This window comes from Desulfococcus sp., from assembly GCF_050178255.1.
Taxonomy (GTDB): domain Bacteria; phylum Desulfobacterota; class Desulfobacteria; order Desulfobacterales; family Desulfococcaceae; genus Desulfococcus; species Desulfococcus multivorans.
The window spans coordinates 1-46,710 of the sequence record NZ_JBFXGG010000019.1; the positions used below are offsets into that span (position 1 = coordinate 1).

A 46,710-nucleotide genomic window follows, 5' to 3' on the forward strand; every position below is an offset into this window, starting at 1 on the left:
CGTTATCAAGGAAAGGACTTCACCATGCCGCTCTCCGTCGTGGACCTTTATCGAGATGTTCTCCCCAAAACCAACTGCAGAGACTGCGGATTTGCCACCTGCCTCGCCTTTGCCGGCATGGTGGTCTCCGAAAAACTTCCCCTCGATGGCTGTCCCCATATTGATCCGGAAACAGCGGCACGATGCCAGAAAATCCTGGACGCCCAGCATGCCGCAGGCAAGTGGACCCGGCGGGACATGGCCGAGGACGCCCTTGTCTGGGCCAGGGAAAAAGCCGCATCAATGGCCATCGAGGACCTTCCCCATCGGATCGGAGGCCGGCTTGTGGGCAAGGAATCGAATGTGGAACTGGAGCTGCCATATTTTTCAGGCCTCATCCGCATCGGGCGCAACGGCGTACGAAAGGCGGATGATGAACCTTTGAACCGGTGGGAGCAGGTGTTCATTTACAACCACATGGCCCAGGGCGGAAAAGTGAACCCCACGGGGCGATGGAAAGCCTTTCAGGAAATTCCCAACACGGTATCCAAAATCAAGTCCATGCGGGCACACGTCGAGATTCCCCTGGCGGAACGGTTCAGCGGCAAACCCGAAGCACTCGCCGAGGCCGCAAGGCGAATTGGTGGGCTGGACAAAATCAGGGAGCATCCCTCGGCAGACGCCGCATGGCGCTTCACTCCCCTCCCAAAAGTACCGGTCATGCTCCTTTTCTGGAATCAGGACGACGAATTCGAGGCCAAGATAAAACTCCTGTTCGATGAAACCGTATGCGAACACCTCGACATCGAATCGATTCTCTTCCTGAGCGAACGCCTGGTCCAATTGCTCTGTGACAATCAGGCCGGGTGATCTTCGGACGAGGGGTTCTCGGCCATACAAAACGATTCCACGAGCGCAATGGTGAAGGCGACATATTGATCAATGGAGATGTGATCCCGGGCAAACCGCCATCGGGTAAGGTACCAGTCCTGCAGCAAGGCCTTGACGGCCGAGGCGGTCAGATGACAATTCCGGGCCGCAAATATGCCGGTTCGAACACCATTTTCGAGGATGTCCCGGACGACATCCTCGATATATTCTTCATTGCTGCGAATCGATGCAGCGTCATCAGCCCCAAAGGTCTTGGCTTCCATGAACGAAAAATAAAACCACGGCTGCAGGTCCTCGCTCAAATAAAGATGGGTTTGGATCGCCGTCCGAAGCCTGGCGGCGGGGTGGCTCTCCCGGCTGATCCATTCCTCCAGTATTCGCCGGACATGGACCTGCGCTTGGGTTTGGAGCATCCCGAAAAGTTCTTCTTTGCTGGAGAAGTAGGCATAGAGCGCCCCCATGCTGAGACCGGCCTCTCGCCCCAAATCCCGTATACTCATGGCCTGGAAACCATTTCGATTACTGAGCCTGAGCGCTGCGCAGAAAATCTTTTCGAGGTTTTTGACGACGGTGTCTTCCTTCTTGACCCGGATGTTCGCCCGGTTCTCCATGAAAATCCGCCGGTAGAAATCCTGCCGTGAAAGGTTGACCGACTGTTTGAATTCAGAATAATCCATCGAACAACCCTGACGACGTGATAGTTTTGGGGTATTATCGGTTTGTTCGAACATCTGTTGGATATCGGAAAAGCACCGGTATGTCAATAAATAGAGAGCGAACGCTCGTTTTTTAACTCAACTTTCGACTGTCGTGATGGTGACCGGATAGAGGTGCCGGGAGGATACGGCCCGCGACCCTTCAGCGGCACTTGAACGAAACCGCGCGGGGCGCGGGCCGTATCCTCCCGGCACCGGCCTGTGAAAGTCGAAAGTTGAGTTTTAATTTCAACTGGATGGGTTATTGAGGGCAGCCGCGGGCCGGCAGGCTTTTGCCGGCATCACGGCCTTCCGCGCGGGATCAGTCCTTCAGGATGTCGATCATCGATCGGATACGACGCTCGACCGCCTGTTCCGACCAGGAGAGCTTGATCTGCATCGAAAGTGTTCGCGCCATGAGGGCGTCGGATTTCGGCAGATGAATCTTCCGATAATCCGGTCGGTTTTCAAGGAGCTCCAAGGGAAGCCTGGCCGCGCTGCTGAGCTGCTTCAGATGATCCCATTGTCGGAGATAATGCCAGTTGTTGCCGTACCAGTAAAAACAGCCGTCCACGCCCGAAGCGGCGAGCTTTGCCGTCTTCTCCCGTGCGGTCGACTCGTCCGGCAACATAAAAGATAGGAATGTAGCGGAATCTCCCGCATCGTCGGGGATGTGGCGGAATGTGATGGACGGGCATTGTTTTAATGCGGTTTTGATCGCATTTTTGTGGGTTCGCTGAATTTCGAGAATCTTGTCCAGTTTCCTGAGTTGAGCGAGCCCCACTGCGGCATTCAATTCGCATATCCGATGATTGGTGCCAAGGATTTCATGTCCTTCGGCGCCCCGGTCCGAACCTTGGTGATCGTGGCCATGATCGGCGAAAGCGTCCGCCTTCAGATAAAGAGCCTGATCGTCGGTAACGATGGCCCCGCCTTCGCCACAGGTGACGGTCTTGACTGCATCAAAGGAGAAGCAGCCCATCCGGCCGAATGTTCCCAGAGCCTTTCCATCCAACGTCGCGCCGAATGCCTGGCAGGCGTCCTCGATCAGGATAAGGCCGTGCCGGTCACAAACCGCCTTGATCTCGCCGATCCGGGCTTGTGCGCCGCACATATGTACCGGGATGACGGCCCGCGTTCGATCGGTAATCACGGATTCGAGGGATTTGGGATCAAGACAGAGGGTATCGTCGATCTCCGAAAAGACGGGAACGGCACCGGCATAAATTACCGCCTCCACCGTGGCGACAAAGGTAAACGGGGGCACCACCACCTCGTCTCCCGCGCCGACACCACATGCGGCCAACGCAATACTCAGGGCTGCCGTTCCACTGGCGCAGAGGTGGCCGTAAGCCACTCCCATTCTTTCGGCCAGTTCGATCTCAAACGTCTTCGCCTTCCATCGTCCCTTTCGGACGCCGTCAAATCCGTATCGAAACAAGACGCCCGTCTCCAGGACATCCATGACCTCTTTTCGCTCCTCCGCACCAAAAATCTCAAATCCCGGCATGTTCCATCTCCTCTACTCGGACGACCGACCCAAACCGCGAAAGGTCTCCGGTTATATCTTGACGATTCCCGAAAAAATTCGATAACGGCTTTAATCGTATTGCCGGCTGCTACGGTATAATGTCAGCAACAATACGCTGTCCGGAAGCCTGGATATCGGGCTTTCCGCGATATCGTTCGGGAGTTGACGCTTAAGAATGCATTATATTCTGGACCCGACGTCCTCGAAAAATTTTTCGATGGCCATGCGGGCGTACATGTTGGCTTTCGTACCGATGAAGTTCTGATGAGCAACGACGATGGAGATCACGATCTTACGGTCACCCTCTTTCTCCTCGGCATACCCCACAAACCAGTCAAATCGCCGCCCCTCGTTGGTCCTGGAGTTGATACTCCCGCTCTTGCCGCCGATATTGAGCCTGGAAAGAATCGGTGACTGAGAGATGCCCTGAAAAGTCTTTCGGCAGGTACCGGTCAAAACCGTCTCTTTCATGAGGGAACGCATGGCCAGGGTCGTTTTCGGCGAAAGTGCCCGGTTTAGCGTTTTCGGCCGGCTCTTGTATATAACCCGCCCGGAGCTGTCGGTAATCTGGTCCACGATAGAGGGTTCCACCAGACACCCCTGGTTGGCAATCATTGTCGAAGCGATGACGGCCCCGTGAAGGGGCGACAGCAGCGTGCTTCGGTTGAAGCCGCTGGCGATCTCCGCCCAGTTGTAAGGTTCATCGGAGACGGAGAAGGGGCTGGGTGCGGTGGGAAGCTCAAAATCGATCTCCTGGTTGAACCCGAAAGCCTCGGCATGGCTGATCAATCCTTTTTTGCCCAGGTACTGAAGACCGAGTTTGCCGAATACCGGATTGACTGACTGCGCGAAAGAATCCCTCAAGCTGATATGGTTGAGATGCCGCTGATTTTTTCGATTCAGCTGCGACCGATAAAGCGTATGTTTTGCACCACTGTAGGTAACCGTGGAATCGGGTTGAAGCCCACACTCCTCCACGGCGGCGGCGGCCGTAATTATCTTGAAAATGCTGGCGGCGGGAAAAAGGCTCTCGGTACAGACATTATTGTCGGGATCCTCCCGATCATGACTGATCATCGAGAGGATGCGGCCCGTCTCCGGTTCCATGATGACAATACCGATGGAATGGGCGTAGCGGCGCTGCAGTTGACCCAGCATGTACCGCTGCAGCGTTGTGTTAATGCTGGTATCGACTTGATATTTTCTGCCGTCGAAGTCGTAGTCGAATGCGTTTTTCGACAGGTTGACAAAGCTGCGTCGATCAAAAATCAATTGGATCTGTGCTTTATCGATCACCTGTCTCACAAATTTCGGGGCAAGGAGAGAATCGGCTTCGGGCGTGTCGACACCGTTCCGGTTCACGGCAACGGCCGTTTCATTCCCGGATTCGATCCCGGTCTCCGGAAGGGGTGTCGTTACCCCGAAATCCGATGCGGGAGGCGGCATCTCTGAATTCGATGTTGCACCCTCAGCGGAGGGTTCAGCGCTCTCCGATACCGGCGCCGGAGACGGATCAAGCGTTTTCCCGGCCTCCGGCAACGCAGTTGTGGCGATTGAATCCGGAATGGACACATCCTCTCGAACTCGGGCGCCGCCCGGAAACATTCCGTTAAAAAAATATGTGAAGCCCAACAATAAGGCCATCGCGGCGGCGTATCGATAAACCTTCAGGCCATTCCGCTTTCGCTCCCGTTCCCGCTTCAACCCGGATTGGTACGTCCGCCAATCCGGTCGTTTTCCAAATGAACCACTTCCGCGTCTCGATTTAATCATGGCCCCCCCATGAAAGATCAGCTCAACATTGTTCCGGGTTTAACCTCTTTGTCGAGTGTGGCAATCGTCACGGTTTTTCCTTCCGAGGCAGCCAGAAGCATGCCTTGTGACAGCACACCCATCAGCTTTGCGGGTTTGAGATTGGCAACAATAATCACCTGTTTTCCAATGAGCTCATCAGGTGTGTAGCTTCCTGAAATGCCGGACACGATGGTCCGGGTATCTCCCATATCGACCTCAAGTTTGAGGAGTTTTTTGGCCTTGGGAACAGGCTCCGCCTTCACGATGGTGGCAACCCTCAGATCGATTCTGGCAAAAGTTTCAATGTCGATCGTCGGTTTCAGGGCAACCGGTTCAAGCGCATCCGGCCCGGACGGGGAAGAAGCGTCTCCCGGGATTTGTGTCTTGGGGATTTCGATCTCTACCCTGGGAAACAAGCGCGTCGTTTTGGGCAGTTTTACCCCGGGCGGCAGCGTCTTCCATGCCCGGAGAGTTGTCAGAAGATAGAACGGCTCATCCGGAGAAAGTCCCAGATGCTCCTGCATTTTTCGGGCGGTATCGGGCATGACCGGATAGATCAGACCTGAAACGATTCTGAGCCCTTCAAGGAGCTGATACATGACGGCATCCAGCTCCTGTCGGCAGGATTTTTTCTTGGCCAGCTCCCAGGGAGCGGCGACATCAATGTACTTGTTCATCTGGTTTATGAATTCCCATACGGCAATCATCGCCCTGTGAAATGCAAAACTCTCCATGGCCGTTTCGTATTGATCGATGACCGCGGCAGCGTTACTTTTCAGGTCTCCAAATCTGAGACCCGACAGACGTTCCTCAGCCGCTTCCGAGATCCCTGGAACGATGCCGTCGAGATATTTGTGCGTCATGGCGGTGACCCGACTGAAAAGATTTCCCAGGTCGTTGGCCAGATCGGAATTGATACGCTGGACCAGGGCGGCTTCACTGAAGCTGGAGTCGAGGCCGAAAACCATCTCCCGCATCAGGAAATACCGGAAGGCATCCAGCCCATAGACACTCTTGAGGGAGAGGGGTTCCACCACGTTGCCCAGACTCTTGGACATCTTGCTCTCCTCGATGTTCCAGTAGCCGTGAACGTTCAGGTGTTTATAAACCGGTATTCCAGCGGCCTTGAGCATGATCGGCCAATAGATGCCGTGAGGTTTCAGGATGTCCTTGGCCACAATGTGCTGAACATGGGGCCAGAATTTACGGAATTTTTCGCCGTCGGGATAGTCGAGGGCGGAAACGTAGTTCAGCAACGCATCGAACCAGACATAAGTGACGTACTTTTCGTCGAAAGGCAGGGTGATCCCCCAGTCGAGGCGGCTTTTCGGACGAGAAATGCAGAGGTCGTCCAGGGGGTCCTTGAGGAAGGAAAGCACCTCGTTGCGATACCGTTCGGGACGGATGAAATCGGGATGGTGGTGGATATGCCGGATCAGCCAGTCCTGATAACGGCTCATCCTGAAAAAGTAATTGGCCTCCCGAATCGTTTCAGGAACAGTCTCGTGGTCCGGACATTTGCCGTCAACGAGTTCCCGATCGGTATAGAAGCGTTCGCAACCGAAACAGTATTTCCCTTCATACTCACTGAAATAGATATCTCCCGCATCATAAATCTGTTGGAGAATCCGTTGGACAAACGCCTTATGACGTGTATCGGTCGTCCGAATAAATTGGTTGTATCGGATGTTGAGCTCGGGCCATAGCGCCTTGAAGATGCCGCTGATCCTGTCGACGTATTCTCTTGGCGTCATGTCTTCCCGGCGAGCAGCCCGCTCTATCTTGTCGCCGTGTTCGTCCGTCCCTGTCAGGAAGTAGGTCTCCGCCGGTTTCATCGTATGAAACCGGCATGCCACGTCGGCCGTGATGGTCGTGTAGGCATGCCCCAGATGCGGTCTGGCATTCACGTAATAAATGGGGGTAGTGACATAAAAAGGATCCGACATTGTTTCTCCTATCCATTTTGACGGCTTTTATCCTTGCTTTCGCTTTCCAGTTGAATATCCGATAGATCGAACTCCATTTCCTGCCCCTCTTCCAAACGGACGGCGATTCGGTTGCAGATCGCATTGTGACGCACGATTTTTCCTTTTCCTTTGGGGGTCTCGACCATCTTGCCGATCTTGGGGAATTCGGTTTTAAGCCCTTTATAGGTTTCATTTTCAAAGGTCAGACAGCACATGAGCCTTCCACACTGACCCGAAATCTTGGTGGGATTCAACGAAAGCCCTTGCTCCTTGGCCATGCGAATGGATACCGGCTCGAATTTTTCGATAAAGGTGGAGCAGCACAATGCCCTGCCGCACCGGCCGATTCCGCCGCACATTTTAGCCTGATTCCGGATACCGACTTGTCGCATCTCGATCCGGATTCGAAATTCTCTCACCAGCATCTTCACCAGTTCTCTGAAATCCACTCGGCCGTCCGCCGTGAAAAAAAACGTCAGTTTGCCGGCATCGAAGGTTCCTTCAACCGAAAACAGATTCATCTGCAATCGCAGTTTTTTGACGCACGCCATGCAAAATGCATGGGCCTTCTTCTCAAGCTCCCGGTTTTTCTCACGTTGATGAAAATCGGCTTCACCGGCTAGTCGATAAACCTTTTTCAAGGCCCGATCAAACGTCTTCTCATCGCGAAGTTCCGGAGCAACCGCGACAAAGCCGAAACCCAGTCCCTGCTCCGTTTCGACGATAACCGGGTCGCCCGGTGCCAGTACAAAAGCACCGGCGTCGAAGTCATAGACTTTTCCCGCCGGCTTGAATCGAATACCAACAACTTTTACCATAGTTTATTTTTTAGCCAGCTGCAATACCATAACTTCCAAGGTCAGCCTGATGTTGGCGTTCGACCCCACAGCCTTTTGAGCGGCATTGACCGCTTCAATTTTGGAAAGCAGCGATTTTTCAGTAAATATTATCGAAATCCGTCGAATGTCACTCAACACATCTTCGTTGAGAATCTTCTCGGGAGCATGTTTAAAAATAATCAGATCCCGCAAAAAGGATCGAATCATATCCAGGGAACCGTCGATAAGCGCCTTTTCCCGAAAGAGCCGTTCGGCAAAAGCCATCAGGCCGTTCACGGCCAAATCCCGATCCGTTCCCGACGTGATTTCGGAGAGGCGGTTCAATAGCCATTTCCGCCGGCGAAGCCACGCCTTTCTGTCTGCCGGGCTGTCCATATTGATCCTTCCCGGGCTGCCCTCGGCCATTATGGCAAAAAGATCGGCTTCCACGGAAGTTAAATCGTATTTTGCCCGCCAAACCGCCGCCCGGCGTCGACGTGGAACAGGATCGAACCGGACGTTGATGCAACGCGATGCGATCGTCGGCAGCAAATCGCCCGGCGTAAGGGCCGTCAGAATGAAAATCGTCCGATCCGGCGGTTCCTCAAGGATCTTGAGCAGCGCATTGGACGCTTCCGGGTTCATGGTTTGAGCCTGTTCGACAATGACGATCCGGAGCGACGCTTCGTAAGGCTTCAGAGACAGTGAATGGCGAAGCTCTCTAACGCGGTCGATTCTGATCATCCCGCCTGACGGGGCAACTCGATGGATGTCCGGATGGTTCCCCGAAAGAATTTTTCGGCAGGCTTTACAGTCGCATCCGACAACGGTCATCACATCTCGATCGACTCGGGATTGGACCGTCCCGTCTGCAAACCGTCTGCAATTGCAGGCCATGGCGAACATCAATGCGGCCGTTCGCTTGCCGACACCATGAATTCCGGTAAAGAGCAAGGCGTGAGGAACGTTCTCCTTCCCGAAAAAGACAGATAAAATCCTGAGCGCCCGCTGTTCCTGCAAAATCTGAAAATCAGTTACAGACAACGATCAGTAATCCACGCGTTCCTTCAACTCTTTTCCACATTTGAAAAAGGGAAGCTTCTTGGGATTGATGACCACCTTGTCGCCGGTCTTTGGGTTTCTACCTGTATAGCTCTTGTAATTTTTGACATAAAAGCTGCACAATCCCCTGATTTCAACCCGTTCCCCTTTCGCCAACGCGTCAGCCATGCTGTCGAAAAATATTTCGACAATCTTGGCTGCCTCCGCCTTGGATATATTCGCCTCATTTTTTAGGGTGGAAATCAATTCCAGTTTGTTCATATGTTTCTACTCCTTAATTGTCGTAAATCTACCAATCCATCGTCAATTTTTTATATTTAAATGATATTTGATAAGATGTCAAGATGTTATGAAATTATTTCGGGAAGCGTTATCACGTCGTCTTCGCTGACCTCGACAGCAGCAAACTGGCCCAGGATATCGATGTTCACGATGACCCGACCCTTTCCGCGGTATTGTGAAAATACCCCGACAACCCCTCCAAGCGTCCCTCCCGTCACCATCACCCGCTCTCCTTTCGAATAGCGGCGCCCGGTGGTGACGGCCTTTTCGGCCGCCACCATGATCCGGAGAGAGGATACGACGTCATCGGGAACGGGCACAGGGGGGCCCGTCCGGTTTCCGACCAACCGAACCGCACCGACGGTCCTGACGATCTCCAGATGAAGGTGGGGATCAAGATTCGTCCGAACGAACAGGTAGCCGGGAAAAAGCGGAACCTGGATCATCTTGCGACGGTCCCGTCGTCTGCTCCTGACCTGAATTTTCGGAAGAAACGCCTCGAAGGATTTTTTAACCAACCCCTCGTTCACCACATTTTCAAACCGGCTTTTGACATGAAGGACATACCACGCCGGCTTCAATATCGCATCATTCATGTGAACGCAATCTCGTCTGTTTCAGTTGACGTCCATTCCCCCCAACCCCGCCAGCCTGACCATGACGCCGAAGGCCTGGTCATCACGGTCCTTGAGATACCGCAGGTCCATTGACCAACAGGGATGGGTGTAGACAAATCCTACGCCGGTTCTGATGTTTTCGTTGTCTTGTATGTTCTGTTCATATTCGACATAGGTTGACAACCACGAGGCGAGTTGGGCCTGAAGGCTGGCATATAAGGATTCGCTCATTTCACGGCTGTATCGATATTCCGTGTAAAGACGGTCTCCACGGCGATCTCTGAAGGTGAGAGCGATATTGCGGGAAAGGAAATCATCTTCCAGGTGGGACCACTCCACATCGGCGCTGATGGTGTAAAACTCAGCCGGCTCGACGTCGAGCCGGCCATATAGCGGCGACCAATGCTCTCCGGGCTCCGGCGTCGTTCGGTCCATCAGATTGAATCGATAAATAAGCTCATCTGCATCGTAGGTATCGGCATCATAACTCTGAGAGATCTCGAAACGACAGAACTCTCGAAAGACATAGTCCGCGAACCTGTCGTTCCGCACTTGTCCGGAAGCGGCCTTGCCCCCCCGTACAGCCTTTTTAGACTTGGACACCCATGAGTTAACGAGGTCGAAGGTCATCCGATTTCTTCGGAACATCCGGTCTGCCGGATCGAAAAACGGATAATCGTCCTGGTTTTTTTTGGGAATGTATTCATATATCAAGGATGGGCGAAAATTGTGTTTGATCTTTTCCGGCCGCATGTTCAAACGGGCCAAAAGCCCTTCGGCGTCGGGCGCGAGGGTATAGATTCGGCTCAAATGAGTGGAGAGATCCAGCCGGGCATCGAACATCTCCCGATGTTGGCTTCGGGTGGAGGAAACGAACGGCGAGGTCAATTCGCTATCATCGGTGTTCACACGCCAGAGCGTCTCCCGAAGTCCGATGGACGGTTCGATGAAAAGATATTTTTTGAATCGGTACGGCATCGAAAATCGGGGCCAGATATCGAAACGGTTTCCCTTGTCGCCGTCCTGCCGGAAGAAATAGGCATACTGGGAGGTCAAATCCCAGTAAACAGGTGATGCCATGATCGCCTGACGGGCGGCGTTGAACGTGACATTGGGCAACTGCTGAAGGGTCGTGTCCGTTTCTTCCCATCGACGGTTGATGACGTTGTCGTACCAGACTATGCCCGCATTCAGGCTGTATTGGCGCCAGATTTTGTTCAGATTAAAGCTGTTGGTTCGAATCGGATCAGTGTAGTCGTCAAGGTCCCGTCCAAAGTGCCTGTTGAAGTATTTTCGGGTCGTGTCAAAACCGGAGTAACCGTCTTTGAACTCGTAAAGATAATCCTGGTCGCTCACGATATCCAAATCGAGCCGGGATGCAAAATCGAGGGGCAGCATCTGATTGACCTTGGCTCTGAACCAGTATCGGTCGTTGTTGGTGCGAAGGTAGCGATCCCCTGCGTAGCCCCAGTCTCTGCTGGTCGAACCGGTGCCGTCGTCAATTTTCAGGTCGTCGAGGTAATCGAACATGACGGTTCCCCTGGATCGATCGTCGAGGACGTACCGGTATTCCGCGCCGACCTTATTACCCCGATCGGACATGTACATGTTGTAAAAAGTCGCATCAGTGCTTTCGTCGATAGCCCAGAACACAGGCTGAGTGTAAGAGACCCCCTTGCGTTCGGATGTCCCGAATTCCGGCGGCAACAAACCGCTTTGTCGCTCCTTTTTGACCGGAAAGATAAAGTAGGGACTATAAAACACCGGAACGTTTTTGATCCAGAAGGCCCCGTGTTTGACCTTGCCGTACCCCTCGAGAGTGATATCAAGATTCCTGCCCGTGATCCGCCAGGCCGGCGTCGATCCGCCACAAGTCGTGACGCTGGCCTTGTAGACCCGGTATTCCTTTTCACCGATCTTATCAACCCGCTCACCCTGGATACGGAAATGCTTCTCCCGGGTGAACACCTTCCCCTGGTAAAGCGTCCCGGTCTCAGTTTCAAGATTGATGTCGATCCGGTCCCCCGTGAGGACGTCCCCGCCCGTTATCATCACCACATGCCCCTCCGCGGAGGCCGTCATGTTCTGATGATCAAAAATGACACGGTCGGCCGAAAGCCGCTTTCCATCCTTGCTGATGACAACACCGTCACGAGCGACGTAGACCTTGTTCTTTGCGTCGTACTCGACGCTTTCCGCCTTGATCTCCCAGGGCTTGTCAGGATCCGATCGAAGGATGTCCGGAAGCGATTCACCCCAGGCCGCACGAACCGACCCCGCCAGAAGCGTCATCATCAGCAGAATACGAAGGAATTTTCTCCACAACGAAATAGGCGTCTTAGCGGAAGGCCTGTCGGGGAAAAGCAGGTACGGCACGGTTCTGTCAGCTCTGAAATCCGGACATAATCTTGTATACATGGAATAAACTCGAAACCGTACGGTCCGTTGAGTTGTCGATGTTTACGTCAAGGACCCGGACGCAATAAAAACGGTCCTGATCCACGATCTGAAGTTTTCCCCAGATCCAGAATCAAGACCTTGACATAAAAATCATGGAGAGCATCGGGAATATCGGTTGAAGCCAACCGTCATATCAAGTATAAAATCAAGAACAGCTCGAATATAAAAACAAGAACAGCCAAAAATGTCAAGGCATATGCTTGGCATCAACCCTGAAGACATTTGGACATGAAAGTATTTCTGACCAACGACGACGGCATTCACGCCCCCGGGCTGTGGGCGCTCTATCGACAGTTCGTCCAGGATCACGCGGTATCGGTCGTGGCGCCGGACAGGGAACGAAGCGCGGTGGCCCACGGCATTACCCTCCACACCCCACTTCGGGCTGCCCGGATGAAACTGAACGGCGGCTGGGAAGGGTATGGGATCGACGGCAAGCCTGCAGACTGCATCAAACTGGGGCTGACCGCCCTCCTGAAAGAGAAGCCGGATGTCGTCGTGGCCGGCATCAACCCGGGAGCCAACGTCGGGATCAGCATCAATTATTCGGGAACGGTCGCCGCCGCTCGTGAAGCGGCGCTGTTCGGGCTCCCGGCCATCGCCATTTCAATCAATGGATACGAAATCGAAGATTACGGTGAAACGGCCGCCTTCGCGGAAAAACTGGCACGCCGCATTGTGGAAGCCCCTTTGCCCTTCGGCACGATTCTGAACGTGAACGTACCGAACATTCCCATGAGCCGGATTCGAGGCGTCAAGATCACCCGTCAGGGCATCGATCGTCTCTCCAAGGAATACTATGAAAAGCGTCTTGATCCGAGAAATCGAGCCTACCACTGGCTTGGAAGCGACACCCGAATATTTGGCGAGGACCTTTCGGTGGACGGCGACGCCTTATGTCATGACTACATCACCATCACGCCCCTCCAGTGCGACATCACGGACTATCGGATGATCGACCGACTGAGAAAATGGAACGTCTGAGATGAAGCAGCAATTCGCGGCCGAGATCACCGTCGGCATCCAGGTTGACGATGTTTTCGTGATTTCGAGCAAAACGCTCTCTCAGAAAAAAAATGGGGAGAACTACCTCAATCTCACCTTGTCGGACCGAACCGGAGATATCAAAAGCGTAGCCTGGGACAATGTTCTGGAAGTCGCCGCCGTCGGTGGAGTAGGTGATTTTGTCAGGGCAAGGGGTACGGTTTCGGAATATCGCGGAAGTCTCCAGCTTACCCTGAGGGAGCTCTCCCCGGTGGAAAGGGGGGCGGTTCAGCGGGACGATTTTCTCCCGGTCGTCCAACGACAGTCGCCGGACCGAATGTTCGAACGTCTCCGAAGCACGGTGGACAAGCATATCCAGGATCCGGATCTCCGTAGACTTTTTACAGCCTTCTGGGCGGACGATGATTTTGTCGACCGTTTCAAACAGGCGCCCGGGGGCAAAAAAATGCACCATGCTTACCTGGGCGGACTATTGGAACATACCCTCTCCATGACGATTCTGGTTCACAATATCGCCGCCCATTACAGTGGCATTGACATGGAGTTACTTCTTGCCGGAGCGATTCTTCACGACATCGGAAAAATTCGGGAATTCGAATACGACTATGTCATCGATTACTCTGACGAGGGAAAGCTGTTGACGCATATCATCATCGGCTGCGGCATGCTCGATGAAAAGATCCGTCGGATCGACGGATTTCCTCCGGAAAAAGCCATGCTCCTCAAACACATGATCGTCAGCCATCATGGGAGCCGTGAGTTCGGCTCTCCCGAACCCCCCAAGACCCTCGAAGCGGTGCTGCTCAATCACATCGATGAGATAGACGCAAAAATGAACGGTCTCCGGGAATTCATCGCCAAGGAAAACCCCCAGGAGAAATGGACTGGTTATAACCCCATGTTGCGACGGCAACTTTTCCGGAGCGACAGGGAAGAGAGCTGAAGAAAAAACACCGCCGCCAAAGCGATGCCAGGACACGAAACCCCCGGGAGGCATCCTTCCCGGAAAATCTCTTGAAGGACACCATGTTCATAACATTTGAAGGCATAGAAGGGTCGGGTAAGACGACCCAGATCCAATCAGCGGCTGCGTACCTTTCGGGCCGAAATCTTCCGGTAGTCGTTACCCGGGAGCCGGGCGGTACCGCCATCGGTCTGAAAATCCGCGCGCTTCTTCTCGATCCGGAACACCATGATCTCGATCCCCGTGCGGAGCTTCTGCTCTATATGGCCGATCGGGCCCATCACCTGAGCACAGTGGTCCGGCCTGCTGTTGCCGATCGAAAAATCGTGCTGTGCGATCGCTACTTCGATGCCACGCTGGCCTATCAGGGGTATGCCCGCGGACTCGACATCGATTTTTTGAAGACCCTTCACAGCCTGGTGTTGGACGACTTCACCCCGGATCTGACCCTGCTTTTGGATCTTCCGCCCCAGATCGGTCTCCGACGGGCATGGCGCCAGATCAGCGCCGGCGAACGAGAAGCAGCGGAAACCCGGTTTGAAAAAGAGCTCGTACCGTTTCATGAACGGGTCCGTGCAGGGTATCTCGACATGGCTTTGCAATCCCCAAAGCGGTTTCGGATCGTTAACGCCGAACAGGATCCCGACATCGTCGGCAGGGATATCCGGGGTATATTGTCCCATTTTTTCGATACCCGCTATCCTCCTGACTGATAATCATCTCAAGGCTTGGGCACTCTGAAAAGTTGAGTTTGAATTTCAGCTGAAAGATGGTATGATTTAAAGTTCTGTCAATGCATTTTATCATGTTCCGGGCCACTTCATGGACTGACATTGTCTTTGCTTGGCATAACCGATGAAAAACGGACAACACCATGAGTTATTCTTTGTTAGACGCCATCGGCAATACGCCAATGGTCGAAATTCGCCGACTGAACCCCAACCCGAAGGTCCGGATTCTGGCCAAGCTGGAATACATGAACCCCGGGGGATCCATCAAGGACCGTCCGGCCCTTTACATGATCGAGGCGGGCGAAACATCGGGAGAACTCACCCCCGAAAAGACCGTTATCGAGGCCACCAGCGGAAACACAGGCATCGGCCTTGCCATGGTTTGTGCGGTCAAAGGGTACAAATTGCTCCTGGCCATGTCTGAATCGGCCAGCGAGGAACGCCGAAAAATCCTCAAAGCCAGGGGTGCCGAAATTCTGCTCACGCCCGGCCACCTGGGAACGGACGGCGCCATCGAAGCGGTCTACCGGCTTGTCCGGGAACACCCGGAGGCCTATTTCATGGCTGACCAATACAACACCGAAGCCAACTGGAAAGCCCACTATTACGGCACCGCCGTCGAAATCTGGGAACAGACCGAAAAGACCGTCACGACCCTGGTGGCCACCATGGGTACTACCGGAACCCTCATGGGTCTCTCCCGCCGGCTCAAGGAGTTCAATCCAAACATCCGGATCGTGGGTGTCGAGCCCTATCTGGGTCACAAGATCCAGGGACTCAAGAACATGAAAGAAGCCTATGAACCCGGTATTTTCGAGAAAGAGCGGCTTGACAAGAAGGTCAACATCGACGACGAGGAGGCCTTCGAGACGGCCAGGAAGTTGGCTCGGGAGGAGGGACTTTTCGTGGGCATGAGCAGCGGCGCCGCCATGGCCGTCGCCGCCAAGGAAGCCCAGACGATGTCATCGGGTACCATCGTGGTCATCTTTCCGGACAGCGGGGAGCGGTATTTGAGCACGCCGCTTTTTACGGTCGCGGACAAGGTCGTCATGAGGGTCTTCAACACCATGCACCGGCGTAAGGAACCTCTGGAGCCCATGTTGCCCGGAAAGGTCTCCGTCTACTCCTGCGGTCCCACCGTCCATGCCCGGCTGCATCCCGATGAATGGCGACGGTTCGTCTTCGCGGATTTACTGTGTCGATACCTCCGATATCGTGGATACGACGTCACCCACGTGATGAACATCACCGATCTTGACGACAAGACCATCAACGGTTCCGCCAAGTCGGGAATGGCGCTTTCAGCGTTTACCCAGCAATATATCGATGCCTTCCACAAAGATCTCGAGATACTGGGCATTGCTCCCGCCGACACATATCCCCGGGCCAGCGAACACGTCCGGGAGATGGTCACGCTTGCCGAGAAACTCTATCTCAAGGGGTTCGCCTATGAAAAACTGCGCTCCCTCTACTTCAACATCTCCAAATTCAAGGAATACGGCCGACTGTCGGGCATTGATCTCGACAAGATCCGCCTCGGGGCAACGGTTGACCTGGACGAATACGAAAAGGAGAATCCCAGAGATTTCACGCTCTTCAAGCGGTGCACGCTTTCGGAGCTCAAACGGGGCATTTACACGCCCACCGAGTGGGGTAATGTAAGGCCTTCATGGCACATTCAGTGCACGGCCATGTCCATGAAATATCTCGGGGAGAGTTTCGACATTCATACCAGCGGCCGGACCCTCATGTTTCCCCACCATGAGAACGAAATCGCCATCGCTCAGGCTCTGACCGGAAAGCCCCTGGCCAAATACTGGCTTCACTGTGATCGGGTCCTTATGGACGGGAAAAAAATGGACGAAAACCTGCTGCTCTTCAACCTTGAAGATCTAATGGAAGCAGGCTATACCGGACGGGATATCCGATACTGGCTTTTGTCGACCCACTACCGAAAGCCGGTTCGTTTTTCCACCGAACGCCTGGATGCGGCAAAACGCTCCCTGGGACGACTCAACGCCTGCCTGGGAAACCTTCGAAACGTGACCTCCGGCGCCCCTTATCCCGAATTGGATCAATTGATCTACGACATCAAACAGGGCTTCATCCAGGCCATGGACGAAGACATGAACATCTCGGCGGCCATCGCCTCTCTGTTCCGATCCGTCAAAATCGTCAACAAGTTGGTATTGCAAAAAATGATCGATCCCGAAGGCGCCGTAAGGCTGCTGGAGACCTTCCGAAGCATCAACACGGCCCTCAATATCTTCGACTTGGAAGACGGCGCCGATGACCCGGAGATCGAACGCCTCATCCGGGAAAGAGAGTTGGCCCGAAAGGAGCGGAACTGGCCGCTGGCCGACCGGCTGCGTGAAGATTTGCAGGTCCGAGGCGTGATGGTGCGGGACTCGAAGGTCTGACATTACGTCAGGGGCATGTCGGCACATGATGATCCCGTAAAAAGGGATTTTTTGGGAACCGTCAACACATGGAGGAAACATGGAGCCAATATATTTTCCGTTCACCTACGTATCGCCTTTTGCCGCGACGCTTCTGGGCGCTTGTTTTCCCCGGACGGTCGTTTACCAACCCCTTTCGGATGCGGTTCCCGCAAGCCTCAGAACCTGGGCCGATGAGGGGGGATTCGATATACGGGTTCCGGTGGATATCGACAACGTCCGCCTGCTGAAGCTGCTCGACGAATACCAGAAATGGGCCGATCTCCACGAGGGGAAAGACCTGAAATTTTTCAAAACACAGAGTGGTCGTATACCGTTCTTTGAGGATGTAAGTACTCATCGTCTCAGTACCGACATCAGGAAACGGGTTTCCGGCGAGTCTGATACCCCCTCGACCGATGCGCTCTTCGACGCCCGTTTCTTCCTGGCTGTGGCTCAGGAATTCGACCGGCGGCAAAATGAGCTTCAGGACGGTCTGGCAACCTACCGGGAAATGGAGCGAAAATTCCTGAAGGAGTTGCTGGGTGATCCGGAGGAATCCGACATTGGCCTGGGTGGGTCACCCGCCCTTCATGCCGAAGACCCCGGCGGCCACATGACGGAAAAGCGCCTTGAAACATTCGCCCGGCTGGTTCGAGAGGATAACGCCGAAGATCGACTTTTCGTTACCACGAGTCGGGCCGTTTACAACGCGGTGCGGGATACCATCAGCCCTGCCGGCGAAATTCTCGAAATTCGAGAGATGTCCATTCCCGACCCGAATCGCCTGGCAGCGTTTCAAACCGAAGTTTCGAACCACATCCGAAAATTTCTGGAAAATCCGGTGGAGGCTTCCGAAATCGTCACATTCCCGACACCGGAAAACGACAATGCGCCAAGGTTTTCCCTTACCCTCGTCGACACACGGTTGGAATGCGACGAATTCCTCGACGCGTGTATGGCTCTTTCGACAAATGGAACGCCGAAAAGCGCCGAATCACCGACTGCCGGCGGTGTCCTGATCGGACTTCTCGACGGTACCCCTTGAACCATTTTTTCCTTGACAATTCCTATAAATAGAGTAACATATGTTGCTTTTAAAGTTCTTTTTGTATTGCATTATATTTAAAGGAGGTTACGCAGATGTACGCTGTGGTTAGCTCGGGCGGAAAACAATACAAAGTCCGGGAAGGCGAGACCCTTCGGTTGGAAAAGCTGACTGGAGAGGTAGGCGCACCGGTTTCTTTCGATAAAGTGCTTCTGTTTTCGGATGGCGAAAACGTGACCATCGGCCGGCCGGTTCTCGAAGACGTCCAGGTGAAAGGACATATTGTGGAACAGGGCAGGGCTAAGAAGATCATCGTTTTCAAATACAAACGGCGGAAACGCTATCGGAGAAAACAGGGGCACCGTCAGTCTTTTACGGCGGTTAGAATTGACAGCATCGGCAGCCCCGGTCTGGTTCAAAAAGACGATATGGAAAGTGAGGTATAACGAAAAATGGCACACAAGAAGGCAGGCGGCAGTTCGAAGAACGGCCGCGACAGCAACGGACAGCGCCGTGGTGTCAAGCGCTTCGGCGGTCAGACGGTGAAAGCCGGAAACATACTGGTACGGCAGCTCGGCACCCGGATCCATCCCGGCGAGAACGTCGGCATGGGCAGGGATTATACCCTTTACGCTCTGGTGGACGGCATAGTTGCCTATGAACGGTTCGGCAAAACCCGTAAAAAAGCGAGCGTCTATCCTGCGTGAAATTCATTGACGAGGCAATGATTACCGTCCAATCCGGAAGTGGGGGGAGGGGCTGCGTCAGCTTCAGACGGGAACGTTTCATCCCGAAAGGCGGACCGGACGGTGGTGACGGAGGCAAGGGCGGCGATGTCATCATGGCCGCCACCTCGCAAAAACGGACACTTTACCATTTCAGCTTCAAAAAACACTTTGCAGCCCAGAACGGTTCGGCCGGTCAAGGAAGCCAAAAGACCGGTCGAAGCGGTGAAGACCTGATCATTCCGGTTCCTGTGGGAACCATCGTCAGTGACGCGGAAACCGGAAACATGCTGAAAGACTTCACGGAAGAGGGCGAAACCTTCATCGCGGCCAAGGGCGGCCGAGGCGGCCAGGGGAACACCCGCTTCAAGTCATCGACCCATCGCACCCCCCGCTTTGCCCAACCGGGCGAGCCCGGCGAGATCTTCACTCTCAAACTGGAGCTCAAACTCCTCGCGGATGTCGGTATCATCGGATTTCCCAATGCAGGCAAGTCCACCCTGATCAGCGTCATCTCGTCCGCCAGACCCAAGGTCGGCGATTATCCGTTCACGACCCTTTCACCCAACCTCGGAGTGGTCAAACACGTATGGGGAGAACCGTTCGTCGTGGCGGACATCCCCGGCCTTGTCGAAGGTGCCCACTCGGGGGCGGGGCTGGGGACCCGTTTTCTCCGCCATATCGAGAGAACCCGACTCCTGGTTCACCTGATCGACGCCGTCACCATCGACCCCGATCACCCAATGGCGGGCTATGAAGCCATCAATCACGAACTCGCCGGCTACAACCGGCATCTGGCTGAAAAGCCCCAGCTCGTCGTGCTGAACAAAATGGATCTTCCGGGCGCGGACATTGCAGCAGCCCTTTTTCAGGAAGCGGCGGGCAGACTCCCATTCATGACGATTTCCGCGGCAGCGACTCTGGGAATCGACGTGCTGATCAAAACCATTGCCGAACGTCTCCACCAACTCGACACCGAATCCCATCATGAAAGATAACCGAAGATCCTGTTTCAAAACGGCCCGCCGGATCGTCGTCAAGGTCGGCAGCAATCTACTGACCAAAGACAACGGCCTGAACGTTGATTTCGTCCACGCCATCAGCCGCCAGATCTGCATCATGATCGACAGGGGGCTTCAGGTGGTATTGGTCTCCTCCGGCTCCATGGCCGCAGGTCTCCGTAAGCTCGGTTTGGCAAAACGCCCGGAAGAAATCCCCAAACGCCAGGCCGTATCCGCCGTTGGGCAGGCCAGCCTGATCATGGAATACGAGAAAGCCTTCGAGGCCTGCGGCAAAAAGGTGGCCCAGGTCCTGCTGACCAGCGACGGCCTTTATCAACGGAAGCGATACCTGAACGCCCGAAACACCGTCCACACCCTTCTGTCGTGGCACATTGTACCCATTATCAACGAAAACGACACGGTATCCATCGAGGAGATCAAGTTCGGCGACAACGACACCCTCTCGGCCATGATCGCACTTCTGGTCAACGCCGATATTTTGATCAATCTCACCGACATCGACGGCCTCTATAACAAGGATCCCCGGACCAATATCGACGCGGAGCTGATACCGGTGGTTTCAACCATCAAGAAGGATATCGAGCGTTATGCCAGCGATATCCCGGGAGCGTTGGGTACCGGGGGTATGATGACCAAAATTCGGGCCGCCCGAAAGGTCAACACCGCCGGCATTCCCATGATCATCGCCCAGGGGACCAAGCCGGACATTCTGATCCGTCTTCTGGAAGGGGAACCCCACGGCACCTACTTCGCCCCCAAAAGCCACAAGATGACCAACCGGAAATGCTGGATCGGTTTCACGACCAAGCCCAGGGGCGTCATCCGCATCGACGACGGTGCCGCAAAGGCCATTACCCAGAACGGCAAAAGTCTGCTGCCCGCCGGTATCGTCGACGTCATCGGGGAGTTCGGGGCGGGATCGCCGGTTGAGTTCACCAACGGTGGGGGCGAGGTTCTGGGCACCGGCCTGGTCAACTACAGCGCCGAGGATATCCGCAAGATCATGGGGCTCAAAACCAGCGAAATCAAACGAAAACTCGGCGAGAAACCTTACGACGAAATCATCCACCGGGACAATTTGACCGTTGTCTGGGAATGCGATTGAATACAGCACGGGTCGGCTTCGACAGCATCGATCGTCATTCGACTGTCGGGCATCGGGGACGACAGGTAAAAGGGGAAGACATGAACATTGAATCCGTGATTCTGGAGATGGCTCGGGCGGCGAAAGCGGCCTCCATTTGGATGGCCCGTTGCCCTACGGCTCAAAAAAACAAGGTACTGCTCAACATCGCCGATCGGATCGAGGCGGAAGCCGCAAGCATTCAGGCTGAAAACCAGAAGGATCTGGACCGTGCCCGCGACCTGGGACTCTCGGATGCCATGATCGACCGCCTCACCGTAAAGGACGCCACCATTCAATCCATGGCCCAGGGGCTCCGGGAGGTTGCCGCCCTCGACGATCCCGTGGGGGCCGTCACCAAGACCTGGACCCGGCCCAACGGGCTCGAGGTATCCCGCATGAGAATCCCTCTGGGGGTCATCGGTATTATTTATGAATCCAGGCCTAACGTGACCATCGACGCCGCGGGGCTCTGTTTCAAATCCGGCAACGCCGTCATTCTGAGAGGGGGATCCGAAGCCCTCCATTCCAACCAGGCCCTCGCAGAAATCATCACACGGGCTCTCAAAGCGGCGGACATGCCCGAAAAGGCCGTTCAGATCGTTCCGGTCCGGGATCGCGAGGCGGTGAACATTTTACTGGCTCAAGAGGCGTTCGTCGATCTGATCATTCCCAGAGGCGGCGAGAGTCTCATTCGTTTTGTCGTCGAAAATTCTCGAATCCCCGTCCTGAAGCATTACAAGGGGGTCTGTCATGTCTTCGTCGACGAAAGCGCCGATCTCGACATGGCCGAGGAGATCAGCTTCAATGCCAAGGTTCAGCGCCCGGGCGTTTGCAACGCCATGGAAACCCTCCTGGTCCATCGGACCGTGGCAGACGAGTTCCTGCCGCGTATGGCCCGGCGCTTCGCTGCCGCCGGCGTCGCACTTCGCGGATGCCCCGAAACCTGCCGGATTCTGACCGGAACCTCTCCGGCCACGGAGGCGGACTGGTATGAAGAATACCTCGATCTGGTCCTCGCCGTGCGGGTCGTGGACGATATGGATGCGGCCGTCGCCCACATGACCCAATACGGCTCCAGCCACACCGAGGCCATCGTGACCTCCGACTACCGGCGGGCCCGGCGATTCGTCCGGGAAATGGATGCTTCGGTCGTTCTCGTCAATGCCTCGACGCGGTTTAACGACGGTGGGCAGTTGGGATTGGGCGCCGAAATCGGCATCAGCACCTCCAAGCTTCATGCCTTTGGCCCCATGGGCATCGACGAACTCACCACGACCAAGTTCGTAGTTTTCGGGGACGGACAGATCCGGTCCTGAAGTTTCCTTGATCCGACAACGATTCAGGAAACGACGATCTTTAATCCATTCAACTTTCGGTTTTCAGGGGTTCGTGACAAGTCGAAAGTTGATAAGCCAAAGGAACGCATGTTTTAAAATGACTGACAATACGGCCACGGCGCCGAATACCGATGCCCGTCTCGATCGCTATGTCCGGGCGGCTCTCGGCAAAAAAGCCCTGGGACTGGTGGTTCTCGATGTGGGCAAACTGACATCCATCGCGGATTATTTCATCATCTGCAGCGGTCGGTCGAACCGGCAGGTGTCCGCCATCGCCGAACACATTCAGACAACCCTCAAGGCAGAAGGCATCCGCCCCCTCAGCGTCGAAGGCGCAAAAAGCGGCCACTGGGTACTCCTTGATTACGGCCATGTGATTCTTCACGTCTTTTACGACGCCATCCGCAGCTTTTACGATCTCGAGGGGCTTTGGGCCGACGCACGCCGCATCAAAACCGCCGATATGATCGCCGCTGCCGCTGTGTCCAATACCGACGGCACATCCGAACTGAGAAGCAGTCGCGGATCCGCCGACGCATCACAAGAAACGGAGGTGCATGATGAAGCCTGACCCGATAGAATTCGATCCATCGAAAACCGGCGGCAGAAGCAACGGTCGTCTGTGCATGCTCATGATCCTTGACGGCTGGGGTATCGACAGTGAGGGCAAAGGCAACGCGGTCAGCCTGGCGCGAACCCCGACCCTTGATCGGCTCTCGACCGAGTACCCCACCACGCAACTCCGCTGCTCAGGTGAATCCGTCGGACTGCCCGCCGGCATCATGGGCAATTCCGAAGTCGGGCACCTCAACATCGGCGCCGGACGAATCGTCTATCAGGATCTTCTTCGCATCGACCGGGCCATCGAGGACGGCAGTTTTTTCACGAACACCGTCTTTAGCGACACCATGGCAAGCGTCAAGCAAAACGGATCCGCTCTCCATTTGATGGGACTGGTTTCCGACGGCGGGGTCCACAGCCAGATCAAGCACCTCCTGGCCCTTCTCGACATGGCCAGAAATGCGGGCGTACCAAGGACGTATGTTCATGCCATTACCGACGGGCGAGACACCTCTCCCACCGGCGGAGAGGACTACCTCCGGCGAGTGAAGGCGCACATGACCGCCCATGGATACGGCCAGATTGCTTCCGTCTGCGGACGTTATTATGCCATGGACCGGGATCGGCGGTGGGAGCGGATCGAATCGGCCTATCAACTCTACACGGAAGGCGCAGGCATCCCGGAAACCGATCCTGTTGAAGCCGTCCGGAACGCTTACCGCCGGGGCGAAACCGATGAATTCATCAAACCTGTCGTAATCGCCGACGAATCCCAGAAATCCATTGCCGTCATTGACGATGGGGATGCCGTCATTTTTTTCAATTTTCGTGCCGACCGCGCCCGGGAGATAACATCGGCTTTCACCGACCCGTCCTTCAGCGGTTTCGCCCGAAAACGGCAGCCCAATATCGCCGTCTACGCCACCATGACCGCCTATGACGAAACCTTTACCCTTCCCATTGCATTTCCGCCGATCCATTTGGACGATATTCTCGGAGAGGTGGTGAGCCGTCAGGGGATTCGTCAGCTTCGCATCGCAGAGACGGAAAAATACGCCCATGTCACCTATTTCTTCAACGGTGGCGAGGAGGCGCCCTTTCCCGGCGAAGACCGGGTACTGATTCCCTCCCCCCGGGAAGTGGCGACCTACGATGAAAAGCCCGAAATGAGCGCCCTTGAGGTGACCGAAGCGGTCCTGGACCGTCTTCGAACCCGGGCCTACGGCATGGTTGTTCTGAACTTCGCCAACATGGACATGGTCGGCCACACAGGCGTGATTCCGGCGGCGGTGAAAGCCTGTGAGACGGTGGACCGGTGCGTAGCGAAAATCGTCGACGAAGTCCTGGCTCAGGACGGTGCCGTCATCATCACGGCCGACCACGGCAATGCCGAAAAGATGATCGGCGACGACGGAAATCCCTACACCGCTCATACCGTCAACCCGGTTCGTCTCATCCTGGTGGACGAACGCCGGAAGACCATTCGGCTTCGGGAGGGCAAGCTTGGTGATATCGCTCCAACGATGCTGAATATTATGGGCATCGACAAGCCTGAAGCCATGACGGGGAAATCCCTGATGGACTGACGCCCGGCTTACCGAAAACGGTATTCTGCATTCCTTTAAACCTATCGATATGACGGCAGCATTATGGAGGAACACGCCATGGTCCCTCACCCTCAAACGGAAACCCTCGTGGATTTCATCACCGGCAGAACCGTACCCAACATCGGGGCCGAGGAAAATCGTCAGGCCGTTGAACGCTTTCTGGTCGAAGAGAAGGGGTTTTTCCCAACCGACATCACCGTGGACCTTCCCCTCGAGGTCGATATCGCAGGCGAAATCTATCGTTCCAAAATCGATATCGTGGTCCGCATTGCCGGAAGAATTTTGATGTGTATCAAATGCGCCCCGGGCTCACTAGGGTCGCGGGAACGGGAGATTGTTGCCGCAGCGAGACTTCTGACCCCATTCCCCTCACCCTATGCCGTGGTGTCAGACGGAAAGACCGCCCTGGTGATCGAGACCCTTTCCGGAAAAAGGATCGCCCAGGGGCTCGATGCCGTTCCCTCAAAGGATGATGCAACCCGACGCCTGTCGGACATGAGCCCGGAAGCCTTTCCCGAAGAAAAGCGATACCGGGAGGGCCTTATTTTCAGGTCCTATGACAGCATGAATGTCAACCGCATCATGAGCGGCGAAGCATGATCGCGGTGATGTGATCATATGAGCGCCCCTTGCCCGCAAAACCCGGTCGACACGCCATGGCCGACATCCTGCTGATCCAGCCCCCCATCCGGGATTTCTACCTCACTGAAAAACGGACCATTCCTTACGGTCTGGCCTGTATCGCCGCCGAACTGCTGAAAAACGGATTCACCGTCGACATTATGGACGCCCTGGCCGTCGGCAAATCCCGGGAGATCGCACTACCCTCCGAGATGGACTATCTGAGAAGATTCTACGGCAAAATCGACATCTCGCCCTTCGGTCTCTTCCATACCTTCAAACATTTTGGCTACAGCTATGCGCATATCGGAAAAACGGCCCGTGACTCCGGAGCATTTCTGGTGGGCATTTCCTCGCTGTTCACCGCGTACAGCGACGAGGCCCTGGAAACGGCTCGAACCGTCAAGGCCTTTCATCCCCGGTGCCGCATTGTCATGGGCGGTCACCATCCAACGGTCCTTCCCGAGACGGTCATGGCCGAAGATGCCGTCGACTTTGTCATCCGGGGAGAAGGCGAGACAGCCATGACCCTTTTGGCCTGCGCCCTGAGAAAGGGCAGAAATGTCTCGGCGGTTCCCGGCATTGTCTTTCGAAAGCCCGATCGTACCCTCGCCGTGAGCCCCCCTGCCGAGCTGGAAAACCTGGACGCCCATCCCCTCCCCGCTTTGGACCTGATCCGGCATGCCTACTATCGGCGAAACCATAAGGGCGCCGCGGTGGTCATGACGAGCCGAGGCTGTCCCATGAACTGCAGCTATTGTGCCGTAGGCGGAGGTGCCGTCCGCTATCGGGTACGATCCAAGGCGCAGGTGATCCGCGAGATGGAGACGGCCGTCACCCGTTATGGGGCAAGGTTCATCGACTTCGAAGATGAAAACCTTTCACTGGATCGCGACGGGTTTCTGGCGCTTCTCGACGACACGGCACGGCGGTTTCAGGGTCTCGATTTGGAGCTGAGAGCCATGAACGGGCTTTTTGCCCCATCCCTGGATGCGACGATGATCCGCGCCATGAAACTCGCGGGCTTCCGTACGCTGAACCTCTCCCTGGGGACGACCGCACCGGGGCAACTCCGGCGATTCAGGCGCCCGGATGTTAAAAAAGCGACGGAAGCGGCCGTTTCGGCAGCCCGGGAGGAGGGGTTGAACGTCGTCTGTTACATTATCGTGGGAGCTCCCGACCAATCAGCGCAGGATTCCCTCCGGGATCTTCTCTATCTGGCCGACCTCGACGTCCTCGCCGGAATTTCGGTTTACTATCCCGCGCCCGGGAGCGCCGACTACGCGAAACTCTCGAATGACGGCCTTCTTCCGAAACGATTTTCCCTCATGCGATCCACTGCGCTTCCGCTTTCCCTCAAGACCACCCGGCGGGAGTCGGTCACCTTGCTTCGCCTGGGACGAATTCTCGGCTTCATGCGTTTGCTCCTGAATTCAGGTGAGCGCCTGCCTCAGGCAAGGCCTCTCCGGGAATCCGGTCTCGATCCACACGGGTCTCGCAACCGCCTTGGGAGGGCTTTGCTTGCCGCTTTTTTCCATGACAGCCGCATCCGCGGCATGACCCCTGACGGCGAGATATTTGATCATAACGTATCGTCGGAGTTGGCGCTTTCTTTCAGGGACGGGTTGAAAAATATTTTTGATATTTAATCATTTTAGTATTAATACAGAATTTTACAATAGCACACCATTAACGGTGTCTGAAAAATGGTGATGAAGGCTTGACTCGATCCCACAATTGGTATAAGGCACTTTCGGCGGCCAAAACCGGATGACGGATTGGCAGCCAAAGTGAAATATCCAATAAGTTCCGATGAATATAAAAAATTCGGATCGTTAATCAACCCTAAAAGGAGATACAAGAATGGGCTACCCTGTCGTTGACGAAGAAAAATGTGTTGGCTGTGAAGAATGTGTGGATAATTGTCCTCAGGACGTGTTCGAGATGGAGAACAACAAATCCAAAGTGGTCAACCCGGATGAATGCGTCATGTGCGAAAGCTGTGTCGAGGTCTGTGAAGCGGACGCCATTGAGTTGGTCGAAGACTAACAGCGCCGTCCCCAGGTAACCGGTGGGCCTCCCCGACAAACAATTCAGCATCGGGGAGGCCTGAACGAACGCCGGCATATTGTTATTTTTTCCAAATGGTAGACGGTTATTGCACAATCATTCCCTGCCTCAGCCTACCGCCCAACGTCCATATAGGTATCATAGATCTGGTGACCCTGTTTATCCTTCGGGGAAAATATCCGTGTCAGATACCGTCGTTATCCAAAATATCGATTCAGTGCTCATGCACTGCCTTCCGGATCTCCATGGCGTCTTTTTGTCGAGGCCATGGAAATCCGATTTGAAAGGACAAAAAAATGGCTTTTACCCCCACCGTAGATGAAACGAAATGTGTCGGATGTGAAGAATGCGTAGACGTCTGTCCCGTGGAGGTCTTCGAAATGCAGGACGGCAAATCCGTCCCTGTAAATGCCGAGGAGTGTATCGGTTGCGAAAGTTGCGTCGAGGTTTGCGAAGTGGATGCGATCACCGTCGAGGAGAACTGAGCCTGAAATCTCCAAAGCCCCGCCGTAACCGATGACGGGGGTCGCAAGGCGCTTATGATGATAAAAACGCCGCCCGTTTCCGGAAGAACCGGCGGCGTTTCATGCTTTCAGGTCAGAATCTTGTCTATGATCTCACCTTGACCGTTGAGGAGAAACACCACAAAACCGTTGGCGGCCGCCTCCCGGATCAGGTCGTCGTAGTGAACTGCCTGGGCTTCGTATTTTCGGCCTTTCTCCAGTTTCATCCGACTATAGCACTTGAGCGCCTCCTCCTTCTCGATAAACGCCGGAATGAATGATATATCGTCTTCCTGATAGTGTTGACCGACATACCGCTCATCATTGCCGGGATCTTGAACAAACACCCACACCCATCCGCTTTCGTTGATCAGTTCGTGCATCTTTCATGTCCTCTTTCCTGAATAACTATTTTTCGACAATCTTCGCCGCCTGAAAATCGCGGACTTTATTGCGATAGAGCTCCGCAGACGCCTTCAAGACATCGAGAATCGTCTCGGGGAGCGTTTTCTTGAGGGTGGCCGGCACGCCCGCCACCAGGTGAAAAGGTCCCACCGTCTTTCCCTCCATGACCAACGCGTTGGACGCGATGATGGAACCTCGTTTGATGTGGGCACCGCTCAAAACGGTCGAATGGATGCCGATGAGACAAAGATCCTCGACGATGCAGCCATGCACCACGGTGTTATGACCCACGGTCACGTTATCGCCGATGATCGTGGGCTTCCCTTCGTCGATATGGACGGTACAATTGTCCTGGATGTTCGTGCTTCGGCCGATCCGGATGATGTCCGAATCCCCCCGGATGACCGTATTGAACCAAATGCTCGATCCGTCTCCGATCTCGACGTCGCCGATCACCACCGCGTTCGGCGCGATGAACACATTCTTTCCGATTCTGGGGCGTTTTCCCTTGAATTCAATAATCATGTCGTCTCCTGTCGATCCGATTCCCGGATGTCCCGTCGGTGTTTGCAGACCGAGATGCATGCTCTCCAAAACGAACGGGGATGTCAACGTTTAACTGGCGCATCCGATCAGGACTTTTCTCGTTTCGCCGAGCCGTCCAACTCATCGAAAATATCAACCGTCCAACACCGATCCGACACAACCGAAAAAAAATCGCTCCTTCAGTCGGGCATGGAGTTGAGAAGCCCTCTCCAGGCCGGTACAATGAGAAACCCCCACTTTGTCGATACGGTATCGGTCGATGGCCCTGACGGTTTCCTCAAACTGTGCATCGCCTGCGAACGCTAAATGGGTGCCGCCGATGACGGCATAGATCCGGTCCCGGCCGGTTTCGGCCATGACATGTTCGATGATATTGACCATACCGGCATGGGCGCATCCCAATACCAGAATGAGGCCCGCGTCCGAATCGACAATCATCGACAGATCGTCCGGAATCGGGTCGGGATCCAACGTCCGCCCGTCGGCCGTACGAGCGAACATGTGGGGATCCCCTTTCTCGAAAGATGTCTTCCGAGGAATTTCTCCCGTCAGATAAACACCCGGCCCCACCTCGGTCATATCGGTAGCGAGACGAAAATCAGCACCCAGGGATTCCAGCCAGCTTCGTCGGTAAGGAATGCCGATGTCCCGCCGCTTGCCGCCTACGCTGTAAAATCGCTCAACAAAGATGCCCGGATGTCCGTGGACCGGAACATCGCCCCGCATCTTCAGGACCGCCGGCAGCCCGCCGGTGTGGTCATAGTGGCCATGGCTGATCATGACTGCCGCGATCTTTCTCAGGTCCTTGCCAAGGGCCAGAGCATTCGATAGAATTCCAAAGCCCTGACCGGTATCAAACAAGTACTCGCCGCTATCCGTCTCCACATGGCAGGAAAAACCGTGCTCACCGATGACGCCAAGCGGTACGCCGATCGAATTTTCGCACAGAATGGTCAACCGTGCTTTCATGGATCCTCCTCTCGGAATATTGATGGAATATTTTTCCTTACCGTTGCCGGCGACCGCAAGGGCTGATTGGAAATATGTCTTTATTTATAATGGATAATTCCGCGATGTCAAATTCATTATGGGATCGCCTTCAGCCGATCGCATCAGAGCAAATCGAATTTTTTAAAAAACCGCATTGCATTCGAGCTGGTTTTACCTGTATGGAATAAAAGGGCCTTTAAGGATCCATCGCACCAACAGAAGGCCAATGGTTGGGTTTAAAAAACCTTTCGACCCCTTCGTTCAGATCCCCGACAAATTGTGGCCCCGTTAGGTCTTGTCAACAGCTTCTCATCCAAGGAACATATCCATGCGCATCGAATATGAAGTGAAGCTCGGATTCAAGGATGTCATGATCCGCCCCAAACGCTCCACCCTCAAAAGTCGCGCTCAGGTGGATCTCAACCGAACCTACGTGTTTCGTCACACCCAGAAGACCTGGACCGGTATCCCGGTCATCGCCGCCAACATGGACACCGTGGGCACCTTTGCCATGACCGACGAATTGGCCCGGTACGGCCTGCTCACGGCCGTCCACAAACACTATTCCCCGGACGACTGGCAGCGTTTCCTCGAAACCAGGGCACCTTCCATCTATGATCACATCATGGTGAGTGCCGGCGCCTCGGATGAAGACTTCATCAAACTCAAGGATATTATTCGGCGCAGCCCCAAACTTTCGTTCATCTGTATCGACGTGGCCAATGGCTACACCGAGTTTTTCGTGGATTATGTCAAGAAAATCAGGGAGACGTTTCCTGAAAAGCTCATCGCCGCCGGAAACGTCGTCACGGGGGAGATGGTGGAGGAGCTGATCCTGGCCGGGGCCGACATGATCAAGGTGGGTATCGGGCCGGGATCGGTCTGCACCACCCGGGTAAAGACGGGCGTCGGATACCCCCAACTCTCGGCCATCATCGAATGCGCCGATGCGGCGCACGGCCTCAAGGGCCTCATCATCGCAGACGGCGGCTGCACCTGCCCCGGCGACGTGGCCAAGGCATTCGGGGCCGGAGCCGACTTCGTCATGCTGGGGGGAATGTTCGCCGGACACGACGAATGCGGTGGGGAGATTCTCGAACTTGGCGGCGAGCGATGCGTCGAGTTCTACGGAATGAGTTCAAGCACGGCCATGGAAAAATACAACGGTGGTGTTGCCGAATACCGGGCTTCCGAGGGAAAAACCGTTATCGTACCTTACCGGGGAAGCGTTGAGGGTACGGTCCAGGACATCCTTGGGGGTATCCGTTCGACCTGCACCTACGTCGGGGCAGCCAAGCTCAAGGAACTGGCCAAGCGGACCACCTTCATCCGGACGACGGAGCAGGAAAACAAGACCTTCAAATAGCCCCCTCGGCATCACTGCCGGTCTCTCGTTTCCGTATGAAGGCGAAGCGTTTCGCAGTTTCCATAACGGTTTTCAAGGGGAGATTCGTTTCACAGGCAATCCGACGGCAATCGTCATACTCGGGCTTGACATTGATGATCTCGTCTTCCCGAAAGGCGAACTTGCAGCGGACCGTCCCCAACGGCGTGTCGCAGGAGACGACGACTCTGCGTGCCGTAATTCGGTCCTCGGTCCGCCATCGAACGCCGATACTGGTGGTCTCGCGCATCAGTACGTCTGCGAAAATCCGCACGTGCTCCGGCCGGCAAACGACGGTCGCAAGCGTGCCCGGACGGTGCTTTTTCATCTGGACAGGCGACAAAAACACGTCCAGAGCCCCCATATCGAACAGCCGTTGAACCACATGACCCCAGATCTGGGGATCCATGTCGTCCACGACGGTCTCCATCACCGCCACCTGCTCGGTCCGATAGCCGGCAGCGTCGTCCTCGGTGTCGCCGATTTGAACACGCAGCAGATTGGGAATTTCGAGGTCGGCCGTGCCGGCACCGTAGCCCACGGATGCCGTCCGCATGGCCGGCATGGGTCCGAACCCCGAGGCGAGGGTGGTGAGAATGGCGGCCCCCGTGGGTGTGAGGAGTTCGCTCCGAATCCCCTGATCATAAACAGGAACCCCCCTGAGCAACTCGGCGGTGGCCGGGGCCGGCACCGGCAGGATGCCGTGGGCGCTCGCCACAGTACCGCCCCCGACATGAAGCGCCGAACAATAGACCGCCTCGACACCGAGTAGGTCCAGTCCGGCGACACCGCCTACGACGTCGACCACCGCGTCCACGGCACCCACCTCGTGAAAATGAACCTCGTCCCTGGCTATTCGATGTACTGTCGCTTCAGCATCGGCCAGACGTTCAAACACCGCAAGACTCCTCGCCTTGACGGCAGGCTTCAGGCTGCTTTTCTCGATCATTGCCCGAATCCCGGGCAGCCGCCGGTGCTGATGACGGTGGACGGCTTCGTCCACCGCGACATTGACGAACGTCCCACCAATCCCGCGTCGAATGGCGGAAAAGACCCTGAGATCGTATCCCTTGAGGCCCAATTTTTCCAACTCGCCGGTAAGGCGCCCGACGTCAAGACCCGCGTCCAGGAGGGCACCCAGGATCATATTCCCGGCGGCACCCGCAAAACAGTCAAAATAAGCGATCTTCATCCGTTGCGTCCCGATCAGTCCATCAATTGCCGGTCTTTTCCCCCGGCCGGCGCTTCCTATATCTACCCTGCCCCCTGCGGCCTGTCAACCAACAGGTGTTTCACCATACCACCCGGCAAAAAAAGATTTGAGGTTTTTCTTGAAAAGAAAGCGGAAGAAGCTTATTTTTACCGCTATAACTCAGACCGAACCTGGCTCGACCACAATCGACTACCAAAAAACATGCGGAATTTTTAGTTGGGCTCGCACGTGTTCGGCGTTTCATCTCACCACACCCCACGTTATCTCAGACGGTCTGTCCAACATGAGAGGCTACGCAAATGACGGAACAGATGACGCTTCTGCCGCTTCACCGGCTGGGTCCCCGGGAAACGTCCCCCCGTGTCGTCAACTTCAGCATCCTGATGCCCTGGATTTCAGCCGATTCCGGCTATCGCATGTGGGTCAAGATCATCCATGAACACGACCAGTTCCTCCAGGAAATCGCCCCTGAGAGGTTTGAGATGACCCATGGCGAAGACCCGGACTACGGCGATATCTGGCGGGCCGAGGTCGATATCGGTGCCCGCCCCAAAGCTCACGCAGCCTCCCGGTGGGGAGAGCCCGGTAAATACGTCTATCGGTACCTGCTTGAACATCCCGATATCTCAGGCGACGTGGACTGGATCATTGATCCTTTCGCCCGGGAATTCGGGGTCGGGAAACTGTCGGCTATAACGATCGGGTATGTCCCTTATCAGTGGAGCGAAGCCGAGACGCATTGGACGGTCCCCATCCTGTCCGATCTGGTGCTCTACGAGTTGATGATCAGCGAATTCGGCGGAGACATCGACCGCACCATCGATCGTCTCGATTATCTGGCGGACCTTGGCATCAACGGCATCGAGATCATGCCCGTATCCAACACGGCCAACACCGTGGACTGGGGATTTCTGCCCATCGGCTATTTTGGCGTGGACGAGCGATTCGGCAACCGCAAAAACTTTCAGCGGCTTATCGATGCCGCTCATCAGCGGGGCATCGCCGTCATCCTGGACGCCGTCTACGGCCATACCAGCGAAAGCTTTCCTTACAGCTACCTCTATCGCCGATTGGGTTTCAATGAAAACCCCTTCATGGGATCCTTCGCCAAGAACTATTTTGGCGAAAGCACGGACTTTCGGCATGCCTTTACACGGAATTTCTTTTTTACCGTCAACCATCACTGGCTCGACTGCTATCATATCGACGGTTTCCGATACGATTGCGTTCCCAATTACTGGGACGGCCCCATGGGACAAGGTTATGCCGCTCTCGTCTATCACACCTTCCAGCACCTGAAGGCGAAAACGGCCGAAGGGGGACACTGGCGACGCTTTGCCGGCGACGAGGGGATCCGGCTCATCCAGTGTGCCGAACAGCTTGAAGCGCCCAGGGAGATTCTCGAGACATCCTACTCCACCTGCACCTGGCAGAACGAGACCCTGGAAGCGGCAAGGCGGGCGACGCTTGGGAACCCTTCCGACCTCGAAAGCCTCGGGCTTCGGTTCGGCCTTTTCCAGTATCCGACCGAGGTAACGTCCGGCGGAGATTCCCTCGCCAAATCAGCCCTTCAGTATATCGAAAATCATGATCACTCGCGGTTCGTCTGCAACTTCGGCATCCTTAACCGTGATCGCAGCGATCTCCTGAGCGAGGGAGATCGAGGTCTCTGGTTCAAAACCCAACCCTATCTCATCGGCCTGATGACCGCCAAGGGCATCCCCATGATCTGGCAGGGACAGGAGTTTGCGGAGAACTACGCCGTTCCCGAACATGGATGGGGACGCATCCTCATGTTCCGGCCGGTGCGGTGGGACTATTTCTACGATCCCATCGGAAAACGCGTCATTTCGCTGGTGCGCAAGCTGATCAGAATCCGGCGAAACCGGATACAGATGCGCTGCGGGGAACATTACTTCTACAACCATTTCAATCGATACCAGAGCAAGGGGGTGATGCTCTTCGCCCGGTGCTGGGAGGCACAATTCAGCCTTGTAGCGCTCAACTTCGGTGACCAGGAGCAGCGGGTTTCCTTCAGTTTTCCGTTTGCAGGCGACTACATCGAGGAACTGCACGGCGAGGACAACCTGGCCAATATCGCCCAAAAACAGGTGGTGTGGCTGACCGTCCCAAGCAATTACGGCCGCATCTGGACGATCGTTACGGCAGAATAAAGGGAAAATACCTGGCGGAGCTGGATCTGCTTCCCCTCATCAAAGAAATGGCTCAAGACCGCTTCGGGCACATCCCGGACAATGCCTGAAATACAATATCGTCTCCCCACGGGGCTCTATCCCCGAGGGCTTCCGGAGAGCCGGGAAATCGGTACAAAAGCCGGCATCGAGGATGGCTCTCCGGCCGTGAAAACCGTCATGCCGCGGCACCGATGAGGGGATCGGCGGGACCTGCTTGACAAGATTACGGATCTGTTCTACGAGACAGGTAATGTATATACAAGTCCCGCACGCCGTCCCCACTATCCTGGGCCGTAACATGGCCGTTCGGCAGAGGCCCGCAGCCACCCCGGGGATTTCAGACAGGAGGGAGAATCGCCATGTTGACCCATCGTCAGATATCCGAAGCCATGAGAATCCGGATCGAAAGCGCGTTGCCCCCGATGCCGCCCTTTGCGCCGGATATCCGGCGGGCCCCCGACAGAGGATTCCGCCTTTCTCGCGCTCAGACGGAAATCGCTCTTAAAAACGCCCTCCGCTATATTCCCGGGACCCATCACGCCGTCCTGGCCCCCGAGTTCCTGAACGAACTGAGAACGCGGGGCCGGATCTACGGGTATCGTTTTCGGCCCCGGGAGCCCATCACCGCCCGACCGGTGAACACCTACCGAGGCAACTGCCTGGCGGGCAAGGCTTTCCAACTCATGATCGACAACAACCTCGATAGTGACGTGGCCCTCTACCCCTACGAATTGGTCACCTACGGTGAAACCGGCAGCGTTTGCCAGAACTGGATGCAATACCGGCTCATCAAACGCTATCTTGAGGAACTGACCGAAGCCCAGACCCTGGTAGTACAGTCAGGGCATCCGCTGGGACTATTCAAGTCCGGACCGGAGGCGCCCCGGGTCATCATTACCAACGGCCTTATGGTCGGGCTCTATGACAACCCCGACGACTGGGAGATCGCGGCCCAGATGGGGGTCTCCTCCTACGGCCAGATGACTGCCGGAGGATGGATGTACATCGGCCCCCAGGGCATTGTCCACGGCACCTACAACACCCTCCTCAACGCCGGACGCAAAATGTGCGGAGTGGCAGCCGACCAAAATCTCAGGGGACTCCTGTTCGTCTCCTCGGGATTGGGGGGCATGAGCGGCGCCCAGCCCAAGGCCGCCGCCATCGCCGGTGCCGTTTCGGTCATCGCCGAAGTGGACGCGTCACGAATCCGCACTCGGATGGATCAGGGGTGGGTCGACGAGATGTCGCCCGACCCCGACGAGATATTCATCAAGGCCGCCGCCGCCGCCCGCTCCGGAACACCCCTTTCCCTGGCCTACCATGGAAACGTTGTCGATTTGCTGGAGTACATCGTCGCCAAAAACATTCATGTGGATCTCCTTTCGGATCAGACCTCCTGCCACGTGGCTTATGACGGCGGTTACTGTCCCCAGGGCGTGAGCTTCGAGGAGCGGACGCGACTGTTGACCGCCGACAGACGCCTTTTTCGACAGATGGTCGATCGAAGCCTCCGGCGCCATTTCGAACTCATCCGGATCCTTTCGGCACGCGGGGCCTATTTTTTCGACTACGGCAACGCTTTTCTCAAAGCGGTTTTCGACGCCGGTGTTCCCGAGATCGCCAAGAACGGTCGGGACGCCAGGGAAGGATTCATTTTTCCTTCCTATTTTGAAGATATTATGGGTCCTATCTTCGATTACGGTTACGGCCCTTTTCGTTGGGTCTGCCTTTCAGGAGATCCCGAAGATCTCGCGCGGACCGATCAGGCCGCCATGGCCTGCATCGACCCCGAACGACGTCCCGAAGACCGGGACAACCGGGCCTGGATTCGCGACGCCGAAAAACACCGGTTGGTGGTGGGAAGCCAGGCCCGCATTCTATATCAGGACGCCGCCGGTCGAACCGCCATCGCCCTCAGGTTCAACGCCATGGTCCGCTCGGGTGAGATCGGTCCCATCATGGTGGGCCGGGACCACCACGATCCGGGGGGAACAGACTCCCCCTTCCGGGAGACGGCCAATATCCGGGACGGCAGCAACGTCACCGCCGACATGGCGACACATTGCTTCGCGGGAAACGCTGCCCGGGGCATGTCTCTGGTGGCGCTGCACAACGGTGGCGGTACCGGCATCGGCAAAGCCGTCAACGGCGGGTTCGGACTCGTCCTCGACGGCGGCGAGCGGGTGGACGCCGTGATTCGATCGGCCATGTCCTGGGACGTCATGGGCGGCGTGGCGCGACGCAATTGGGCACGAAACCCCAATGCCATGGCCGTGGCCATGGCGTACAACCAGGAGAATGTCAACGGCGATCAGATTACCCTTCCGTACCTGACCGATGATGCATTGGTGACGGAAACGGTGGACGCCCTGTTTCCCAAATCCCGGTAGATCGGGTTCCCGCCAAAGGCCTGCTGCGGAGAAATGATAAAGGAGAAGCGTCATGGCAATCCAGTTGATCGAATGTACCCCCTGTTTCAGCGAAGGACGACGGCACGATGTGATCGACGCTATCCTGAACCCATTCCGGACCACCCCGGGGTGTCACCTCCTGGACCATCGGTCCGACGGCGAAGAGAACCACTTGACGATTTCCCTGGCGGGCAGACCCGGACCCGTGCAGGAAGCCCTCATGGCCGCGGCCAGAATCGCCCTGGAAACCATCGACATGAACGCCTACACGGGTCTGCACCTGGGTATCGGCGCTGTAGACATGATCCCCTTCGCGCCGGTAACGAACATCTCCATGGAAGCTTGCACAACCTTGGCCCGGGACTTTGGCCGGCGCCTTTTCCATGAGACGGAGATCCCCGTCTATTTTTTCGGCGAAGCGGCCATACGTCATGAACGACGATGTCCGGCGGATCTCCGGAGAGGCGGGTATGATCTCCTGAAAATCGAGGCCTCCGCGCCCAAGCGCCGGCCGGATATAGGTGAACCCAGGCTTCATCCCACCGCCGGAGCGACGGCCGTCGGCGTCGGCAAGCGTCCCCTATATTTTCATGTCAATCTTCGCACGGCCGATATCGCCGTGGCCGTCAAGATCGCCGAAGCCGTAACGGTCCATGCCGGGGGGCCCTGTCATGTCAAGGCAAACGCCCGGGCCATCGAAGACCGTGACATGACCCAGATTCGATTCACCATACTGGACCCGGCTGTCGTGCCGCTCTACCGGATTCTCGAGATGGTGCGCATGGAAGCCCGCGGCTGGGGGGTCGAGGTGGCCTTGACCGACATCCCGGGCATGGTCTCGGCGGGGGCCTTCATCCAAAGCGCGGCCTATTACCTGCAGGCGGCGGGTTTTCACCTCGATCAGGTGACCGAACTGCGGCTATTGGCTGCCATGGGCGACGACACATGACCGCACAGCTCTTTAAGAACGCCCGCATCTTCTCGCCTGTTGACGCAGGCATCCCCGCCGCCGGAAAAGATCAGGGGAAAATCCGTATCCATGACCGGGGCGCCCTCCTCGTGGGCAACGGCCTCATCACTGATGTCGGGGACATGGACATCGTGCGGGGTCGGACCGTCATGGGGATGATCGACGAAGTCGTCGACTGTCGGGGGCGCACCATGATCCCCGGCTTCGTCGATCCCCACACCCACATGTGTTTTACCGAACTGCGGGAAGCGGAATTCGAGCTGCGCATGGCCGGAACCCCCTACATGGAAATCCTGGCCATGGGGGGGGGCATTCTATCGTCGGTGAAGACGGTCCGGAATGCCTCGGAAGAAGCGCTTTTCGAGGCAAGCCGCCGCCGGGTCCAGACGGCCCTCCGTCTCGGCACCACCACCATCGAGATCAAGAGCGGGTACGGGCTAGACACCGCAACCGAACTCAAAATGCTCCGGGTTATCGACCGTCTCGGCCGCGAAACGCCCCTGGACGTCGTCCCCACTTTCCTGGGCGCACATGCCGTTCCGGTGGAGTACAGGGACCGCGCCGACGCCTTCGTGGATCTCGTGGTGGGTGAGATGATCCCCGAGATCCGGGAGCAGGGAATCGCGCGATTCTGCGACGTCTTCTGCGAAAAGGGCGTCTTTTCCATTGACCAGGCACGACGAATCCTCGAAGCCGCACGGACGGCGGGCCTAGGCGTCAGGATTCATGCCGACGAGGTCCACGATCTGGGGGGAGCGGCATTGGCTGCGGCTCTCGGGGCCGCCTCCGCCGATCATCTCCTGGCGGCCTCCGATGACAACCTCCAGCGCATGGTCGAGGCCGGAGTGACGGCCGTCCTCCTGCCGGCAACGGCCTACAGCCTCAGAAAACCCTACGCCCGGGCGAGACACATGATCGACGCCGGTCTGGCCGTGGCCCTGGCCACCGACTGCAACCCCGGGTCAAGCTATACCGAGTCAATGCCTTTCGTTATAGGCCTAGCAGTGGTCAACATGTTCATGACCCCCTTCGAGGCGTTGACGGCAGGTACGCTCAACGCCGCCTACGCCATAGGCATGGCCCGTTCCGTGGGCAGTCTTGATCCGGGCAAAGAGGCGGATTTTCTGCTCCTGGATGGAGATTCTCCAACGATCCTGGCCTACCATGCCGGCGTCTCGCCGATAACCGCCGTCTACAAGCGCGGGAAGCGTGTTTTCTGATGTCGATGGTTCTGATCTGAGAAAGGATGCTGTCGATGCCGAAAATCTATCTGGACAAAGATGAAATCACCATCGACGACCTGGTGGCCGTAGCCCGGGATCGGGCGCCGGTTTCGATATCCCCGGTCGGCGAAGGCCGGGTCGAAAAGACGAGTCGGCTTATCGCCCGATGGGTAAAGGAGAAGAAGGTCATCTATGGAATCACGACGGGCTTTGGAGCCCTATGCGACGTCTCCATCTCCGAAACCGAAACCCGGAAGCTCCAGGAAAATGTCCTCATGAGTCACGCCGCGGGCGTCGGCGATCCCCTGCCCGAGGAGGTGGTTCGGGCCATTATGGCCCTTCGGGTCCACGACCTCTCGCTGGGCTATTCCGGTTGCCGGATGGAAACCCTCCGCTACCTCATCACGTTCCTCAACGCTGGGCTTACTCCGGTCATTCCCGAAAAAGGGTCGGTAGGCGCATCCGGCGACCTGGCGCCAACGGCCCACCTCGGCCTGGTGCTCATCGGCCGGGGCGAAGCCGTTTTCAAGGGGTGTCGGATGCCCGGGGCGGCAGCACTTTCAGCCATCAATCTTCCACCCCTCAAGCTGGCGGCCGGCGAAGGGCTCGCTCTCATCAACGGTACCCAGGTCATGACCGGCATGGGCGCCCTGGTGGTCCACGACGCCGTCCGCATTTCCAAGATGGCCGACATCGCCTGCGCCATGACCCTGGAGGTGCTCATGGGGAGCAGTTCCGAGTTCGATCCCCGCATCCATCAGGTGCGCCCCCACCCGGGCCAGATCCTCACGGCCGACAACATGCTCCGGCTCACGGCAGACAGCGAGATCATGGCCTCTCACAAAGGGTGTGCGCGGCTCCAGGACGCCTATACCCTGAGATGCTCGCCCCAGATTCACGGGGCGAGCAAGGACGCGCTGGCCCATGCCAGGCGCGTCATCGACATCGAAATCAATGCCACCACCACCAACCCCCTGATCTTCGCCGACACCGAAGAGATTCGTCTTGGCGGCAATTTCCACGGCCAGCCGGTGGCCATGGCGGCGGACTATCTGTCCATGGGTCTCGCGGAACTGGGAAGCGTCTCCGAACGACGCATCGAACGACTGGTCAACCCTCAGCTCAGTGACCTCCCCGCTTTTTTGACCGAGCACGGCGGTCTCAACTCCGGCTACATGATCGGCCAGTATGTGGCCGCGGCGCTGGTTTCCGAAAACAAGGTACTGGCCCACCCGGCCTGCATCGATTCGATCCCCACCTCGGCCAACAAGGAGGATCACGTCAGCATGGGATCGATTGCCATGCGGCAGACCCGGGAAATCCTCGACAACGTCGAACACGTCGTGGCCATCGAGCTGCTCTGCGCAGCCCAGGCATACGATCTGCTCCAGAAGAAACAGCCAATGACCGGCGGCAGAGGCACCCACGCCGCCTACCGGGTCATCCGACGCTACGTGCCCTACATGGCCGAGGACCGGGACCTCTACATCGACATCCAAACCATGCGTGATGTCCTGCGGCGGGGCGAGGTCGTCCGGGCCGTGGAGGCGGCCGTGGGCGAAATCCGTTCGTATGCCCGGAGGGTGCCGCCGTCGCAGTGAGGATGCGTATTGACAGGGTTCACACATAGGGTTGCCTCTACCCCGAAGGTAATGGTTGAAATCGAAAGGAAATGAGATGAATTCGAAGACAAAGATCGGAATAATTATTTGCGATCGTTATCGCCGCTGTGCCGGTGGTAAATGTTTCCGGGCGATGAAAAGTAAGGAGGGTGCTTTCAGCAGATACACGGACACGGAACTCGAGTTGGTTGGTTTTACATCATGCGACGGCTGTCCTGGTGGAAACATTGAATATGCGGGTGAGGAAATGGTGAGGAACGGCGCAGAAGTTATTCATTTAGCTACCGGCCTTGTTGTGGGTTATCCGCCCTGTCCCCACATCAATACATTCAAAACCTTTCTCGAAAAACGCTATCAGTTAACTGTCGTTGTAGGCACCCACCCGATACCGAAAAAATATCTTGATATGCATACGGATCTTGGGACCTGGGAAAACCCTGATTGGAAGCCCCTTGTTGCGCCGACGATGAGTGATGAAGCGACTCGAGCAAGTTACAACTGATCATGCGCATTTCAAACCGTATTGGCCGTCTTGAGGAATTGCCGGGTTTTTGTTCGGCAGCCAAATTTACGAATTCATCGCCCGCCTGTTGACCAACCTGGCGGCGAACTGCGGCCCGTTCGCTCTGGTGGAGAATCAACGTCTGGACAATGGTCTCTATGGTATGTTTGGCCTGCAGCACGGCATTTCCATATGCAACGGGCGCTTTGAGCGCACGGTTTGAAGCGGTAGCACTGAATCAGAGACGCCCGACGTTGGATAACGAGATCTATTAAAAAGGAATGCGTTTTGACCAACGCTACATACAACAGTGATTCAATAGTAATCAATGAGGTGCAGCTAATCCTGGCAGAAAAGCGCACATCTTTAGCCGTGATGCGGACAGGGATAGCTATGTTAGCGTTGCCTTTGTCGGTATTGAGCGTGCTGATAGCTACCTCAAAATATTATAACGTTCTACACGTATTACATTTTCTTGTTCCATTGGGGGCGCTCAATCTTATTTTAATCGTTTTTGGCAGCTATATGATTGTTCGCGCGGTAATTCGAATTCATAAATACGACCGCCTTATTCATCAGATCAAATTAAAGCATAGTGTAATCGGAGAGTTCATTGAGTGATCACATCACAACATCCGACCATGAAAATCGGCCGACACAAAAAGCCGCGCGGCTGATTTGAAACGTTGGGCAGGAATTCGTACTCGATCCGGAACATTAACGGGTGAAGAGAGAATCACTTTTACAATAGTTACCAAAAGTACCTGGGCAAGATCACAAAAAGCCTCCCAGGGACGGTTCACCATCGAAGACCGAGATGAAAACAACCTGCATATTAAAAAGGCACGGATGGGGTATCCAGGGTTGAATATTACCTTTCGGATCTACAGGGCAAAGGGAAATCTCCCGGCACATCTATCCGCTCACCATCATGAAAGTCGACAGTTGAATGATCATTCAACGGTCCTGTCATTCTGGAACGGAACGATAGCTTCAAGAGAATCAAATGCCTTTTTAAACAGAATATTTTGCCGCTCTTTTGCATTCCAGTACGATTGGTCATGAAAACAGGGATAGGCGTTTGTACAGATAACAGGCCGCCGTTCGAATGACAGAAAACATCCGGTCTCAAGTAACACAGGACACTGGTGCTTATGATTGTTGAGGATCAATTCCGCCATCGTTGCCTGCTCAGCCTCCGACATATCAAATATTGCGGCAAAGAAATCCAGATGGGTCAGGTTTCCCGGGAAATGCCATTTGCAGCACTCCCCTTTGCATATGGGAATGAAATTCCTGCAGGCCTGGGAATATCCCTTTTGGTCTGCAATGGCTTCCATCTGATATTTCAGGAAGATAATTTCTCTGATCCGCATTTCCGCAGCCTGCATTTTTTTCCCGGGCAATTTCCGGAACGCATCCATTGCGATCATGAGATTTTCATGCATGGCAGCCTGTATCCGCTTCATTTTCCAGCACCCCTGTTTTTTTCATTGATCAGACCCGAATCCCCCGACCAAACCCGTTTTAAAGGTTGTCCAATCGGTCGGGGACGATGGCCCCAGATTTTTATCGCCAAACACTACCACGATGATCCCAGGGGTGGGAACAAAAATCCCGGTCACAGAACGCCGGCAAACAATGATTCAACATCCTTCTTGTCTTCTGGTGAGTTGCGGCATTATATATACGTATCGTCCGCTGCAGAGGATGAAAGATATTGCACCGGATGATGCGGACTGCGAGAGGATCTGAACAACAACCGGTGTGGAGCCAAAATGACGATAAGGATTATCAGATTGGGCAGCCCGAGAGGGCAGGACGAAGGATTGCGTATCGGCACGGTTCGGCGCCCCCCACGGGGTGTAAAAAAATCGGACTATGCCTCGAAAAACTTCTATGACGTCTGGTTTCCAAATCTCGCCCCCAGCGAGGCGCTGTTGAAAGAGGCCTCGCCTCTCAGGGACGAAACTTCCTGGAAGACGTTCAAACGCAGATTCATCGCTGAAATGAAATCATCCGAAGCGAAGCGGGATCTCGATCTGCTCGCGGCACTCTCTCATCAGACCCATTTTTCCATCGGCTGCTACTGCGAGGACGAATCCCGTTGTCATCGCTCGATACTGAGGGAACTGCTTGAAAAAAGAGGGGCAAAGATCGCTTGAGTACAGCACCTGAATCAACACGCAATGAAAAGAATTGTTTCATGTCGGATGGTTCACACGTCTTCCCAAAATGGCTGACGGAATGGATGGCGACACGAAAGATCATCCTGTGGGGTGCGGCGGACCTTCGGGGATTTACCACGCCCCTTGATTTGCAAGGTAAAAGTTTTCCCCTTGCGTTGTCATGGGCGATCCCCATGACGCCTCGCATCATGGCCGGCATCCAAAACGGCCCCAACTCAGCATACGCCGATGAATATGCCAGGGTAAACAACCGTATCCATGAACTATCGCAAGCGCTGTCGGCCGAAATCAAAAGCAGGGGATTCCGATCCAAACCCCTGGCGGTTTCAGACCGGACAGACCGGATCAACATCAAGGGGGATTTTCCCCACAAGACGGCGGCCACCAGAGCAGGGATAGGGTGGGTGGGTCGCCATTGCCAGATCATCACGCGCCCCTTTGGGCCGTGGGTACGGCTTGGGACTGTTTTCAGCGACATCCCCCTGCCCTGCGGACCTGCCGTGGAGAAAAATTTCTGCGGCCGTTGCATGCGCTGCGTAGAGGCTTGTCCTGCAAAGGCCCTGAAAGGCGGAACATGGCATCCCGGGCTGCCCAGAACGGCGATATTGGACGCACAAGCCTGTGACCAATGGAAAAAGAAGCACTATCCCGCGTATCACAACGGGCACAATTGCGGCATCTGTTCGGCTGTCTGCCCCTATGGATTAAAAACCCTGAAAAGAAATTCGTCCCAAGAGGTTGCATCGAGAAGCCGCATTTAAATTCCGGTTGATCCCAAAACTGTAAAGGTCAAAAAGTCATGTTTCCAGGGTTCATGCAGCGCGTCAGGCTCATGAAGCCTGATGCCATGTGGAAGGAATATGAAAACCCCGATAAATGCAACCGTACCGAAGAGATCATCGTCGAAATTTACAACAAAACAAACTCTGAAGCGGCAAAACGATTTACTGGCTGCCGTCCGCCAAACCCTGGAATTGTTCATCTCCGGCCACGATCCCGAACAGATCTATGGCCGGATGCTCGACATCCTGGTGCAAGCCACCGAAAGCGCCTTCGGTTTTCTCGACGAGGTGCTGTACGATATCGATGGAAATCCCTACAAAAAAAGTCTGGCGTTATCCGACATTTCCTGGAGCAGCGAGTCCCATCGCCTCTATGAAGCGCTGAAAGCCCATAATCTCGAATTTCACAATCTCGACAACCTGTCCGGAGCGCCTGTTATCAAGGGTCGGGCCATCCTGGCCAATAACGCCTCTCGAGACCCCCTGTACAAAGGGATTCCCGAAGGCCATCCGCCGATCGTCCGTTATTTGGGAATTCCACTTTATTTGGGCGCCGAAATCATCGGCATGGTGGGCGTGGCCAACCGCCCAACCGATTACACCGAGGAAGTCGCGGAGTTCATCACCCCTTTGACCCAGGCATGCGCCGCCATAATCCACGCCCGGAGAATCGAGGAGAAAGAGCGGAAAAACCTGGCTGCCCTGAAGGCCGGCGAAGCCCGGTATCGCCGCATTGCCGAAAACATCTCCGATGTGGTCTGGGTTTCGGATCTTGACCTGAAAACAACCTATGTCAGCCCGTCAGTGGAAAGAATGCTGGGGGAATCCGTAGAGGCCCACCTTCAAAAAAGCATGGAAGAGAAGATTCCATCCGAACATCTGAAGCAGCTCCGTACCGCCCTGGCCGAGGAGTTGGAAAAGGAAGCCGATCCGAATTGCGATAAAAACCGCTCCCGTCTGATAGAAATGCAGCATTACCGGGCCGACGGCGGCCTCATATGGATTGCCGTGAACGTCTCCTTCGTGCGGGATGAACAGGGAAAACCGATCGGTCTTCAAGGGGTAACACGCGACATCACCGGGCACAAGCGGATGGAAGAGACCCAGCGGAGGCTTCAGGAAAGGCTTTCCCAAGCCGTGGAAATGGCTCTCCTGGGATACTGGGAATACGACGTCGCTTCTGATCAATTCATTTTTGACGATGCCTTTTACAAAATCTATCGCGTCACCGCCGAACAGATGGGCGGCTACACCATGTCATCCAGCGACTATGCCGAGCGATTTGTTCATCCGGAGGACCGTTGGGTGGTGAGCGATCAGATTCGAAAAGCCCTTCACACCATTGAAGTCTCCCATGACAGCCGGATCGAGCATCGGATTCTCTATGCCGACGGAACCGTCGGGCATATCGCCGTTCGTTTCTTTGTCGTCAAAAATGCACAGGGCAAGACGGTCAGAACCTACGGGGTGAATCAAGACATCACAGCCCGCAAAAAAGCCGAGGAGAGAGCCGCTAAACTCCAGGCCCAACTTTTTCAGGCTCAAAAGATGGAATCGGTGGGTCGCCTGGCCGGCGGAGTGGCCCATGATTTCAACAACATGCTGGGCGTGATTCTCGGTTATTCCGAGCTTGCCCTGGAGCAGGTCGACCCGTGCCAACCGCTCTTCGAAAGTCTGCATGAAATCCAGAAGGCCGCTGAGCGTCTCGCCCATCTGACCCGACAGCTGCTGGCCTTTGCACGGAAGCAACCCGTGACCCCCAGAGTGCTTGACCTGAACGATAAAGTGGAGGGAATGCTCCAAACGCTGCGCCGGATCATCGGAGAGGACATCGACCTGCACTGGCTGCCCGCTGCAAAGATCTGGCCGTTGCGGATCGATCCCGGTCAGATCGATCAGATCCTGGTCAACCTGTGCGTAAACGCTCGGGACGCCATGAGCGGAAGGAGCGGCCGGGTGACGATCCAAACGGGAACCCGTGTCTTTGAACCGCTCCAGTGCGTCGAGGATCCGGAGCACCGCCCCGGTGCATACGTGATGCTGGCCGTAGGCGACAACGGCAGCGGCATGGACCAGGAGAGCATAGACAACCTGTTCGAACCCTTTTTCACTACGAAACCGGTGGGCCGGGGAACCGGGCTGGGGCTTCCGACCATCTACGGTATTGTAAAACAGAACAAGGGGTCTATCCGGGTAGAAAGCGAACCGGGAATGGGAACGACATTTCGGATCTACCTTCCGAGACACTCGGCGGCTTCGGACATCAAGTCCTGAAATCTCATCATTATAATGTCGACCTGTTTGTGCAGCACCGTCGCACCGCGGAAGTCATTGACGCCCTCCGGATCCATCGCCCGGCCCTGAACGATCTTAAAGCCGATACCTCCGCAGCTATCCTTTTTTTCCGAATTATCAAAATATGAA

At 55.6% G+C, this 46,710-nt stretch carries 43 protein-coding genes; 30 read left to right on the forward strand and 13 right to left on the reverse strand.

Translation table 11 applies throughout. The annotated features are described in order from the left end of the window. On the forward strand, positions 1–849 hold an 849-nt coding region (locus tag AB7S84_RS05725), incomplete at its 5' end, for a DUF3786 domain-containing protein (RefSeq protein ID WP_428153363.1). Here the strand turns inward: AB7S84_RS05725 and AB7S84_RS05730 are convergent. From AB7S84_RS05730 to AB7S84_RS05770, 9 genes are all read right to left on the reverse strand, one after another. Then, positions 837–1,547 (reverse strand): TetR/AcrR family transcriptional regulator, encoded by a 711-nt coding sequence (locus AB7S84_RS05730; protein WP_020876037.1) that lies wholly within the window; start codon positions 1,545–1,547, stop codon positions 837–839. The two genes, AB7S84_RS05725 and AB7S84_RS05730, sit on opposite strands and share 13 nt — an antisense overlap. A gap of 340 nt (positions 1,548–1,887) precedes the next feature. Then, positions 1,888–3,075 carry a DegT/DnrJ/EryC1/StrS family aminotransferase gene (locus AB7S84_RS05735; RefSeq protein ID WP_428153366.1) on the reverse strand — a complete coding sequence of 396 codons (1,188 nt, stop codon included), beginning with the start codon at positions 3,073–3,075 and terminating at the stop codon, positions 1,888–1,890. 201 nt (positions 3,076–3,276) lie between these two features. After that, positions 3,277–4,542, reverse strand: a complete 1,266-nt coding sequence (locus tag AB7S84_RS05740) for a penicillin-binding transpeptidase domain-containing protein (protein ID WP_428153368.1) — start codon at positions 4,540–4,542, stop codon at positions 3,277–3,279. A gap of 344 nt (positions 4,543–4,886) precedes the next feature. Continuing rightward, positions 4,887–6,836 carry a methionine--tRNA ligase gene (gene metG / locus AB7S84_RS05745; RefSeq protein ID WP_020878324.1) on the reverse strand — a complete coding sequence of 650 codons (1,950 nt, stop codon included), beginning with the start codon at positions 6,834–6,836 and terminating at the stop codon, positions 4,887–4,889. Between the two features lie 8 nt (positions 6,837–6,844). Then, positions 6,845–7,675, reverse strand: coding sequence for a PSP1 domain-containing protein (locus AB7S84_RS05750; RefSeq protein WP_020878323.1), 831 nt, complete (start codon positions 7,673–7,675; stop codon positions 6,845–6,847). A gap of 3 nt (positions 7,676–7,678) precedes the next feature. Then, entirely contained in the window at positions 7,679–8,719 is a 1,041-nt protein-coding gene (locus tag AB7S84_RS05755) for an ATP-binding protein (protein WP_020878322.1), read from the reverse strand. A 3-nt stretch (positions 8,720–8,722) separates the two neighbouring features. Further along, the gene (locus AB7S84_RS05760) at positions 8,723–8,998 is read right to left on the reverse strand and encodes an HU family DNA-binding protein (protein WP_020878321.1); all 276 of its coding nucleotides are present in this window, start codon (positions 8,996–8,998) and stop codon (positions 8,723–8,725) included. 86 nt (positions 8,999–9,084) lie between these two features. Next, positions 9,085–9,615: a UpxY family transcription antiterminator gene (locus tag AB7S84_RS05765; protein ID WP_020878320.1), complete on the reverse strand. Its 531-nt coding sequence runs from the start codon at positions 9,613–9,615 to the stop codon at positions 9,085–9,087. 21 nt (positions 9,616–9,636) lie between these two features. Next, positions 9,637–11,961: an LPS-assembly protein LptD gene (locus AB7S84_RS05770; protein ID WP_159449728.1), complete on the reverse strand. Its 2,325-nt coding sequence runs from the start codon at positions 11,959–11,961 to the stop codon at positions 9,637–9,639. 363 nt (positions 11,962–12,324) lie between these two features. On the opposite strand from AB7S84_RS05770, the gene surE reads away from it, so the two are divergent. From surE to AB7S84_RS05850, 16 genes are all read left to right on the forward strand, one after another. Next, entirely contained in the window at positions 12,325–13,080 is a 756-nt protein-coding gene (gene surE, locus AB7S84_RS05775; protein ID WP_020878318.1) for a 5'/3'-nucleotidase SurE, read from the forward strand. 1 nt (position 13,081) lies between these two features. Further along, a complete protein-coding gene (locus tag AB7S84_RS05780) occupies positions 13,082–14,044 on the forward strand; it encodes a 3'-5' exoribonuclease YhaM family protein (RefSeq protein ID WP_020878317.1) in 963 nt (320 codons plus the stop codon). 83 nt (positions 14,045–14,127) lie between these two features. Continuing rightward, the gene (gene tmk, locus AB7S84_RS05785) at positions 14,128–14,778 is read left to right on the forward strand and encodes a dTMP kinase (RefSeq protein WP_020878316.1); all 651 of its coding nucleotides are present in this window, start codon (positions 14,128–14,130) and stop codon (positions 14,776–14,778) included. A gap of 161 nt (positions 14,779–14,939) precedes the next feature. After that, positions 14,940–17,216 (forward strand): cysteine--tRNA ligase, encoded by a 2,277-nt coding sequence (gene cysS, locus AB7S84_RS05790; protein ID WP_020878315.1) that lies wholly within the window; start codon positions 14,940–14,942, stop codon positions 17,214–17,216. A gap of 79 nt (positions 17,217–17,295) precedes the next feature. Continuing rightward, positions 17,296–18,282: a hypothetical protein gene (locus tag AB7S84_RS05795; RefSeq protein WP_020878314.1), complete on the forward strand. Its 987-nt coding sequence runs from the start codon at positions 17,296–17,298 to the stop codon at positions 18,280–18,282. 95 nt (positions 18,283–18,377) lie between these two features. Then, a complete protein-coding gene (gene rplU, locus AB7S84_RS05800; RefSeq protein WP_020878313.1) occupies positions 18,378–18,728 on the forward strand; it encodes a 50S ribosomal protein L21 in 351 nt (116 codons plus the stop codon). Between the two features lie 6 nt (positions 18,729–18,734). Beyond that, positions 18,735–18,989 carry a 50S ribosomal protein L27 gene (gene rpmA, locus AB7S84_RS05805; protein ID WP_020878312.1) on the forward strand — a complete coding sequence of 85 codons (255 nt, stop codon included), beginning with the start codon at positions 18,735–18,737 and terminating at the stop codon, positions 18,987–18,989. Next, on the forward strand, positions 18,986–20,005 hold the full coding sequence (gene obgE, locus AB7S84_RS05810) for a GTPase ObgE (protein ID WP_020878311.1): 1,020 nt from the start codon (positions 18,986–18,988) through the stop codon (positions 20,003–20,005). The genes rpmA and obgE overlap by 4 nt, the downstream gene beginning before the upstream one ends. Beyond that, positions 19,995–21,134, forward strand: a complete 1,140-nt coding sequence (gene proB, locus AB7S84_RS05815) for a glutamate 5-kinase (RefSeq protein ID WP_020878310.1) — start codon at positions 19,995–19,997, stop codon at positions 21,132–21,134. The genes obgE and proB overlap by 11 nt, the downstream gene beginning before the upstream one ends. An 80-nt stretch (positions 21,135–21,214) precedes the next feature. Beyond that, positions 21,215–22,471 carry a glutamate-5-semialdehyde dehydrogenase gene (locus AB7S84_RS05820; protein ID WP_020878309.1) on the forward strand — a complete coding sequence of 419 codons (1,257 nt, stop codon included), beginning with the start codon at positions 21,215–21,217 and terminating at the stop codon, positions 22,469–22,471. Positions 22,472–22,589: 118 nt separating this feature from the next. Continuing rightward, positions 22,590–23,063: a ribosome silencing factor gene (gene rsfS / locus AB7S84_RS05825; protein WP_020878308.1), complete on the forward strand. Its 474-nt coding sequence runs from the start codon at positions 22,590–22,592 to the stop codon at positions 23,061–23,063. Next, complete coding sequence (gpmI, locus tag AB7S84_RS05830) at positions 23,050–24,639, forward strand: 2,3-bisphosphoglycerate-independent phosphoglycerate mutase (protein WP_276327570.1); 1,590 nt, start codon at positions 23,050–23,052, stop codon at positions 24,637–24,639. The genes rsfS and gpmI overlap by 14 nt, the downstream gene beginning before the upstream one ends. A 78-nt stretch (positions 24,640–24,717) precedes the next feature. Further along, positions 24,718–25,260: a type I restriction enzyme HsdR N-terminal domain-containing protein gene (locus tag AB7S84_RS05835; RefSeq protein ID WP_020878306.1), complete on the forward strand. Its 543-nt coding sequence runs from the start codon at positions 24,718–24,720 to the stop codon at positions 25,258–25,260. Between the two features lie 29 nt (positions 25,261–25,289). Continuing rightward, entirely contained in the window at positions 25,290–26,930 is a 1,641-nt protein-coding gene (locus AB7S84_RS05840; protein WP_428153381.1) for a B12-binding domain-containing radical SAM protein, read from the forward strand. A 214-nt stretch (positions 26,931–27,144) separates the two neighbouring features. Then, on the forward strand, positions 27,145–27,330 hold the full coding sequence (locus AB7S84_RS05845) for an ATP-binding protein (RefSeq protein WP_020878304.1): 186 nt from the start codon (positions 27,145–27,147) through the stop codon (positions 27,328–27,330). 317 nt (positions 27,331–27,647) lie between these two features. Then, a complete protein-coding gene (locus AB7S84_RS05850; protein ID WP_020878303.1) occupies positions 27,648–27,836 on the forward strand; it encodes a ferredoxin in 189 nt (62 codons plus the stop codon). 107 nt (positions 27,837–27,943) lie between these two features. On the opposite strand, the gene AB7S84_RS05855 is transcribed toward AB7S84_RS05850, so the two are convergent. The 3 genes from AB7S84_RS05855 to AB7S84_RS05865 all read right to left on the reverse strand — a co-directional run bounded on the left by AB7S84_RS05855 (position 27,944) and on the right by AB7S84_RS05865 (position 29,774). Beyond that, positions 27,944–28,237, reverse strand: coding sequence for a hypothetical protein (locus AB7S84_RS05855; RefSeq protein ID WP_020878302.1), 294 nt, complete (start codon positions 28,235–28,237; stop codon positions 27,944–27,946). 25 nt (positions 28,238–28,262) lie between these two features. Then, positions 28,263–28,784 carry a gamma carbonic anhydrase family protein gene (locus tag AB7S84_RS05860; RefSeq protein WP_020878301.1) on the reverse strand — a complete coding sequence of 174 codons (522 nt, stop codon included), beginning with the start codon at positions 28,782–28,784 and terminating at the stop codon, positions 28,263–28,265. A gap of 153 nt (positions 28,785–28,937) precedes the next feature. Continuing rightward, a complete protein-coding gene (locus tag AB7S84_RS05865; protein WP_020878300.1) occupies positions 28,938–29,774 on the reverse strand; it encodes an MBL fold metallo-hydrolase in 837 nt (278 codons plus the stop codon). Between the two features lie 349 nt (positions 29,775–30,123). Between AB7S84_RS05865 and AB7S84_RS05870 the strand changes: the two genes are divergently transcribed. Beyond that, complete coding sequence (locus tag AB7S84_RS05870; protein WP_020878299.1) at positions 30,124–31,161, forward strand: GMP reductase; 1,038 nt, start codon at positions 30,124–30,126, stop codon at positions 31,159–31,161. Here AB7S84_RS05870 and larC read toward each other — a convergent pair. Next, positions 31,154–32,371: a nickel pincer cofactor biosynthesis protein LarC gene (gene larC / locus AB7S84_RS05875; protein WP_020878298.1), complete on the reverse strand. Its 1,218-nt coding sequence runs from the start codon at positions 32,369–32,371 to the stop codon at positions 31,154–31,156. The two genes, AB7S84_RS05870 and larC, sit on opposite strands and share 8 nt — an antisense overlap. Before the next feature lie 320 nt (positions 32,372–32,691). Here larC and AB7S84_RS05880 point away from each other — a divergent pair, with 320 nt between their 5' ends. The 12 genes from AB7S84_RS05880 (at position 32,692) to AB7S84_RS05935 (ending at position 46,560) form a co-directional block, all read left to right on the forward strand. After that, a complete protein-coding gene (locus AB7S84_RS05880; protein ID WP_020878297.1) occupies positions 32,692–34,566 on the forward strand; it encodes an alpha-amylase family glycosyl hydrolase in 1,875 nt (624 codons plus the stop codon). A gap of 380 nt (positions 34,567–34,946) precedes the next feature. Further along, complete coding sequence (locus AB7S84_RS05885) at positions 34,947–36,977, forward strand: urocanate hydratase (protein WP_020878296.1); 2,031 nt, start codon at positions 34,947–34,949, stop codon at positions 36,975–36,977. Between the two features lie 52 nt (positions 36,978–37,029). Continuing rightward, positions 37,030–37,947 (forward strand): glutamate formimidoyltransferase, encoded by a 918-nt coding sequence (gene ftcD / locus AB7S84_RS05890; RefSeq protein ID WP_020878295.1) that lies wholly within the window; start codon positions 37,030–37,032, stop codon positions 37,945–37,947. After that, complete coding sequence (gene hutI / locus AB7S84_RS05895) at positions 37,944–39,188, forward strand: imidazolonepropionase (protein ID WP_428153388.1); 1,245 nt, start codon at positions 37,944–37,946, stop codon at positions 39,186–39,188. The genes ftcD and hutI overlap by 4 nt, the downstream gene beginning before the upstream one ends. 35 nt (positions 39,189–39,223) lie before the next feature. Then, a complete protein-coding gene (gene hutH / locus AB7S84_RS05900) occupies positions 39,224–40,792 on the forward strand; it encodes a histidine ammonia-lyase (protein WP_020878293.1) in 1,569 nt (522 codons plus the stop codon). Positions 40,793–40,868: 76 nt separating this feature from the next. Further along, positions 40,869–41,315 carry a CGGC domain-containing protein gene (locus tag AB7S84_RS05905; RefSeq protein ID WP_020878292.1) on the forward strand — a complete coding sequence of 149 codons (447 nt, stop codon included), beginning with the start codon at positions 40,869–40,871 and terminating at the stop codon, positions 41,313–41,315. 49 nt (positions 41,316–41,364) lie between these two features. Then, a complete protein-coding gene (locus tag AB7S84_RS05910; RefSeq protein ID WP_020878291.1) occupies positions 41,365–41,538 on the forward strand; it encodes a hypothetical protein in 174 nt (57 codons plus the stop codon). Between the two features lie 65 nt (positions 41,539–41,603). Beyond that, on the forward strand, positions 41,604–41,936 hold the full coding sequence (locus AB7S84_RS05915; RefSeq protein ID WP_020878290.1) for a hypothetical protein: 333 nt from the start codon (positions 41,604–41,606) through the stop codon (positions 41,934–41,936). A gap of 533 nt (positions 41,937–42,469) precedes the next feature. Continuing rightward, on the forward strand, positions 42,470–43,048 hold the full coding sequence (locus AB7S84_RS05920; RefSeq protein ID WP_428153392.1) for a hypothetical protein: 579 nt from the start codon (positions 42,470–42,472) through the stop codon (positions 43,046–43,048). A 45-nt stretch (positions 43,049–43,093) separates the two neighbouring features. Next, positions 43,094–43,480, forward strand: coding sequence for a DUF488 domain-containing protein (locus AB7S84_RS05925; protein WP_020878288.1), 387 nt, complete (start codon positions 43,094–43,096; stop codon positions 43,478–43,480). 41 nt (positions 43,481–43,521) lie between these two features. Further along, complete coding sequence (locus AB7S84_RS05930) at positions 43,522–44,265, forward strand: 4Fe-4S double cluster binding domain-containing protein (RefSeq protein WP_020878287.1); 744 nt, start codon at positions 43,522–43,524, stop codon at positions 44,263–44,265. A gap of 99 nt (positions 44,266–44,364) precedes the next feature. Continuing rightward, positions 44,365–46,560 (forward strand): PAS domain S-box protein, encoded by a 2,196-nt coding sequence (locus AB7S84_RS05935; RefSeq protein WP_020878286.1) that lies wholly within the window; start codon positions 44,365–44,367, stop codon positions 46,558–46,560. Positions 46,561–46,710: the final 150 nt, after the last annotated feature.

Excerpts from the sequence above, each read along its gene's own strand:
- AB7S84_RS05730 (WP_020876037.1), bottom strand. The coding sequence starts at position 1,547 with ATGGATTATTCTGAATTCAAACAGTCGGTCAACCTTTCACGGCAGGAT.
- AB7S84_RS05735 (WP_428153366.1), bottom strand. The coding sequence starts at position 3,075 with ATGCCGGGATTTGAGATTTTTGGTGCGGAGGAGCGAAAAGAGGTCATG.
- AB7S84_RS05740 (WP_428153368.1), bottom strand. The coding sequence starts at position 4,542 with ATGCCGCCTCCCGCATCGGATTTCGGGGTAACGACACCCCTTCCGGAG.
- metG (WP_020878324.1), bottom strand. The coding sequence starts at position 6,836 with ATGTCGGATCCTTTTTATGTCACTACCCCCATTTATTACGTGAATGCC.
- AB7S84_RS05750 (WP_020878323.1), bottom strand. The coding sequence starts at position 7,675 with ATGGTAAAAGTTGTTGGTATTCGATTCAAGCCGGCGGGAAAAGTCTAT.
- AB7S84_RS05760 (WP_020878321.1), bottom strand. The coding sequence starts at position 8,998 with ATGAACAAACTGGAATTGATTTCCACCCTAAAAAATGAGGCGAATATA.
- AB7S84_RS05765 (WP_020878320.1), bottom strand. The coding sequence starts at position 9,615 with ATGAATGATGCGATATTGAAGCCGGCGTGGTATGTCCTTCATGTCAAA.
- surE (WP_020878318.1), top strand. The coding sequence starts at position 12,325 with ATGAAAGTATTTCTGACCAACGACGACGGCATTCACGCCCCCGGGCTG.
- AB7S84_RS05780 (WP_020878317.1), top strand. The coding sequence starts at position 13,082 with ATGAAGCAGCAATTCGCGGCCGAGATCACCGTCGGCATCCAGGTTGAC.
- tmk (WP_020878316.1), top strand. The coding sequence starts at position 14,128 with ATGTTCATAACATTTGAAGGCATAGAAGGGTCGGGTAAGACGACCCAG.
- cysS (WP_020878315.1), top strand. The coding sequence starts at position 14,940 with ATGAGTTATTCTTTGTTAGACGCCATCGGCAATACGCCAATGGTCGAA.
- AB7S84_RS05795 (WP_020878314.1), top strand. The coding sequence starts at position 17,296 with ATGGAGCCAATATATTTTCCGTTCACCTACGTATCGCCTTTTGCCGCG.
- rplU (WP_020878313.1), top strand. The coding sequence starts at position 18,378 with ATGTACGCTGTGGTTAGCTCGGGCGGAAAACAATACAAAGTCCGGGAA.
- rpmA (WP_020878312.1), top strand. The coding sequence starts at position 18,735 with ATGGCACACAAGAAGGCAGGCGGCAGTTCGAAGAACGGCCGCGACAGC.
- proB (WP_020878310.1), top strand. The coding sequence starts at position 19,995 with ATGAAAGATAACCGAAGATCCTGTTTCAAAACGGCCCGCCGGATCGTC.
- AB7S84_RS05820 (WP_020878309.1), top strand. The coding sequence starts at position 21,215 with ATGAACATTGAATCCGTGATTCTGGAGATGGCTCGGGCGGCGAAAGCG.
- rsfS (WP_020878308.1), top strand. The coding sequence starts at position 22,590 with ATGACTGACAATACGGCCACGGCGCCGAATACCGATGCCCGTCTCGAT.
- gpmI (WP_276327570.1), top strand. The coding sequence starts at position 23,050 with ATGATGAAGCCTGACCCGATAGAATTCGATCCATCGAAAACCGGCGGC.
- AB7S84_RS05835 (WP_020878306.1), top strand. The coding sequence starts at position 24,718 with ATGGTCCCTCACCCTCAAACGGAAACCCTCGTGGATTTCATCACCGGC.
- AB7S84_RS05845 (WP_020878304.1), top strand. The coding sequence starts at position 27,145 with ATGGGCTACCCTGTCGTTGACGAAGAAAAATGTGTTGGCTGTGAAGAA.
- AB7S84_RS05850 (WP_020878303.1), top strand. The coding sequence starts at position 27,648 with ATGGCTTTTACCCCCACCGTAGATGAAACGAAATGTGTCGGATGTGAA.
- AB7S84_RS05855 (WP_020878302.1), bottom strand. The coding sequence starts at position 28,237 with ATGCACGAACTGATCAACGAAAGCGGATGGGTGTGGGTGTTTGTTCAA.
- AB7S84_RS05860 (WP_020878301.1), bottom strand. The coding sequence starts at position 28,784 with ATGATTATTGAATTCAAGGGAAAACGCCCCAGAATCGGAAAGAATGTG.
- AB7S84_RS05865 (WP_020878300.1), bottom strand. The coding sequence starts at position 29,774 with ATGAAAGCACGGTTGACCATTCTGTGCGAAAATTCGATCGGCGTACCG.
- AB7S84_RS05870 (WP_020878299.1), top strand. The coding sequence starts at position 30,124 with ATGCGCATCGAATATGAAGTGAAGCTCGGATTCAAGGATGTCATGATC.
- larC (WP_020878298.1), bottom strand. The coding sequence starts at position 32,371 with ATGAAGATCGCTTATTTTGACTGTTTTGCGGGTGCCGCCGGGAATATG.
- AB7S84_RS05880 (WP_020878297.1), top strand. The coding sequence starts at position 32,692 with ATGACGGAACAGATGACGCTTCTGCCGCTTCACCGGCTGGGTCCCCGG.
- AB7S84_RS05885 (WP_020878296.1), top strand. The coding sequence starts at position 34,947 with ATGTTGACCCATCGTCAGATATCCGAAGCCATGAGAATCCGGATCGAA.
- ftcD (WP_020878295.1), top strand. The coding sequence starts at position 37,030 with ATGGCAATCCAGTTGATCGAATGTACCCCCTGTTTCAGCGAAGGACGA.
- hutI (WP_428153388.1), top strand. The coding sequence starts at position 37,944 with ATGACCGCACAGCTCTTTAAGAACGCCCGCATCTTCTCGCCTGTTGAC.
- hutH (WP_020878293.1), top strand. The coding sequence starts at position 39,224 with ATGCCGAAAATCTATCTGGACAAAGATGAAATCACCATCGACGACCTG.
- AB7S84_RS05905 (WP_020878292.1), top strand. The coding sequence starts at position 40,869 with ATGAATTCGAAGACAAAGATCGGAATAATTATTTGCGATCGTTATCGC.
- AB7S84_RS05920 (WP_428153392.1), top strand. The coding sequence starts at position 42,470 with ATGATTGTTGAGGATCAATTCCGCCATCGTTGCCTGCTCAGCCTCCGA.
- AB7S84_RS05925 (WP_020878288.1), top strand. The coding sequence starts at position 43,094 with ATGACGATAAGGATTATCAGATTGGGCAGCCCGAGAGGGCAGGACGAA.
- AB7S84_RS05930 (WP_020878287.1), top strand. The coding sequence starts at position 43,522 with ATGTCGGATGGTTCACACGTCTTCCCAAAATGGCTGACGGAATGGATG.
- AB7S84_RS05935 (WP_020878286.1), top strand. The coding sequence starts at position 44,365 with ATGAAAACCCCGATAAATGCAACCGTACCGAAGAGATCATCGTCGAAA.